General features: G+C 40.0%; 50 protein-coding genes and 4 pseudogenes (1 of these 54 running past the window's edge). 23 read left to right on the forward strand and 31 right to left on the reverse strand.

Annotated elements, in window-relative coordinates:
- Positions 1 to 290: 290 nt before the first annotated feature.
- Positions 291 to 845, reverse strand: coding sequence for a D-glycero-beta-D-manno-heptose 1,7-bisphosphate 7-phosphatase (gene gmhB / locus DPV97_RS08125; RefSeq protein WP_070712564.1), 555 nt, complete (start codon positions 843 to 845; stop codon positions 291 to 293).
- Between the two features lie 174 nt (positions 846 to 1,019).
- On the opposite strand from gmhB, the gene metN reads away from it, so the two are divergent.
- The 3 genes from metN to DPV97_RS08140 are packed head-to-tail and all read left to right on the forward strand — an operon-like array spanning position 1,020 to position 3,609.
- Positions 1,020 to 2,057, forward strand: a complete 1,038-nt coding sequence (gene metN / locus DPV97_RS08130) for a methionine ABC transporter ATP-binding protein MetN (RefSeq protein ID WP_070712565.1) — start codon at positions 1,020 to 1,022, stop codon at positions 2,055 to 2,057.
- Entirely contained in the window at positions 2,047 to 2,739 is a 693-nt protein-coding gene (locus DPV97_RS08135) for a methionine ABC transporter permease (RefSeq protein ID WP_005694683.1), read from the forward strand. Before metN ends, DPV97_RS08135 begins: the two co-directional genes overlap by 11 nt.
- A 39-nt stretch (positions 2,740 to 2,778) precedes the next feature.
- The gene (locus DPV97_RS08140) at positions 2,779 to 3,609 is read left to right on the forward strand and encodes a MetQ/NlpA family lipoprotein (RefSeq protein WP_005694684.1); all 831 of its coding nucleotides are present in this window, start codon (positions 2,779 to 2,781) and stop codon (positions 3,607 to 3,609) included.
- Positions 3,610 to 3,795: 186 nt separating this feature from the next.
- Here the strand turns inward: DPV97_RS08140 and rpoC are convergent, their stop codons facing one another.
- The 8 genes from rpoC to tal all read right to left on the reverse strand — a co-directional run bounded on the left by rpoC (position 3,796) and on the right by tal (position 16,933).
- Positions 3,796 to 8,046, reverse strand: a complete 4,251-nt coding sequence (gene rpoC / locus DPV97_RS08145) for a DNA-directed RNA polymerase subunit beta' (RefSeq protein ID WP_070712567.1) — start codon at positions 8,044 to 8,046, stop codon at positions 3,796 to 3,798.
- A 123-nt stretch (positions 8,047 to 8,169) separates the two neighbouring features.
- Entirely contained in the window at positions 8,170 to 12,198 is a 4,029-nt protein-coding gene (rpoB, locus tag DPV97_RS08150; protein WP_070712569.1) for a DNA-directed RNA polymerase subunit beta, read from the reverse strand.
- Between the two features lie 297 nt (positions 12,199 to 12,495).
- Positions 12,496 to 12,867 (reverse strand): 50S ribosomal protein L7/L12, encoded by a 372-nt coding sequence (gene rplL / locus DPV97_RS08155; protein WP_005697375.1) that lies wholly within the window; start codon positions 12,865 to 12,867, stop codon positions 12,496 to 12,498.
- Between the two features lie 54 nt (positions 12,868 to 12,921).
- The gene (rplJ, locus tag DPV97_RS08160; RefSeq protein WP_007242295.1) at positions 12,922 to 13,413 is read right to left on the reverse strand and encodes a 50S ribosomal protein L10; all 492 of its coding nucleotides are present in this window, start codon (positions 13,411 to 13,413) and stop codon (positions 12,922 to 12,924) included.
- A gap of 312 nt (positions 13,414 to 13,725) precedes the next feature.
- Positions 13,726 to 14,145 (reverse strand): RidA family protein, encoded by a 420-nt coding sequence (locus tag DPV97_RS08165; protein WP_070712570.1) that lies wholly within the window; start codon positions 14,143 to 14,145, stop codon positions 13,726 to 13,728.
- Between the two features lie 67 nt (positions 14,146 to 14,212).
- Positions 14,213 to 14,959 carry an MlaA family lipoprotein gene (locus DPV97_RS08170; RefSeq protein ID WP_070712572.1) on the reverse strand — a complete coding sequence of 249 codons (747 nt, stop codon included), beginning with the start codon at positions 14,957 to 14,959 and terminating at the stop codon, positions 14,213 to 14,215.
- A gap of 200 nt (positions 14,960 to 15,159) precedes the next feature.
- On the reverse strand, positions 15,160 to 15,783 hold the full coding sequence (locus tag DPV97_RS08175) for a YagU family protein (protein WP_070712573.1): 624 nt from the start codon (positions 15,781 to 15,783) through the stop codon (positions 15,160 to 15,162).
- Between the two features lie 196 nt (positions 15,784 to 15,979).
- Positions 15,980 to 16,933, reverse strand: a complete 954-nt coding sequence (gene tal / locus DPV97_RS08180; protein ID WP_070712575.1) for a transaldolase — start codon at positions 16,931 to 16,933, stop codon at positions 15,980 to 15,982.
- A gap of 292 nt (positions 16,934 to 17,225) precedes the next feature.
- Here tal and DPV97_RS08185 point away from each other — a divergent pair.
- The 3 genes and pseudogenes from DPV97_RS08185 to oppF form a co-directional block, all read left to right on the forward strand.
- Positions 17,226 to 17,588 (forward strand): annotated as a pseudogene (locus DPV97_RS08185) (ABC transporter substrate-binding protein); the annotation flags it as partial.
- A pseudogene (locus DPV97_RS08190) lies at positions 17,587 to 17,856 on the forward strand (oligopeptide/dipeptide ABC transporter ATP-binding protein); the annotation flags it as partial. The pseudogenes DPV97_RS08185 and DPV97_RS08190, both read left to right, overlap by 2 nt.
- Positions 17,853 to 18,851, forward strand: a complete 999-nt coding sequence (gene oppF / locus DPV97_RS08195; protein ID WP_070712577.1) for a murein tripeptide/oligopeptide ABC transporter ATP binding protein OppF — start codon at positions 17,853 to 17,855, stop codon at positions 18,849 to 18,851. The pseudogene DPV97_RS08190 and the gene oppF, both read left to right, overlap by 4 nt.
- Before the next feature lie 39 nt (positions 18,852 to 18,890).
- On the opposite strand, the gene DPV97_RS08200 is transcribed toward oppF, so the two are convergent.
- Positions 18,891 to 19,760: a VirK/YbjX family protein gene (locus tag DPV97_RS08200; protein ID WP_070712580.1), complete on the reverse strand. Its 870-nt coding sequence runs from the start codon at positions 19,758 to 19,760 to the stop codon at positions 18,891 to 18,893.
- 114 nt (positions 19,761 to 19,874) lie between these two features.
- Between DPV97_RS08200 and yihA the strand changes: the two genes are divergently transcribed.
- Together yihA and DPV97_RS08210 are read left to right on the forward strand one after the other, a co-directional pair.
- Positions 19,875 to 20,489, forward strand: a complete 615-nt coding sequence (gene yihA / locus DPV97_RS08205) for a ribosome biogenesis GTP-binding protein YihA/YsxC (RefSeq protein WP_032822378.1) — start codon at positions 19,875 to 19,877, stop codon at positions 20,487 to 20,489.
- 129 nt (positions 20,490 to 20,618) lie between these two features.
- A complete protein-coding gene (locus tag DPV97_RS08210; protein WP_070712582.1) occupies positions 20,619 to 22,148 on the forward strand; it encodes a YifB family Mg chelatase-like AAA ATPase in 1,530 nt (509 codons plus the stop codon).
- A 43-nt stretch (positions 22,149 to 22,191) separates the two neighbouring features.
- Here DPV97_RS08210 and nfuA read toward each other — a convergent pair whose 3' ends face one another.
- The 7 genes from nfuA to DPV97_RS08245 form a co-directional block, all read right to left on the reverse strand.
- A complete protein-coding gene (nfuA, locus tag DPV97_RS08215; protein ID WP_005694707.1) occupies positions 22,192 to 22,776 on the reverse strand; it encodes a Fe-S biogenesis protein NfuA in 585 nt (194 codons plus the stop codon).
- A gap of 115 nt (positions 22,777 to 22,891) precedes the next feature.
- Positions 22,892 to 23,581 (reverse strand): ComF family protein, encoded by a 690-nt coding sequence (locus DPV97_RS08220; RefSeq protein ID WP_065242967.1) that lies wholly within the window; start codon positions 23,579 to 23,581, stop codon positions 22,892 to 22,894.
- Between the two features lie 19 nt (positions 23,582 to 23,600).
- Complete coding sequence (locus DPV97_RS08225) at positions 23,601 to 24,983, reverse strand: type IV pilus secretin PilQ (RefSeq protein ID WP_081279055.1); 1,383 nt, start codon at positions 24,981 to 24,983, stop codon at positions 23,601 to 23,603.
- Between the two features lies 1 nt (position 24,984).
- Positions 24,985 to 25,368, reverse strand: a complete 384-nt coding sequence (locus tag DPV97_RS08230) for a pilus assembly protein PilP (protein WP_005697438.1) — start codon at positions 25,366 to 25,368, stop codon at positions 24,985 to 24,987.
- Positions 25,368 to 25,910, reverse strand: a complete 543-nt coding sequence (locus DPV97_RS08235; RefSeq protein ID WP_005694712.1) for a hypothetical protein — start codon at positions 25,908 to 25,910, stop codon at positions 25,368 to 25,370. The genes DPV97_RS08230 and DPV97_RS08235 overlap by 1 nt, the downstream gene beginning before the upstream one ends.
- Positions 25,907 to 26,422 carry a PilN family protein gene (locus DPV97_RS08240; RefSeq protein ID WP_005694713.1) on the reverse strand — a complete coding sequence of 172 codons (516 nt, stop codon included), beginning with the start codon at positions 26,420 to 26,422 and terminating at the stop codon, positions 25,907 to 25,909. The genes DPV97_RS08235 and DPV97_RS08240 overlap by 4 nt, the downstream gene beginning before the upstream one ends.
- Positions 26,406 to 27,254 carry a pilus assembly protein PilM gene (locus DPV97_RS08245; protein ID WP_065242935.1) on the reverse strand — a complete coding sequence of 283 codons (849 nt, stop codon included), beginning with the start codon at positions 27,252 to 27,254 and terminating at the stop codon, positions 26,406 to 26,408. Before DPV97_RS08245 ends, DPV97_RS08240 begins: the two co-directional genes overlap by 17 nt.
- Before the next feature lie 99 nt (positions 27,255 to 27,353).
- Between DPV97_RS08245 and DPV97_RS08250 the strand changes: the two are divergent.
- From DPV97_RS08250 to DPV97_RS08255, 3 genes and pseudogenes are all read left to right on the forward strand, one after another.
- A pseudogene (locus DPV97_RS08250) lies at positions 27,354 to 29,204 on the forward strand (penicillin-binding protein 1A); the annotation flags it as partial.
- A gap of 78 nt (positions 29,205 to 29,282) precedes the next feature.
- A pseudogene (locus DPV97_RS09745) lies at positions 29,283 to 29,972 on the forward strand (penicillin-binding protein 1A); the annotation flags it as partial.
- A gap of 66 nt (positions 29,973 to 30,038) precedes the next feature.
- Positions 30,039 to 30,884 (forward strand): 23S rRNA (adenine(2030)-N(6))-methyltransferase RlmJ, encoded by an 846-nt coding sequence (locus DPV97_RS08255; protein WP_049362462.1) that lies wholly within the window; start codon positions 30,039 to 30,041, stop codon positions 30,882 to 30,884.
- Between the two features lie 35 nt (positions 30,885 to 30,919).
- Here the strand turns inward: DPV97_RS08255 and psiE are convergent, their stop codons facing one another.
- The 4 genes from psiE to rpsU all read right to left on the reverse strand — a co-directional run bounded on the left by psiE (position 30,920) and on the right by rpsU (position 35,566).
- Complete coding sequence (gene psiE, locus DPV97_RS08260; protein WP_014064650.1) at positions 30,920 to 31,336, reverse strand: phosphate-starvation-inducible protein PsiE; 417 nt, start codon at positions 31,334 to 31,336, stop codon at positions 30,920 to 30,922.
- Positions 31,337 to 31,470: 134 nt separating this feature from the next.
- Positions 31,471 to 33,360 carry an RNA polymerase sigma factor RpoD gene (rpoD, locus tag DPV97_RS08265; RefSeq protein WP_049381908.1) on the reverse strand — a complete coding sequence of 630 codons (1,890 nt, stop codon included), beginning with the start codon at positions 33,358 to 33,360 and terminating at the stop codon, positions 31,471 to 31,473.
- Positions 33,361 to 33,429: 69 nt separating this feature from the next.
- Entirely contained in the window at positions 33,430 to 35,214 is a 1,785-nt protein-coding gene (gene dnaG / locus DPV97_RS08270) for a DNA primase (RefSeq protein WP_049381907.1), read from the reverse strand.
- A gap of 136 nt (positions 35,215 to 35,350) precedes the next feature.
- Complete coding sequence (rpsU, locus tag DPV97_RS08275) at positions 35,351 to 35,566, reverse strand: 30S ribosomal protein S21 (RefSeq protein ID WP_005694732.1); 216 nt, start codon at positions 35,564 to 35,566, stop codon at positions 35,351 to 35,353.
- A 218-nt stretch (positions 35,567 to 35,784) separates the two neighbouring features.
- Between rpsU and tsaD the strand changes: the two genes are divergently transcribed.
- Genes tsaD through DPV97_RS08295 form a run of 4 tightly spaced genes read left to right on the forward strand, consistent with a single transcriptional unit; the run spans position 35,785 to position 38,897 of the window.
- A complete protein-coding gene (tsaD, locus tag DPV97_RS08280; RefSeq protein WP_049381906.1) occupies positions 35,785 to 36,813 on the forward strand; it encodes a tRNA (adenosine(37)-N6)-threonylcarbamoyltransferase complex transferase subunit TsaD in 1,029 nt (342 codons plus the stop codon).
- A gap of 9 nt (positions 36,814 to 36,822) precedes the next feature.
- Positions 36,823 to 37,059, forward strand: a complete 237-nt coding sequence (locus DPV97_RS08285; RefSeq protein WP_049357145.1) for a hypothetical protein — start codon at positions 36,823 to 36,825, stop codon at positions 37,057 to 37,059.
- Entirely contained in the window at positions 37,059 to 37,640 is a 582-nt protein-coding gene (locus tag DPV97_RS08290) for a thymidine kinase (RefSeq protein ID WP_049381905.1), read from the forward strand. Before DPV97_RS08285 ends, DPV97_RS08290 begins: the two co-directional genes overlap by 1 nt.
- A gap of 36 nt (positions 37,641 to 37,676) precedes the next feature.
- Positions 37,677 to 38,897 (forward strand): aromatic amino acid transport family protein, encoded by a 1,221-nt coding sequence (locus DPV97_RS08295; protein ID WP_005697453.1) that lies wholly within the window; start codon positions 37,677 to 37,679, stop codon positions 38,895 to 38,897.
- Between the two features lie 82 nt (positions 38,898 to 38,979).
- Here DPV97_RS08295 and ligA read toward each other — a convergent pair whose 3' ends face one another.
- A complete protein-coding gene (gene ligA, locus DPV97_RS08300; protein ID WP_161796026.1) occupies positions 38,980 to 40,989 on the reverse strand; it encodes an NAD-dependent DNA ligase LigA in 2,010 nt (669 codons plus the stop codon).
- Positions 40,990 to 41,071: 82 nt separating this feature from the next.
- Entirely contained in the window at positions 41,072 to 42,106 is a 1,035-nt protein-coding gene (gene zipA / locus DPV97_RS08305) for a cell division protein ZipA (RefSeq protein ID WP_070712586.1), read from the reverse strand.
- A gap of 170 nt (positions 42,107 to 42,276) precedes the next feature.
- Between zipA and cysZ the strand changes: the two genes are divergently transcribed.
- The 5 genes from cysZ (at position 42,277) to DPV97_RS08330 (ending at position 46,610) form a co-directional block, all read left to right on the forward strand.
- The gene (gene cysZ / locus DPV97_RS08310; RefSeq protein WP_070712588.1) at positions 42,277 to 43,122 is read left to right on the forward strand and encodes a sulfate transporter CysZ; all 846 of its coding nucleotides are present in this window, start codon (positions 42,277 to 42,279) and stop codon (positions 43,120 to 43,122) included.
- A 100-nt stretch (positions 43,123 to 43,222) separates the two neighbouring features.
- Entirely contained in the window at positions 43,223 to 44,173 is a 951-nt protein-coding gene (cysK, locus tag DPV97_RS08315) for a cysteine synthase A (RefSeq protein WP_005694743.1), read from the forward strand.
- Between the two features lie 183 nt (positions 44,174 to 44,356).
- Positions 44,357 to 45,130: an amino acid ABC transporter substrate-binding protein gene (locus DPV97_RS08320; protein ID WP_049362446.1), complete on the forward strand. Its 774-nt coding sequence runs from the start codon at positions 44,357 to 44,359 to the stop codon at positions 45,128 to 45,130.
- A complete protein-coding gene (locus tag DPV97_RS08325; protein ID WP_070712590.1) occupies positions 45,114 to 45,830 on the forward strand; it encodes an amino acid ABC transporter permease in 717 nt (238 codons plus the stop codon). Before DPV97_RS08320 ends, DPV97_RS08325 begins: the two co-directional genes overlap by 17 nt.
- A gap of 9 nt (positions 45,831 to 45,839) precedes the next feature.
- Positions 45,840 to 46,610 (forward strand): amino acid ABC transporter ATP-binding protein, encoded by a 771-nt coding sequence (locus DPV97_RS08330; RefSeq protein ID WP_070712592.1) that lies wholly within the window; start codon positions 45,840 to 45,842, stop codon positions 46,608 to 46,610.
- A 69-nt stretch (positions 46,611 to 46,679) separates the two neighbouring features.
- On the opposite strand, the gene DPV97_RS08335 is transcribed toward DPV97_RS08330, so the two are convergent.
- On the reverse strand, positions 46,680 to 47,423 hold the full coding sequence (locus tag DPV97_RS08335) for an MIP/aquaporin family protein (protein WP_049362441.1): 744 nt from the start codon (positions 47,421 to 47,423) through the stop codon (positions 46,680 to 46,682).
- A 372-nt stretch (positions 47,424 to 47,795) separates the two neighbouring features.
- Here DPV97_RS08335 and glpK point away from each other — a divergent pair, with 372 nt between their 5' ends.
- Positions 47,796 to 49,307: a glycerol kinase GlpK gene (glpK, locus tag DPV97_RS08340; RefSeq protein WP_070712593.1), complete on the forward strand. Its 1,512-nt coding sequence runs from the start codon at positions 47,796 to 47,798 to the stop codon at positions 49,305 to 49,307.
- Positions 49,308 to 49,377: 70 nt separating this feature from the next.
- Here the strand turns inward: glpK and DPV97_RS08345 are convergent, their stop codons facing one another.
- Together DPV97_RS08345 and DPV97_RS08350 are read right to left on the reverse strand one after the other, a co-directional pair.
- The gene (locus tag DPV97_RS08345) at positions 49,378 to 49,761 is read right to left on the reverse strand and encodes a hypothetical protein (protein ID WP_070712595.1); all 384 of its coding nucleotides are present in this window, start codon (positions 49,759 to 49,761) and stop codon (positions 49,378 to 49,380) included.
- A gap of 102 nt (positions 49,762 to 49,863) precedes the next feature.
- Positions 49,864 to 52,176: a Tex family protein gene (locus DPV97_RS08350; protein WP_070712597.1), complete on the reverse strand. Its 2,313-nt coding sequence runs from the start codon at positions 52,174 to 52,176 to the stop codon at positions 49,864 to 49,866.
- Between the two features lie 106 nt (positions 52,177 to 52,282).
- Here DPV97_RS08350 and greB point away from each other — a divergent pair, with 106 nt between their 5' ends.
- Positions 52,283 to 52,759: a transcription elongation factor GreB gene (gene greB, locus DPV97_RS08355; RefSeq protein WP_070712598.1), complete on the forward strand. Its 477-nt coding sequence runs from the start codon at positions 52,283 to 52,285 to the stop codon at positions 52,757 to 52,759.
- A 71-nt stretch (positions 52,760 to 52,830) separates the two neighbouring features.
- On the opposite strand, the gene deoD is transcribed toward greB, so the two are convergent.
- The 5 genes from deoD to trpS all read right to left on the reverse strand — a co-directional run bounded on the left by deoD (position 52,831) and on the right by trpS (position 57,203).
- A complete protein-coding gene (deoD, locus tag DPV97_RS08360) occupies positions 52,831 to 53,547 on the reverse strand; it encodes a purine-nucleoside phosphorylase (RefSeq protein ID WP_070712600.1) in 717 nt (238 codons plus the stop codon).
- 128 nt (positions 53,548 to 53,675) lie between these two features.
- Entirely contained in the window at positions 53,676 to 54,926 is a 1,251-nt protein-coding gene (locus tag DPV97_RS08365; protein ID WP_070712602.1) for a NupC/NupG family nucleoside CNT transporter, read from the reverse strand.
- Between the two features lie 105 nt (positions 54,927 to 55,031).
- Entirely contained in the window at positions 55,032 to 55,820 is a 789-nt protein-coding gene (locus DPV97_RS08370) for a 4Fe-4S cluster-binding domain-containing protein (protein WP_070712604.1), read from the reverse strand.
- A 32-nt stretch (positions 55,821 to 55,852) separates the two neighbouring features.
- Positions 55,853 to 56,143, reverse strand: coding sequence for a YfcZ/YiiS family protein (locus DPV97_RS08375; RefSeq protein ID WP_070712605.1), 291 nt, complete (start codon positions 56,141 to 56,143; stop codon positions 55,853 to 55,855).
- A 55-nt stretch (positions 56,144 to 56,198) separates the two neighbouring features.
- On the reverse strand, positions 56,199 to 57,203 hold the full coding sequence (trpS, locus tag DPV97_RS08380) for a tryptophan--tRNA ligase (protein WP_070712607.1): 1,005 nt from the start codon (positions 57,201 to 57,203) through the stop codon (positions 56,199 to 56,201).
- Positions 57,204 to 57,343: 140 nt separating this feature from the next.
- Between trpS and hflD the strand changes: the two genes are divergently transcribed.
- Positions 57,344 to 57,671 carry the 5' portion of a high frequency lysogenization protein HflD gene (hflD, locus tag DPV97_RS08385; RefSeq protein WP_070712639.1) on the forward strand. 296 nt of this gene lie beyond the right edge of the window, so only the first 328 of its 624 coding nucleotides appear in the window; it begins with the start codon at positions 57,344 to 57,346; its stop codon lies off the right edge, out of view.

Below are 57,671 nucleotides of genomic sequence, written 5' to 3' on the forward strand. Positions count from 1 at the left end.
ACTTAAAAAGTATTATGAATTTCTAGTTAGCACCTATTAAGACTTCAAAATTAAAAAATATTTTTAAAACAAGTCAATCAACAAGTGCCCACACAGATTGTCTGATATATTGTTAAAGAGCAAAAAAGAACGACGCACCGGTTTTATAAAGCTTCACAATAGCGCGTCGTTGTGTGGAGTGCATTATAGGGATTTCAGATGCCTTTGCAAGAGCTTTTTGTAAAAAAATGTAAATTTTTTATTAATTGAAGATCTTTTCACCTATTCGCGCAAAAAATAGATCATTTTTGTTACTTAATTAATCGTTTTGCTATTCTTGGTAACTCAGCAATAGAATCCAAAACATAATCGGCTAGGTTCTCTCCCTCTTCTGTAATAGCTTTGCCTGTTCGCACTAAAATATTTGTTTTCACTTTTGCGCCAATACCTGCTTTAAGATCTTCAATCTTATCGCCAACCATAATAGATTGTGCCGGATCAATTTTCAGCGCTTTAATCGCCTCTAATAACATACCTGATTTTGGTTTTCTACATGCACAGTCTTCTTTATACTCGCCCTTCCCTTCTGGATGATGAGGGCAATAGTAGATACCATCTAAATCCACACCACGATCAGCTAATGACCAATCCATCCATTCTGTAAGTTGTAAAAACTGATCTTCTGAAAAATATCCACGTGCGATACCCGATTGATTGGTCACTAAAACTAAAAGGTATCCCATTTCCTTCAATTCTTTTAATGCATCAATACAGCCTTCAATAAATTGGAAATCATCAATTTTATGGACATAACCATAGTCGATATTTAAAGTGCCATCACGATCTAAAAAAACAGCTTTCTTCATATATTTTCTCATTTATCTTTTTCTTAGGACAAAATTATCCCTTTTATCTTTAATATAAGCAATAATAAGTCATAACCGATCCGTCTAAAAAAGATCTCCTAAGATATTGACACAGCATTCTAGACGTCTAGAATACAAATGAAATTCAAATATTAACTGAGAACAAGGGCTTATATGATTAAGCTAAATAACATTACGAAGATTTTTACACTTCCAGATAAAAAACTGACCGCACTTGATAATGTTTCATTACATGTGCCGAAGGGGCAGATTTGTGGTGTCATTGGTGCTTCTGGCGCTGGTAAAAGTACACTTATCCGTTGTGTAAACCTATTAGAAAGACCGACTCATGGTGCTGTTGTCATCGATGATGTAGATCTAACTCAGCTTTCTGACGCTGAATTAGTGAAAACACGCCGCCAAATCGGCATGATTTTCCAACATTTTAATTTGTTGACCTCTCGAACCGTTTTTGAAAACGTAGCGTTGCCACTTGAATTAGAAAATAAATCGAAAACAGAAATTCAAGAAAAAACAGCCGCACTTTTAGCACTTGTAGGATTAAGTGATAAACGTAATGTGTATCCTGCTAATCTCTCTGGTGGCCAAAAACAGCGTGTAGCGATTGCGCGTGCACTTGCTAGCGATCCCAAAGTCTTACTTTGTGATGAAGCAACTAGTGCATTGGATCCTGCTACAACTCAATCTATTCTAAAATTATTAAAAGAAATTAACCGCACTTTAGGTATCACCATTCTTCTTATTACCCATGAAATGGAAGTAGTTAAACGCATCTGCGATCAAGTTGCCGTGATTGATAAAGGCCGTCTGATTGAACAAGGTACGGTGAGCGAAATTTTCTCTAATCCGAAAACAGAATTGGCCCAAGAATTTATCAGTTCGACTTTCCACATTACCTTGCCGGAAGAATATTTAGAAAATCTATCTGATACACCAAAACATGCCAAATCGTATCCGATCATCAAATTTGAATTTACTGGTCGCTCCGTCGATGCGCCATTACTTTCTCAAGCATCGAAAAAATTTGGCGTAGAGCTCAGTATCTTAACCTCACAAATTGATTATGCCGGTGGGGTAAAATTTGGCTTTACCATTGCGGAGGTTGAAGGTGATGAAGATGCGATTACACAAGCCAAAGTTTATTTAATGGAAAATAACGTTCGAGTAGAGGTACTAGGCTATGTTCAATGATTTATGGGCAACATTTAGCCAACAATTCCCCGATAATTTTGCGAGTTTATTAACCGTATCGACCGTTGAAACGGTTTATATGTCAGTATTATCGACATTAATTGCGGCTTTATTAGGCTTACCACTGGGTTTTTTAACCTTTTTAACCAATAAAGGGGCGATTTTAGAAAACAAAAAGCTCAATGCATTTTTAAACGTCATTATTAATATCGGGCGTTCAATTCCTTATATTATTTTATTACTCGCTTTAATTCCGCTAACGAGCTGGCTACTCCCTGGCGGTAGTATTGGTTCTAATGCTGCGATTGTGTCATTAAGTGCAGCGGCAACGCCATTTTTTGCACGTCTTACGAGTAATGCACTTTTTGAGATTCCAACCGGTTTGACTGAAACCGCAAAAGCCATGGGCGCAACCAATTGGCAAATTATTCGTAAATTCTATTTGCCTGAATCTTTACCAACGCTTATCAATGCGATTACACTCACTTTCGTGACATTAATTGGCTATACCGCAATGGCAGGAACGCAAGGCGGTGGCGGTTTAGGAAGCCTCGCCATTAACTATGGCGTCTATCGTAATATGCCATCAGTAACTTGGGCAGCAACGATTGTTATCGTGATTATCGTGATGCTCAGTCAAAAATTAGGCGACACACTCGCAAAACGAGTGGATCACCGTTAATTATTTTCTACACTATTTTATTCACAACAAGGAAAAAACATGAAATTAAAAAACTTATTTGCTATCACCGCTATTGCGTCAGCATTAGTATTAACAGGTTGTAAAGAAGAGAAAAAAGCAGATGCTGCATCAACTGCACCCGCTCCAACATCAATCAAAGTTGGTGTAATGGCGGGTCCTGAGCACCAAGTAGCCGAAACCGCTGCAAAAGTGGCAAAAGACAAATACAACTTAAATGTTGAATTTGTTTTATTCAATGACTACGCTTTACCAAACACTGCTGTATCTAAAGGTGATTTAGATGCTAACGCAATGCAACACAAACCTTACTTAGATGAAGATGTAAAAGCGAAGAACTTGAACAACTTAGTGATCGTTGGTAACACCTTTGTTTACCCTCTTGCTGGCTATTCTAAAACCATCAAAAATGTAAATGAATTAAAAGATGGCGCGAAAGTTGTTGTGCCAAATGACCCATCAAACCGTGGTCGTGCATTAATCCTTCTTGAAAAACAAGGTTTAATCAAACTTAAAAATTCTAACGATCTTCTTTCAACTGTCGCAGATATCGTTGAAAATCCGAAAAACTTAAAAATTTCTGAAGTAGATACCTCTGTTGCAGCTCGTGCATTAGATGATGTGGATCTTGCGGTTGTAAATAACACTTATGCGGGTCAAGTTGGCTTAAATGCACAAGATAACGGTGTATTCGTGGAAGATAAAGATTCTCCATACGTAAACATCATCGTTGCGCGTACTGATAACAAAGACAGCAAAGCGATCCAAGATTTCGTGAAAGCATACCAAACTGAAGAAGTTTACCAAGAAGCGAAAAAACACTTTAAAGATGGTGTTGTAAAAGGTTGGTAATCTTAGCTTAAGCAAAATATTTCAAAGCCACCGATAAGGTGGCTTTTTTATTGATGAAAAGAAAGTGCGGTCATTTTTACGATACTTTTCCAAACGAAAAACGCATCAAAAACTGACCGCACTTTTTGTATTAAGATAATAAAAAACCCGAGCCTAAACTCGGGTTTTCTTTTTATCGATTAGCGATTATTCTGCATCATCTGCCATATTAAGCATTTCTGCTAAGTTAGTTGTTGCATCATCTGCTGTCATCACGAATTCATCAGCAATTGCTGCTTCATCGTCTTCAGACAATTTAATCACAACATCGTCTACAATACGTTTTTTGTGACGACCTTGGTGATATGCAAAACCAGTACCAGCTGGGATTAAACGACCTACGATTACGTTCTCTTTCAAGCCTCGTAATTCATCACGTTTACCCGCCACTGCCGCTTCAGTAAGCACGCGAGTGGTTTCTTGGAACGATGCTGCAGAAATGAAGGATTCTGTCGCCAATGACGCTTTGGTAATACCCAGTAATTCACGTTCGAATTCAACTGGTGGTTTACCTTCCGCTTCACGTTTACGGTTAACAATTTTCACGCGAGCCACTTCAACTTGTTCCCCTTCGAGGAATTCGCTGTCATAAGCTTTCGTAATGACTGCTTTACGTAACATTTGACGTACGATAACTTCGATGTGCTTATCGTTAATTTTTACCCCTTGTAAGCGGTAAACTTCTTGTACTTCGTTCACGATATATTCAGTTACAGCACGAACACCGCGTAAACGTAAGATATCGTGTGGAGTCTCTGCACCATCAGAAATCACATCACCACGTTCTACCATCTCACCTTCAAATACGTTGAGTTGACGCCATTTTGGAATCATTTCTTCGTAGATTTCACCTTCAGTTGGGGTGATTAGCAAGCGACGTTTACCTTTGGTTTCTTTACCGAAGGACACGATACCTGAAATTTCTGCCAAGATTGCAGGCTCTTTCGGTTTACGTGCTTCGAATAAGTCAGCAACGCGTGGAAGACCACCAGTAATATCTTTAGTACCCACAGATTCTTGTGGAATACGTGCAAGTGGTTCACCCACTTTCACTTCCGCACCGTCATCTAAACTTACGATTGCTTTACCTGGTAAGAAGTATTGCGCAATAACATCAGTTTCAGGTAAGAAGATATCGTTACCTTTTGCATCAACTAATTTGATGGTTGGACGTAAATCTTTACCTGCTGTTGCACGTTCACCCACATCTTGTACGACAATAGAAGAAAGACCAGTTAATTCATCCGTTTGACGGGTTACAGTTAAACCATCCACGATATCAACGAATTTCACAAAACCAGATACTTCTGAGACAACTGGCATTGTATGAGGATCCCAGTTTGCCACTGTTTCACCCGCTGATACTTCTTGACCATCTGCTTTATTCAACACAGTACCGTAAGGCACTTTATAGTGTTCTTTCGTACGACCAAATTCATCTGTAACGGTTAATTCGGTATTACGAGAAGTTAAAACTAATTTACCTTCGTCATTAACAACGAATTTCGCGTTAGCAAGGTGTAAAGTACCGTTGTTTTTGATTTGTACGCTAGATTCTTTCGCTGCTGCAGAAGCTGCGCCACCGATGTGGAACGTACGCATGGTTAACTGTGTACCTGGCTCACCGATAGATTGAGCTGCGATAACACCCACAGCTTCACCTTGGTTGATGAGGTGACCACGCGCTAAGTCACGACCGTAACATTTCGCACATACACCGAAGTCAGTATCACAAGTTACAACAGAACGTACTTTTACGCTATCTACTGAGTTTGCATCTAACACATCACAAAGTTTTTCATCTAATAAAGTGTTACGTGCAATTAAGACTTCTTCTGTACCTGGTTTATACACATCTTCAGCCACAACACGACCTAACACTAATTCGCGAAGTGGAACTTTCTCATCACCACCTTCGATTAATGGGGTCATGACTAAGCCTTCGTGTGTACCACAGTCATCTTCAACGATCACTAAGTCTTGTGCTACGTCAACTAAACGACGGGTTAAGTAACCAGAGTTTGCTGTTTTTAATGCGGTATCCGCCAAACCTTTACGCGCACCGTGGGTTGAAATAAAGTACTGAAGTACGTTCAACCCTTCACGGAAGTTCGCTGTAATTGGAGTTTCGATGATCGAACCATCTGGACGCGCCATCAAACCACGCATACCTGCTAACTGACGAATCTGAGCTGCAGAACCACGCGCACCAGAGTCAGCCATCATAAAGATACTGTTGAAAGAAGCTTGTTTCTCAGGGTTACCTTCACGGTTGATTACTTCTTCCTGAGATAAGTTTTCCATCATCGCTTTCGCTACGCGCTCATTCGCCGCCGCCCAAATATCGATGACTTTGTTATAACGTTCTCCTGCTGTTACAAGACCAGATTGGAACTGCTCTTGAATTTCTGCCACTTCTTCTTCCGCTGCAGAAATAATTTCGTATTTTTTCTCTGGGATAACCATATCGTCGATACCCACAGAAGAACCTGAACGTGCAGCATAAGCAAAACCGGTATACATAATATGGTCAGCAAACATTACCGCTTCTTTCAAACCTAAACGACGATAAGCTTCGTTGATAAGTTTAGAAATTGCTTTTTTACCTAATGTTTGGTTAAACAATGAATAAGGCATACCTTTTGGCGCGATCATCCATAAGATTGCACGACCGATAGTGGTATCGGTTAATGTGGTTTTCTCTTCGAATTCGCCAGCTTCATTTTTCACATATTCAGTAATACGTACTTTAACGCGAGAATGTAATTCTGCTTCACCTGTGCGATATGCTTTTTCAGCTTCACGCGGATCTTGCAATAACATGCCTTCACCTTTACCGTTTACTTTTTCACGGGTCATATAGTAAAGACCCAACACCACGTCTTGTGATGGAACGATAATAGGATCACCGTTTGCTGGTGAAAGTACGTTGTTGGTTGACATCATTAGCGCACGCGCTTCTAACTGCGCTTCAAGTGTTAATGGTACGTGAACCGCCATTTGGTCACCATCGAAGTCCGCGTTGAACGCCGCACAAACGAGTGGGTGTAACTGGATTGCTTTACCTTCGATTAGAAGTGGCTCAAACGCTTGGATACCTAAACGGTGAAGTGTCGGTGCACGGTTCAATAGAATTGGGTGCTCACGAATAACTTCTGCCAAGATATCCCAAACAATCGCGTCTTCACGCTCAACCATTTTCTTAGCCGCTTTAATTGTAGTTGCATAACCACGGCTTTCTAATTTTGCATAGATAAACGGACGGAATAATTCCAATGCCATTTTCTTCGGTAAACCACATTGGTGTAAGTGCAAGTATGGACCTACAGTGATTACAGAACGGCCTGAATAGTCAACACGTTTACCTAATAAGTTTTGACGGAAACGACCTTGTTTACCTTTGATCATATCCGCAAGTGATTTTAATGGACGACGGTTAGAACCCGTAATCGCACGACCACGACGACCATTATCTAATAACGCATCAACAGACTCTTGTAACATACGTTTTTCGTTGCGCACGATAATATCTGGTGCAATTAAATCCAATAAACGTTTTAAACGGTTGTTACGGTTGATTACGCGACGATATAAATCATTCAAGTCAGACGTTGCAAAACGACCACCATCCAATGGTACTAACGGACGTAAATCCGGTGGGAGTACTGGTAATACCGTCATAACCATCCACTCTGGTTTATTACCAGACTGTTGGAAAGCTTCTAATAATTTTAAGCGTTTAGTGATTTTCTTACGTTTTGTTTCAGAGTTAGTTTCTTGTAACTCTTCACGTAATTTTTCACATTCCACTTCAAGATCAATACCTTTAAGTAAATCTTGAATTGCTTCAGCACCCATTTTCGCTTCGAATTCATCTTGCCAACGGTCTTCTGCATCAAGGAATTGTTCTTCAGTTAATAACTGTCCACGTTCCAAATCGGTCATACCCGGTTCGGTTACGATGTACATTTCAAAATAAAGCACACGCTCAATATCACGTAACGGCATATCAAGTAATAAACCGATACGGGACGGAAGTGATTTTAAGAACCAAATGTGCGCAACTGGACAAGCCAATTCAATGTGGCCCATACGCTCACGACGTACTTTAGTTTGTGTTACTTCAACACCACATTTTTCACAAATCACACCACGGTGTTTTAAGCGTTTATATTTACCGCATAAACATTCGTAATCTTTTACTGGCCCGAAAATACGTGCACAGAAAAGACCATCACGCTCAGGTTTGAACGTACGATAGTTGATTGTTTCAGGTTTTTTAACTTCACCAAATGACCAAGAACGGATCATGTCTGGAGAAGCTAACCCAATTTTAATCACATCAAAATCTTCACTCGTTTTTGATTGTGCTTTTAAAAACTTAACTAAGTCTTTCACAAATAGTCTCCTGTCGGAGTTAAGGGTTTCAAAGTGCGGTCAAAAATATTTTGTTTTTTAACCGCACTTCGGCGATTTCTTCCTTTTGCTTCCCCTACTTACAGGGGAAGACCGGTTTGTCGATTACTCTTCGTCTAGCTCGATATTCAAACCAAGTGAACGGATTTCTTTCATAATTACGTTGAAAGATTCCGGTGTACCCGGATCCATTTGTTGGTTACCACCAACGATGTTTTTATACATCTTCGTACGGCCATTCACGTCATCGGATTTCACAGTTAACATTTCTTGTAAGGTGTAAGCTGCACCATATGCTTCAAGTGCCCATACCTCCATCTCACCGAAACGTTGACCACCGAATTGTGCTTTACCACCAAGTGGTTGTTGAGTAACAAGACTATAAGAACCAGTTGAACGAGCATGCATTTTGTCATCAACTAAGTGGTTCAATTTGAGCATGTACATATAACCTACGGTTACTGGACGTTCGAATTTCTCACCAGTACGGCCATCATATAACGTGATCTGACCTGAAGTTGGTAAGCCACCAAGTTTCAACATTTCTTTGATTTCTTGCTCATCCGCACCATCAAATACTGGTGTTGCTACCGGTAAACCTTTACGTAGATTTTCTGCTAAACGCATAATTTCGTCATCGCTAAAGGTGCTTAAATCAACTTTTTGTGCGCCATGACCTAAATCGTATGCTTTTTGCATATAACCACGAAGTTTCTCAACATCTTGTTTTTGTTTGATCATCGCATTGATTTGATCACCGATACCTTTCGCCGCTAAGCCTAAGTGGGTTTCTAAGATCTGACCGATGTTCATACGAGACGGTACCCCCAGTGGGTTTAATACGATTTCAACCGGTTGACCGTTTTCATCGTATGGCATATCTTCCACAGGGTTGATTTTTGAGATAACCCCTTTGTTACCGTGACGACCCGCCATTTTATCACCTGGCTGGATGTGACGTTTCACCGCAAGGTAAACTTTAACCACTTTTAACACGCCTGGTGCTAGGTCATCGCCTTTAATGATTTTCTTACGTTGTACTTCAAGTTTGTGTTCAAACTCTTTACGTAATTCTTCATATTGCTCAGCAAGCTGTTCTAATTGGTTTTGTTTTTCTTCATCAGAAACGGTTTGTTCTAACCATTTGGTGCGATCCATTTTATCTAATTGAGCCGCATCAATACCGCCAGCGATAAGTACATTACGTACACGAGCAAACAAGCCTGCTTCTAAGATTTCTAATTCATCAGAAAGGTCTTTCTTAGCTTGTTTTAACTGCATTTCTTCAATTTCTAATGCACGTTTGTCTTTTTCTACGCCATCACGGGTGAAGACTTGAACGTCAATTACAGTACCACTTACGCTGTTTGGTACACGTAATGAAGAGTCTTTCACATCAGATGCTTTTTCACCGAAGATTGCACGTAACAATTTTTCTTCTGGTGTTAATTGCGTTTCGCCTTTAGGGGTTACTTTACCGACTAAGATGTCACCACCTTTCACTTCAGCACCCACATAAACGATACCTGATTCATCCAATTTGCTTAATGCAGATTCACCAACGTTTGGAATATCTGCAGTGATTTCTTCAGAACCTAATTTAGTATCACGCGCCACACAAGATAATTCTTGAATATGGATTGTCGTGAAGCGGTCTTGTTGTACAACACGCTCAGAAACTAACATTGAGTCTTCGAAGTTATAACCGTTCCAAGGCATGAACGCCACACGGATATTTTGACCTAATGCTAATTCACCTAAATCTGTTGAAGGACCATCAGCTAATACTTCACCACGGTTAATTGGATCGCCTAAATTCACACAAGGAATTTGGTTGATACAGGTATTTTGGTTAGAACGGGTGTATTTAATTAAGTTATAAATATCAATACCCGCTTCGCCTGCTACAGTTTCGTCTTCATTTACTTTGATAACGATACGAGACGCATCAACGTATTGAACGGTACCACCACGTTTCGCGACAACCGCCACACCAGAGTCGAGAGCGATTGGTTTTTCCATACCTGTACCCACTAACGGCTTATCAGCACGTAAAGTAGGAACTGCCTGACGTTGCATGTTCGCACCCATTAAGGCACGGTTCGCATCGTCATGCTCTAAGAATGGAATTAACGCTGCTGCCACAGATACAACTTGTTGGGTTGAAACGTCCATATAGTGAATTTCTTCTGGTTTATAAAGACCTGATTCACCACGTTCACCACGTGCTGTAACGAATGCATCTGTAAAGCGATTGTTCTCATCAAGGTTTGAGTTCGCCTGTGCAATGATGTAGTTTGCTTCATCAATTGCAGATAAATATTCGATTTCTTCGGTGACTTGACCATCAACCACTTTACGATATGGCGTTTCTAAGAAACCATAATCGTTAGTACGAGCAAACGCAGAAAGTGAGTTGATCAAACCGATGTTTGGACCTTCAGGGGTTTCGATTGGACATAAACGACCATAGTGAGTGTTATGTACGTCACGCACCTCAAAGCCAGCACGCTCACGTGTTAAACCGCCTGGACCTAATGCAGAAATACGACGTTTGTGTGTTACTTCTGATAATGGGTTGTTTTGGTCCATGAATTGCGAAAGTTGTGAAGAACCAAAGAATTCTTTCACTGCCGCAGAAATTGGTTTTGGATTAATTAAGTCTTGTGGTGTGATCGCATCTAAATCACCTAAAGATAAACGCTCTTTAACTGCTCTTTCTACACGAACTAGACCAATACGGAATTGGTTTTCTGCCATTTCACCCACAGAACGAATACGACGGTTACCTAAGTGGTCGATATCATCCACTTCACCACGACCATTACGGATATCGATGAGTTTTTTCATCACTCGAATGATATCGTCGTTACTTAAAATACCCGTACCCTCGCCTTCAGGAATACCTAATGAGCGATTAAACTTCATACGACCTACTGCAGATAAATCATAACGTTCTGCAGAGAAGAATAAGTTATGGAACAATGCTTCTGATGATTCTGGTGTAGGTGGTTCACCAGGGCGCATCATACGATAGATTTCATATAACGCACTTACACGATCGTAAGTTGGATCAACACGTAATGTTTCAGAAATATATGGACCGTAATCTAAGTCATTAGTGAATAATGTTTCGATCACTTTATAGCCTGCTTGCGATAATTTCGCTAACACTTCTAAAGAAATCTCGCCATTTGCTGGGCAAATGATTTCACCTGATTCAAGATCTACATAATCTTTCGCTGCAACTTTACCTGCGATATATTCAGTTGGCACTTCAACTTGTGTCACATTATCTTTTTCTAATGCTTTGATGTGACGAGCAGTGATACGACGCCCGCGTTCTACATAGACTTTGCCATTTGCTTCAATATCAAATGTCGCCGTTTCACCACGTAGACGTTCTGGCACCAATGTCATTAATAATTTATTGCCAGCGATTTCGAAAGTTACTTTGTCGAAGAATAAGTTTAAGATTTCTTCAACTGTGTAACCTAACGCACGTAAAATAATGGTTGCCGGTAATTTACGACGACGGTCAATACGCGCATATAAGTTATCTTTTGGATCAAATTCGAAATCTAACCAAGAACCACGGTAAGGGATGATACGTGCGTTATAAAGCACTTTACCTGAAGAGTGTGTTTTACCTTTGTCTGAATCAAAGAATACACCCGGGCTACGGTGTAATTGTGAAACGATAACACGCTCAGTACCATTGATAACAAAAGTACCGTTGTCAGTCATTAATGGGATTTCACCCATATATACTTCGCTTTCTTTAATGTCTTTGACTGCGCGTGATGAAGATTCTTTATCGTAGCTAACTAAGCGTAATTTTACGCGTAAACCTGCCGCATAAGTTGAACCACGAATTTGGCATTCACGTACATCAAATTCAGGCTCTTCTAAACGGTAATCAACATATTGTAATTCTGTATAACCGTTATTGCTTACGATTGGGAAAACAGAACGGAATGCAGCTTCTAAGCCTTGTTGACCTTCAGGATCTTTTTGAATGAATTTATCAAAAGAATCTAATTGGATAGTTAATAAATAAGGTACATTTAAAACTTGCGGACGTTTGCCGAAGTCTTTACGAATTCGTTTTTTCTCAGTATAGGAGTAACCCATTATTGGTTTTCCTCTGTAAATTTTAGTGAGACCGAGTTGATATAAAAAAAGTGCGGTCAAATTGATTGACGTTTTTTATTTATATCGAAGATTGACGCCGTTTCGGATACCGCACTCTGAACCTTACTTCTGTAGTGGGCTACTTAAATTAAAACGTCTGATTAATTTAAGTGGAAACAGATACCATTAAACGGAAAATGCCTATCTGTTTTTTGTGCTGTTTTTGATAGCACAAAATGGCTGATGGTAAACCACCAGCCATTAAGCCTGAGAAACAGGACATAAGAGAATCAAAAATTATTTGATTTCTACTTTTGCACCAGCTTCTTCTAATTCTTTCTTAAGTGCTTCAGCTTCTTCTTTAGAAACGCCTTCTTTTAAGTTAGCTGGAGCAGATTCAACTAAGTCTTTAGCTTCTTTTAAGCCTAAACCAGTTGCACCACGTACTGCTTTGATAACTGCTACTTTGTTGGCACCAGCTTCAGCAAGAACTACGTCGAATTCAGTTTTTTCTTCTGCCGCTGCTGCTGCGCCGCCAGCCGCTGGAGCTGCTGCTACTGCTGCTGCAGAAACGCCGAATTTTTCTTCCATCGCTGCGATTAATTCAACGATTTCAGTTACAGATTTAGAAGCGATCGCTTCAATGATTTGTTCGTTAGTTAATGACATAACAATCAATTCCTAAAATTAATAAAGTTAAATGAAGTAAGAAACGCTTAATGATTAAGCTGCTTCTTGTAATTTGTCGCGTAATGCCGCAAAAGTGCGAACAAGTTTGCCTGCCGCAGCTTCTTTCATTGTGCCCATTAAACGTGCAATTGCTTCTTCGTAAGTTGGTAATGTTGCTAAGAATTCAACATCTTGGATCTTACCTTCAAAGGCTGCACCTTTAATTTCAAACTTATCGTTTGCTTTAGCAAAATCTTTAAACAAACGTGCTGCTGCACCTGGGTGTTCGTTAGAGAATGCGATAAGTGTTGGACCTACAAACGTATCTTTTAAGCATTCGTAATCTGTGCCTTCAACTGCGCGACGTAATAAAGTATTACGAACTACACGCATTGTAACGCCAGCTTCACGAGCTGCTTTACGTAATTCAGTCATTTTATCAACAGTTACACCGCGAGAGTCCGCGATTACTGCTGAAAGTGCACCTTTGGCTGCTTCATTTACTTCAGCAACAATTGCTTGTTTGTCTTGAAGATTTAATGCCATTGGCTTTTAGCTCCTGAATACACTCCGATTTCTCGGAATTAATTTACCTCATCGAAAGAGTTATCTTTCAGACTAGGACGACTTCGGTGCCCAGAAGCAAGAAATATTCTTATTCTGTTCACCATCTACGTAGGATTATTAAGACGATTATTGCTAACCATTCCCTACGGTCTTGGACGGGGCTTGAATAGGTCAAGCACCAACCAGAAATTTTACGCTAAGCGTAATTTAGGTGCGAGATTATAGTGATTAATCTCGCTCTTGTAAAGCATATTGTAGAAAAAATCTGCAGATTTTAACCGCACTTTCCTATCATTTTCTTACAGCAATAGCTTCGATTTCTAAGCCCACATCTTTTGGTAAGCGAGCAACTTCTACGCAAGAACGAGCTGGGAAATTCGGGTGATTATTTTCTTTAAAGAATTTCTCATACTCTGCATTTACTGCGGCAAAATCATTCAGATCTTTCACAAACACAGTGGTTTTCACAATATCGCCCACGGTCAAACCCGCTTGTTCAATAATCGCTTTCACATTTTCTAACGATTGACGCGCCTGAGCCACAATATCTTTTGGTACGTCACCCGTTGCTGGATTGACAGGGATTTGCCCCGATGTTAAAACTAAATTACCTAAATCTACCGCTTGAACATAAGGACCAATTGCTGCTGGGGCTTTTTTAGTATGAATAGGATTGACGGTAGTTTTAATACTAATTCCATAATTAGACATGATTGTTCTCCCTTTCTTTTTCGTTACCTTAAAAAACGCGGTAAAAACGACCGCACTTTTTACCAAATTAATCTATTTCTTTTAATACATCATCAGACAGTTCTTTCTGTGAACTTTCTTTCACTTTACCATCATTTACTTTAAATTCTAAATTCTGATAATAAGCTTCGCGGAAAGTAACATAAGGATCTTGTGCTTGATTTAGCAACTCTGTTTGATCCAATGTCTTAGAGCGTTTATCTATCGCTTGCACTCCATATTTTACAAGTGACCACGGACCGCCTACCCAATTCCAGAAAGGATAGGTATAAGCTGCATCAACTACTGCACCGGTTAATTGACGAGGTGTTGTTGCATTATAAATTGGCAATACAATATAAGTGCCTGCATCTACACCATAGGTGCCCAATGTTTCACCAAAGCTACGTTGATCATAAACCTGTAATTCTTTACTTGCACTTGCAAAGTCAAATAAGCCACCAATACCAAAGGTTGAGTTAATCCAAAAGCGGTTGAAGTGAACAAAGGCTTTTTTCGGCTCACCTTCTAATAAACGGTTAACAAAGCTCACCGGCTCATCCAAGTTATTTGCCACATTGGATAGACCTTTTGTGACCGGTGTCGGCACGTAATCACGCCAGCCTTTTGCTGCTGGTTCCAACACATAGCGATCCATGACTTTATAGTTAAAATCAAACATCGTACGGTTAAAACTTTCTAATTTATCATTGCGTTCACCATCTGCTTTTGTTGCACAACCTGTTAATACAGCTGTTGCCATTAAGCCGACCGCAAGTAAAGGTGTTTTTTTCATTCCACTTTCCTATCACAAAAAATTGTCTTTATTGTAACCAACTTGAGAGATAACTACAAAAAGTTTATTGAAACCCTTAGATGACTTTTTCTGTTCGCTATTTTTAATAACAGTGCTTTTTAGTTTTCCCAAAATGACTTTTGTTCCCAGCATAAACAAAAATGCCACCTTTCGGTGGCATTCTTTGCAATATAGATTAATTATTCAGTTGCATTTTTTAATGGAATTTCTGCATCTGGCTCGCGAGTAATACGGTTACGTAAATCACGACGAATAATCTCAATTGTCCAAAACCAGAAAATGTGTCCCACTAATTCAGAAATATGTTCATACAATGGCCATTCTGCAACAGGTGGTGTTAAACCTAATGCTGGGAAAGTGATGTAGTGAACACAGACATCTGCAATTAAACCTGCACCAATACCTTGCCAGAATTTGATTTTAGGGAAACGTTCTGCCACTAAGCAGTAAGCAATAGCAAATACTAATGAGAAAGTAATGTGAGTCACACCAATCCAGTCAAAACCATGATCTGCAAAAGTGAATGCGGCTTGAGTTGGATCAATACCTAAATAATCACGTAAGAATACGTGTGGTGGGTTTAAGAATGCACGTGAACAGACTTGAAGAATTTGATCTTGGCTTAAGCCTGTAATGTCTACTTTACATGCTGCCGCGAAGAAATCAATTGGACTACGCGGAGGAAATGGATGCTCTGCACCCCATTTTACGAATGCAGAAATCAAACCTGCAATAATACCAACAAAAATCGCTACGCCATAACGACGACGATTAGCAGGAGTTTGTTCAAAAATACCTGACATATATTTGCTCCGAAAAAAGAAAAAAATGACCGCTCTTTGTATCAAAAGTCGCAGTTCCCATTTTGCTTTAGCAAAACTTGTCTTGAATTTTCAATGACTTTGGTGAGTTAGTCAAGAACTAATTATTAAGAGTTAGAACACTTTATGATAAGAATAAAAAATGCGGTTATTTCTAACCGCACTTTTATCTATTAAATTAAAGTTTTGCTGAAAGCATTGCTTCTAATTTCTCTTGGTCAACTGCAAATTTGCGAATTCCCTCTGCTAATTTTTCAACAGCCATTGCATCACTGTTATGTTGCCAATAGAACTCAGCTTCTGTTAATGGTTGTGGTTTCGCTTTTACTTCGCCTTTGTATTCTAGTTTGCGTACAAGTGCGGTTGAATTTTCTTGCAATTCTTTCAGTAATGCTGGTGCAATGGTTAAACGATCGCAACCTGCAAGTTCAGTAATTTCACCTACATTACGGAAGCTCGCGCCCATCACAACGGTGTTGTAGCCATATTCTTTGTAGTAATTGTAGATTTTTGTGACAGAAATAACGCCTGGGTCTTCTGCTGGCGCATATTCTTTTTTGTCGGAGTTTGCTTTGTACCAGTCTAAAATACGACCTACAAATGGAGAAATTAAGTAAACGCCTGCTTCTGCACAAGCACGAGCTTGCGCTTCAGAGAATAATAAGGTTAAGTTACAGTTAATGCCTTCTTTTTCAAGGATTTCTGCAGCTCGGATACCTTGCCATGTCGAAGCAATTTTAATCAAAATACGGTCGTTTGAAATGCCTGCTGCATTATAAAGTGCGATTAATTTACGCGCTTTTTCAACCGTTGCTTGTGTGTTGTAAGAAAGACGCGCATCCACTTCAGTAGAAATACGTCCCGGAACGATTTTTAAAATTTCTAAACCAATATTTACCGCTAATTTATCTTCTGCGTCAATAAGTTGTTGTGCTTTATCATTGCTTTGAGCTTTTGCATACGCTACCGCTTCATCAATTAATGGCGCATATTGTGGAAGTGCAGATGCGCTTAGAATTAATGATGGGTTAGTAGTCGCATCTTGTGGTTGATATTTTTTAATCGCGTCGATATCGCCAGTGTCTGCGACCACAACGGTCATTTGACGAAGTGAATCTAATTGAGTTGTCATTATATTCTCCTTGAATGGATTTGTTTGAATTCAACTGCCTTACGATAGCATAATTAGCTTTAAAAGGGTAATTCGTCCATGAAAATATTTACGATAGGGAAAACCAATATATTCTAGATTCACCCTCTCATACCATCACTTTTAGCAATTTTTTCGCAATTTATTAGATACAAATCACAAAACGTTATTTTTCTTTAAATAATCACCTTACAAATCTTTACAAAAATGAAATTTTGAGCTAATAAGAGAAAGACTCTTTATAAAAATATCGCCTAATGACAAGGAGGCTCAAATGCAACACAAACTACTTTTCTCTGCAATTGCTCTTGCTCTTTCCTATTCTGCGCAAGCAGTTATAGTACCTGAGGGAACGCAATTAGATGAAAAACAACATATCGTCATCAATAACGGGGCTGAACCACAAAGTTTTGACCCACAAAAAACTGAAGGTGTACCTGAATCTAGCGTTGCTTATCAATTACTTGAAGGCCTCGTCACCTCAGACTCTGAAGGTAAACTTCAACCGGGTGTAGCTGAAAGCTGGGAAAACACACCAGACTTTAAAACTTGGACATTCCATTTACGTAAAGATGCCAAATGGTCAAATGGTGATCCCGTTACCGCGCACGATTTCGTGTTTGCTTGGCGTCGTTTATGGCACAGCAGAGCAAATTTTCTATCATCCGACTCATCCTTATTCCATTGGCTTAATGGATGCGATTCCTCGCTTAGACGGCAATGAAGAACACTTGGTAACCATTCCTGGAAATCCACCGAATTTATTGCATTTGCCAAAAGGTTATCCGTTCTCATCTCGTTGCCAATTTGCTACCGAACAATGCCAAACTGCGCCAAAACTGACTACATTTAATCACGGTCAATTACGTAATTGTTGGTTACCCGCGGAGAAATTTAACCTATGACAGTCTCAAACAACAAAGAATTACTCCTTGAAGTCAATCACTTAGGCGTCAGTTTTAAAATTAAAAATGATAAATCCCTTGTCTTCGCTAAACCGCAAACCTTAAAAGCGGTCAAGGATGTGTCTTTTAAACTTTACGCAGGTGAAACTCTCGGTGTAGTGGGTGAATCTGGTTGCGGTAAATCCACACTTGCGCGCGCTATTATCGGTTTAGTCGAAGCAAGTGAAGGGGAAATCTTGTGGCTTGGCAAAAATTTACGAAAACAATCAGAGAAACAATGGAAAGAAACGCGCAAAGATATCCAAATGATTTTTCAAGATCCGCTCGCCTCTCTCAATCCGCGAATGAATATTGGTGAAATCATTGCTGAGCCATTAAAGATCTACCAACCGCACTTAAGTACCGCTGAAGTGAAAGAAAAAGTGCAAGGTATGATGTTGAAAGTCGGGCTTTTACCAAACTTGATTAACCACTATCCGCATGAGTTTTCTGGTGGCCAATGTCAGCGTATCGGTATTGCTCGCGCGTTAATCATTGAGCCGAAAATGATCATTTGTGATGAACCTGTTTCTGCATTGGATGTGTCCATTCAGGCACAAGTAGTGAATTTACTGAAATCTCTACAAAAAGAAATGGGGCTTTCCTTAATTTTCATCGCCCATGACTTAGCGGTGGTAAAACACATTTCTGACCGCGTGTTGGTGATGTATTTAGGCAATGCAATGGAATTAGGCAGCGATGAGGAAGTATATAACAATACCAAACATCCTTATACCAAAGCCTTAATGTCTGCAGTTCCGATTCCCGATCCGAAATTGGAACGCAATAAATCCATCGAATTGCTTGAAGGTGAGCTGCCTTCGCCAATTAATCCACCGTCTGGTTGCGTGTTCCGTACCCGCTGCCTGAAAGCCGATGAAAATTGTGCGAAACAAAAACCACCTTTCACCAGCCAAAATAACAGCCATTTTGTGGCTTGTTTGAAAGTCTTATAAAACAAAAAGTGCGGTTAAAATTCACCGCACTTTCTACTTTTACAATTCCAATTTTTCTTCAATTACTTTACCCAAATTATCTAACATCGCATAACGCTTGCGATACATGGAGCGCTTTTTACTCGGCACATCATCAAGATTTCTATCTATTTCTAAAGGCAATTCCCAATAATCTTTCAACTGTCCACCTGATTCAGCAAAAATCACATCATAATCTACAACATAATGAGAGCTTTGAATAAAACGAGATTTATTTTGATATTTTTGAGGAATACCTAACAATTGATTAAAGCCTAATGCTTTCGTCAATGCCTTCATCGTTTCCACCATCAAATAAGCGGGGCGCAAACCATAACAAGTTTTTGTGAGTTGCTTTACCATCTCTTTAGATCCTTCAAAATTGGGCCCCTGCACCACAGAAATAAGTAATGCCTCGCCAAGTTTGGCAAAAGTAAGCAAATACACTAATTCATTACGTGGTTTATGCCATAACTCCAGTACCCAATAACCTTCCATCGGTTGATGTGTAGTCATCGATAATGTCATCTCAAAATCAGGAATCACTTCACCAAAACTTAATGGCGTTTTATAAATGGGTGCTGAAAGTGCGGTCAATTTTTTAGGTAAAAAAAGTAGATTCTCACAGATAGCTTGAAAACGCTGTTTGCTGTTAAAACGTTTATCTAAAAAGCGATAAACTAACGGATAACTATAATCTGCATGTTCATTTAATAACGTCACAAGAAAAGGATGCTGGTTAATAAATTGCTCAAATTGAACAATTAATCCACGGTGTAAAAAAGCGCGAAGACGATAACGTAAACGCTTAAGCGCATAAGAACGCCCAGGGCGATCGGGATAAACAGCCTCAGCTTTTGTCCAACGATATTGATTTTCTTGAGATTCCATAGGTATTGGTATAATTAAAAGATATTTTTAATGATTTAAAGTGCACATTCTCTCATAATTTCAGCAATTTTTCTATTTGTGATATGCTAGGGTCAATTGATGAAAGGAACCATTATGTCTGAAATTAAACTGAATTATCATAAAACACATTTTCTTACGAGTGCTCCAAATATTCGTTCTATCCCAGAAGATACAGGGATTGAAATTGCTTTTGCTGGACGCTCAAATGCCGGAAAATCAACCGCACTTAATGCGTTAACCAATCAAAAAAGCTTAGCTCGAACCTCTAAAACACCTGGTCGTACACAGTTAATCAACCTTTTTGAGGTGGAGCCGAATTGTAAACTAGTGGATTTACCTGGCTATGGCTATGCTGCCGTTCCTGAAAAAATGAAAATCGAGTGGCAAAAATCCCTCGGGGAATATTTGCAAAAACGAGAATGTTTAGGCGGACTTGTTGTTTTAATGGATATTCGCCATCCTTTAAAAGATCTCGATCAACAAATGATAGAATGGGCAGTTTCTGCTGATTTACCGGTTATGCTACTTTTAACTAAAGCGGATAAACTCAGCCAAAGTGCACGTAGCAAACAAGTCAAAATGGTACGTGAAGCGATTTTACCCTTCCAAGGTGATATTCAAGTAGAGGCTTTTTCTGCACAAAATAAAATTGGTATTGATAAATTGGCTGCCAAGTTAGATAGTTGGTTTGCCCCACTTTTCGCGTAGTTTTTTATCAAGAAAAAGTAATTTCTGCGATCAAGATCGCAAAAAAAGCACAGAATGTATGATTTCATTCTGTGCTTTTTTTATAGTGCGAAAATCTGATTATTTTTGACCGCATTTTAAGGAATCTGAATGTCTCTTGCCATTGTTTATAGCCGTGCCTCAATGGGCGTACAAGCCCCTCTTGTTACCATTGAGGTACACTTAAGTAACGGAAAACCTGGATTTACCTTAGTTGGCCTACCCGAAAAAACTGTAAAAGAAGCGCAAGATCGTGTCAGAAGTGCATTAATGAATGCGCAGTTCAAATATCCTGCCAAACGCATCACCGTAAATCTTGCACCGGCTGATTTACCCAAAGAAGGGGGACGATTTGATTTACCCATTGCGATAGGTATCTTGGCTGCATCAGATCAATTAGATGGTAGCCGTTTAAAACAATTTGAATTCGTTGGTGAACTCGCATTAACGGGTGAATTACGTGGCGTACACGGTGTCATTCCTGCCATTTTAGCAGCTCAAAAAGCGAAACGCGCACCCATTATCGCTTATCAAAATGCCAATGAGGCGTCGCTTGTCTCAGAGCAAGAGACTTATTTCGCTAAAAACCTTTTAGAGGTCGTGCAATTCTTAAATACTCAAGATAAATTACCTTTGGCCTCATTACTTGTACAAGAAAGTTCGGTCAGATTTTCAGCTAAAAATCACTTAGATTTGACGGATATTATTGGTCAGCAACATGCGAAACGAGCACTAACAATAGCTGCCGCAGGTCAGCACAACCTACTCTTTTTAGGTCCTCCCGGTACAGGTAAAACTATGTTAGCAAGTCGTCTCACCGCATTACTCCCTGAAATGACTGATTCAGAAGCCATTGAAACCGCTTCGGTTACGAGTTTAGTACAAAATGAATTAAATTTTCATAACTGGAAACAACGACCGTTTCGAGCACCACATCATAGTGCCTCTTTGCCAGCCTTAGTAGGTGGAGGAACCATTCCAAAACCAGGCGAAATATCGCTCGCACATAATGGCGTACTTTTTCTTGATGAATTGCCTGAGTTTGAGCGTAAAGTACTTGATGCACTCCGCCAGCCATTAGAAAGTGGAGAAATTATTATTTCGCGAGCCAATGCTAAAATCCAATTTCCTGCTCGCTTTCAATTAGTTGCGGCGATGAATCCAAGTCCAACGGGGCATTATACGGGAACACATAACCGCACCTCGCCACAACAAGTGATACGTTATTTAAATCGCCTTTCTGGCCCATTTTTAGATCGTTTTGATTTATCCATTGAAGTGCCCCTTCTGCCACAAGGTAGCTTACAGAATACTGGAGATAGAGGCGAAACAAGCCAACAAGTAAGAGAAAAAGTGTTAAAAGTGAGAGAAATTCAACTTGCTCGAGCAGGCAAGATCAATGCATATCTTTCAAGCAAAGAAATTGAACGAGACTGTAAATTACAAGATAAAGATTCACTATTTCTTGAGAATGCACTGAATAAGCTAGGGCTTTCAGTAAGAGCCTACCATCGAATTTTGAAAGTCTCACGCACAATTGCCGATTTGAATGGCGAAAAAGAGATACAACAACCTCATTTAGCAGAAGCGCTAGGATATCGGGCAATGGATCGGTTGTTACAGAAATTATCTGCCGCTTAAAAAATAAAAGGGCGAATGATTAGCCCTTTTTTATCTTCTATTCTTAATAATAAGAATGTTCACCACGTTGGTGTTCTGTTACGTCTCTTGCACCTTTTAATTCATTCGGGAAGAGCGAAACTAACTGTTTTTCTACCCCGTCTTTTAGGGTGACATCAACCATTGAACAACCATTACAGCCACCACCGAATTGTAGAACAGCATAACCATCATCAGTAATTTCAATTAACGTGATTTTACCGCCATGGCTAGCTAATTGTGGGTTGATTTGTGTTTGAATCACATACTCTACGCGCTCGATTAAAGGCGCATCATCTGCAACTTTACGCATTTTTGCGTTAGGCGCTTTTAAAGTCAGTTGAGCCCCAAGCTCTTCTGTTACATAATCAATTTCCGCATCTTCTAAAAACGGTAAGCTTATTTCATCTACAAATGCTGAAAAAGTATCGTATTTCATTTCGGTATCAGTCGCTTCAACTGAATTTGGCGGGCAATAGGACACGCCACATTCTGCTCCTGGCGTACCCGGATTCACGACAAAAATACGAATATTTGTACCTTCTTCTTGCGTATCTAAAAGTTTCCGAAAATGTGCTTGTGCAGCATCTGAAATAAAAATTTGTTCCATAAATAAAGTCCTAATATTTGATATAATATGTTAAGAATAATACTCCGATATGGCAATTTTTTCTACATTTATTCCTATTTTTATAGATATAGATGAATCCTATCTTTAACAGAATTTAAGCTCTCGCTAAACCCCATACCTGAATTTCTTTTACACCTAATTTTCGAAGCTGTTTGGCTATCTCTGCCAACGTTGAGCCGGTTGTAATCACATCATCCACCAAAGCAACGCGTTCATAAGGAAAAGGCTTTTTGGTATTCACTGCAAAAGCATTTTTAAGATTGTGTCGTCGATCTTTCGCCGTTAAACCTCGCTGAGTATGAGTATGTTTAATCCGTTTCACCACATGATTACAGTTAGGCACATCACACCAACGACTTAACCAATTAGCCAATAAATCAGCCTGATTATAGCCCCGTTGCCACTGTCGAAAATGATATAGCGGTACGGGGATAATCGCCTGTGGCAGAGAGAGTCCATGTGTTCGTCTCGCCTCTCGCACCGCAAGATAAAGCAAACGCGATAAACTCCGATCTAACCAAAACTGTTTTTGGAATTTAAAACGATGAATAAGTGAAGAAAGCGGTTCAAGGTAATGTCCAATTATCACAATACGATCCCAAGCGGGTTCATTTCTCAAACAATGACCACAGCCCATTGCATAATGCTGCAAGGGTGAACCACATCGCCCACAATAAGGGAAAGTTTTAATTTGCTTCTGACATCGACTGCACAATCCATTTCGACCAATATGAATAGCTCGCTTGCAATGCACACAACTAAATTGAAAAAAATGAGAAAACATGAGAAAAATTGACCACACTTTATTTTTTCGCTTTTTCAACTTGCTTAAAATGCTTTTCTTTTTTGGCCATTTCCATTCTTTCACCTTGTTTCAAAATATGAGGAGTCACAAAAATTACGAGTTCTCGTTTTTGATGTCGTTCACTTTCCTTACTAAATAAGCGCTTAATACCTGGAATATCGCCCAATAATGGTACTTTATCGACACCTTTCGTGATCGTATCGTGAAATACACCGCCCAATACAATCGTTTCCCCATCTTTGGCAAACACTTGCGTATTAATTTCTTGTTTATCAATAGATACGACTTCATTCTGCCCATAAGCCACGCGATTTCCTGGCGAGTTTTGACTGACTAATAAATCCAATAAGATATTATTATCCTTCGAAATATGCGGTGTGACTTCCAACCCCAACACAGCTTCACGAAACTCCACTGACTGCGTGTCATTTTTACCATTCGTCACCACATAAGGAATTTCTGTCCCTTGTTTGATGCTTGCGCTTTTTTTGTTGGTCGTGAGTAATCGAGGACTCGCTATAATTTCTACGTTATTTTCACGTTCAAGTGCGGTCAATTCTAGGTCTAATAATCGACCATTAATTTTGGCTACTTGAAGTGCTAATGAGCCAGCTGGCGTGACCGTTGTCGCAAAATTTACATTTAAATTATTACTGATATTGCTAAACCCATTCGCATCTAAACTGCCACTCACTCGATGGGCTGCCTCAGTAGGATTAAAAATGCCCCAACGCACACCTAATTCTTTTAGGCTTTCATCGGTAATCGTCACAATACGTGCTTCAATGACAATTTGCTCAATAGGTTTATCCAGCTCTGCAATTAATTTTTTGATATTTTTAAGTGAACGTGCATCATCCTGAATCAGTAATACATTGCTTCGATCATCAAATGTAATTGTGCCGCTAGGTGAAAGCAAAGAACCGCTCCCTGTGGTTAAAGATTTCATCACATCAGAAGCCTTAGCAAAATGCAGTTTAACCGTTGTACTCACAAGTGGTGTTTCACTAGGCAAACTTTCTCCGCTAATCGCCATAGGTTCTGTTATTTTCTCTGAATATTGTTCATGTTGAGAAGGCTTACCTAAATAATAAATATCATTTTCTTGATAAAAAGAGAGCCCTTTGATTTTTGCGACAGAACGCAATAAACGATCAAAATCTACGTTATCTAATTGTAATGAAAGTGTTCCTTCTAACTCATCATCAATCATTAAATTGGCATTTTGCTCAAGGGCAAGTTGTTGGAGTGTCTCTACTATGGGAGCTTGTTTTAAGCGAAGTGAAAATACGCGATTTTCTGCCACTGAATAAGTTGTCCATAGGATCAGAAAACACATTAAAAACTGACCAAACTTTGTTTTTATTTTCTGCTTTACCATTTTAAAATCCCATTATGATTGAGGTCGTTTGTTCACATTGCCCTGTTTTATAACCTTGGAAAGCCACACTGTTTTTACTTACTTTTTCGATTAAATAGCCTTCCTTTCCAATCCGCTGCCCCACTTGAGCAGAAAGAATATGCCCATCATCATTAAAGAATACTTCTGCCTGTTTACCGTATTGCACGACACCCACAATATGTAGTTGAGCCAATGGGCGTTCCTCCGCCAGTCTCGGCTCCGAATATACGCAAGTCGACACCGGCGGTAGGGTGAGCCCCTCTTTTGGATATTCGGTTTGTTCTCTTTGTTTACGATCAAAAGGATCTTGCGAAAATACGGATACAGAAAAAGTCGCTATCAAGATTAAAAAGAGCTTTTTCATTACTTGTCCTTATTCAATTGGAAAATTAACTCACATGTAATAGAAGCATTTTCCTCTTCATCTAATTTCTCAATGTTTAATTGAGTTAACGAAAGTTTAGGAATGTCCCTTAAAAGTGCGGTCAAAAATTGCTGTAAATCGGCAAAATAGCCTTGTAATGACAAATGTAACAAAGTATGTTGAGAAAAATCCCAACGTAAATCCAACGCTCGAAGTCGCCCATTTAACAATGCCTGAACATGCTGATTGATCGGCAACACAGAATTAGCCAATTCTGGAGAAAGTTGTCGGCTGTCTGACTTTTGCCTTAAAGTTTGTAAAATCTTTTCCTGTTTCTCCCACTCTTGTTGTTGCAAACTCAATTCTGCGTCAAGTCGATGTCGTTCATTGCTATTTTCAACGTAACGAAAAACAGGTAAAAAAATGACCGCACTTAGTGCACTCAACCAAAAGATAGCATGCACCATTTGAGATAATCGAAGCCATTTCCCCAACCAACCTTGTGCAGTTTTTTGAACAATCTCATCGATAAGATTCTTCATTGCTCAGACTCCAATAACTGAATATCAAATTGAAAGAATAACTGTTGTTGCACTGGTTGAAACTTGGTCAAATTAACCTCTGTAAAATGATGTTTAAGAAATTGATGTATCGCTTCAAATTCTTGTTGATTTTCCGTCATGCCAGAAAGGGCAACTTGCTTAGCATTGAGCGTAAATACATCTAACTCACCTTGTTGTAATGGTAACTCACTTAATAAGTTAAGCATCCGATACACATATTCTGTATCCATTTCTGTCAGCTCATTCATTTCTTTCAGGTTACTTTGTAGTTGCTGAACTTGAATATGTTTCTTATGGACTTGATTGGTGATTTGTGCGAGTTTTTCTTTTGTCTGATTTAGCACATACACTTGTTGTTCATTAAGATGACTCAAGCCAAAGACAATCAACACTGAGCAAGCTAGCCAAATTAAACCTTGCCACATAAAGCGCTTAAAAGCCTTTTGATGTTGTTCTAAGCGCCAAGGCAATAAATTAAGGCTTAACATCATCACTCTCCCGATTAATTGGAGGCAAAAGTGCGGGTGTTTTTGAGGATAAATCCACTAGCTTTAAATCGGTTTGCCACAGTGCATTACCTAAAGCGATGAAAGGTAAATCTGTTTCGATGCGTTGCCAATCCTGAGGCAGTGATTCTATCGTGCGTGAATTCAATATATCTGGCGTTTGATACACATAAACCTGTTCTATCGTTTCGGGAAAGCGTTGGATAAATTGTTGATAAAGCTCAGATAAATCACTTTGAGATTGCAAAACTTGTCGTTGTTGTAAGCGTTCACAAACAGCGAGACAACCTTGTTGATCTTGATATAAAAATAAAGTGTTAATCGGCTCTTGCCCTAAAATGACATAAAATGCGCGTAAAATACTGTGATTCAGTAAATCAAGTGCGGTCAATTTTAGCGGCAAATATTTTGCTAATTCCGCTTTAGCGCTTTCTTGTCGAATCGCCGTGATATCCAAACGAAAACCTTGTTTTAATGGCGTGGTCAGATAATCAAACCATAATTCATCCAACGGAATCGGTAATTCTTTTTGCAAAATGAAACGACATTGTTGTTCACATTCCTGGACATTGAGAGTTTGCGGTAAAATAAGCGTTTTAGACCAAGTTAAATGGGGTGAAATGGCTCCGATAAAACAACATTGGCTAGTTTTTTGTGGTAAATGAGGTAATAAATGGGAAAAAATGTCTTTTTGCTGTCCATTTAAGCAAATAGATTGAACTTTGTGGAATGCATCTAGCCAAACGAAATAGAGGTTATCTTGTTGTTTACTCACACCAATTTGTTGTTTTCGCTGCTTTCTATGGGCAATTTCCATATTCTTTCCTATTCTTTAGGGGATTAATCTTTTATACTTAGCAGCCAAAATCATAATTTTAATTTTTTGAATATTCATTAAACCAGAGAGAATTTTACGATGCGGATCGCAAAATTAATATTAAGTACCCTATTTACGATATGTATACTGGGGTTAGTCGCCGGTGGTGTACTGTATTTTCACTTAAAATCCTCCTTACCATCGGTAGAAAGCCTAAAAACCGTCGAGTTACAACAACCGATGCAAATTTATACGGCTGATGGCAAATTGATCGGTGAAGTCGGTGAACAACGCCGTATTCCAGTGAAATTAGAAAATGTGCCTCAGCGTCTGCAAGATGCTTTCTTAGCGACGGAAGATAGCCGTTTTTATGACCATCACGGTTTAGACCCTGTCGGTATTGCTCGTGCGATTTTTGTTGCTGTCAACAATGGTGGTGCATCTCAAGGGGCAAGTACCATTACACAACAGCTTGCACGTAACTTCTTCTTAACCCCAGAGAAAACCATCATTCGTAAAGCTCGCGAAGCAGTATTAGCCATTGAAATTGAAAATGCCTTAAGCAAACAAGAAATTTTAGAACTTTATTTGAATAAAATTTTCTTAGGGTATCGCTCTTATGGCGTTGCAGCAGCTGCTCAAACCTACTTTGGTAAAAACTTAGATGAATTAACACTTTCTGAAATGGCGATCATTGCAGGCTTACCAAAAGCACCTTCAACAATGAACCCATTGTATTCACCAAAACGTGCGGAAGAACGCCGTAATGTGGTATTAGGTCGTATGTTGGATGAAAACAAAATCACCAAAGCAGAATATGATGCAGCCATCAAAGAGCCAATCGTAGCGAGTTATCACGGTGCAAAATTTGAATTCCGTGCAGACTATGTGACTGAAATGGTTCGTCAAGAAATGGTAAAACGTTTTGGTGAGGAAGATGCTTACACCAAAGGTTATAAAGTCTTCACAACTGTACTGTCAAAAGATCAAGCAGAAGCACAAAAAGCCGTACGTAATAACCTGATCGATTATGATATGCGTCATGGCTGGCGTGGTGGCGCGCCTCTATGGAAAAAAGGTGAAGCCGTATGGGACAACGAGCGTATTGTCGCTTTCTTGAAAAAATTGCCTGATTCAGAACCTTTTATTCCAGCGGCGGTAACCGCATTGGGTAAAAATGATGCAGAATTACTTTTAGCTAATAATGAAACGATGACGCTGTCTTCAAACGCAATGCGTTGGGCAGGTAAATCCCCTGTTAAAGTGGGCGAACAGATTTGGATTCGTAAACGTGATAATGGTGAGTGGGTGTTAGGCCAAATTCCGGCAGCTAACTCTGCATTAGTTTCATTAAACTCTGATAATGGTGCTATTGAGGCCATGGTGGGTGGTTTTAGCTACGAACAAAGTAAATTTAACCGAGCAACCCAATCTTTAGTGCAAGTCGGTTCTTCGATTAAACCATTTATCTATGCAGCGGCATTAGAGAAAGGTTTAACGCTTTCAAGCGTATTGCAAGACAGTCCTATCTCCATTCAAAAACCAGGACAACCTTTGTGGCAACCGAAAAACTCACCTGATCGTTATGACGGTCCAATGCGTTTACGTGTGGGTTTAGGTCAATCTAAAAACATGATTGCCATCCGAGCTCTACAAACCGCAGGTGTTGGCTTTACGGCTGACTTCTTACAACGTTTTGGATTCAAACGTGACCAATATTTTGCCAGCGAAGCGCTTGCATTAGGTGCGGCATCCTTCACTCCATTGGAAATGGCGCGTGCTTACGCGGTATTTGATAATGGTGGTTTCTTAATTGATCCTTACCTTATCGAAAAAATTCAAGATAATACCGGTAAAGATTTATTTATTGCGAACCCAAAAATTGCTTGTATTACCTGTAACGACATTCCTGTGATTTATGGTGAAACCAAAGATAAAATTGATGGTTTTAAAGATGTCGCAGAAGTGGCTAACCCTGACAATCTAAAATCTGCTAAAGGTAATAGCAACACCGATACAGATGAAGGTGAGGGTGAGCAGCAACCTGAGAATATACCAGACTTGCCAGAGCTTCAAACATCAGCATTAAATGACGGTTCTGTTGATTTAATGGCTGATGCGAAAGACGGCGTGGCGAAACAAGAATATGCGCCTCGTGTGATTAGCGGCGAATTAGCCTTCTTAATTCGTAGTGCATTAAATACGGCGATTTATGGTGAACAAGGTCTCGGTTGGAAAGGTACCAGCTGGCGTATCGCGCAAAGTATTAAGCGTAGTGATATAGGCGGTAAAACCGGTACAACCAATAGCGCGAAAGTTGCTTGGTATGCAGGCTTTGGTGCTAACTTAGTGACCACGACCTATATCGGTTTTGATGATAACAAGCGTGTATTAGGTAGAGGTGAAGCAGGTGCGAAAACCGCTATGCCAGCCTGGGTCGCTTATATGAAAGCGGCACTTTCTGATGTACCAGAACGTCAACTTGAGCTTCCACCAAATATCATAGAGAAAACCATTGACAGTAACTCTGGTTTACTTTCTGAAGGTGGTGGCCGTAAAGAATACTTTATCGTTGGTACCGAGCCTAAACGTACTTACATTGCGGAAATGAAAGAGCGTGGTTATTATGTTCCACCTGAGTTACAACAACGCTTGAATGGCGGAACAGGTAAAATCAAAGACGCAATTCCAGCAACGCAACCAGAAGAATTATTCTAACCCTGATTTAAATACTAAAAGTGCGGTTAATTTTGACCGCACTTTTTTACGTCAAAAGGACAAACCATGTTAAGTTATCGTCACAGCTTCCATGCTGGCAACCACGCCGATGTGCTTAAGCACATTGTACTAATGCTGATTCTAGAAAATCTTTCACTAAAAGAAAAAGGTTTCTACTATCTCGACACCCATTCTGGTGTGGGTCGTTATCGTTTAAGTTCTACCGAATCAGAAAAAACCAGCGAATACAAAGAGGGAATTGGGAGACTTTGGGAAAGAACAGATTTACCCGAAGAAGTTGCTCGCTACGTGGCTCTCATTAAAAAACTCAATTATGGCGGTAAAGAATTACGCTATTATGCGGGCTCACCAATGATTGCTGCACAATTATTGCGTTCGCAAGATCGTGCATTACTGACAGAATTACATCCGAGCGATTTTCCATTATTACGCAATAATTTCAAAGAATTTAAAAATATCACCACAAAATCAGAAAATGGTTTCCAACAACTTAAAGCGACACTTCCACCAAAAGAACGTCGTGGCTTAGTGCTTATTGATCCGCCTTATGAATTAAAAGAAGATTATGATCTCGTAGTAAAAGCGATCGAAGAGGGTTATAAACGCTTTGCGACAGGTACTTATGCGATTTGGTATCCAGTAGTTCTACGCCAACAAACAAAACGCATTTTTAAAGGATTAGAAGCAACTGGAATTCGTAAAATTTTGAAAATTGAATTGGCTGTTCGCCCTGATAGCGATCAACGTGGTATGACCGCAAGTGGAATGGTGGTGATTAATCCACCTTGGCAATTAGAACAGCAAATGAAATCTATTTTGCCTTATTTGACCCAAACGCTCGTCCCTGAAGGTACGGGAAGTTGGACAGTGGAATGGATTGTGCCTGAATAATCCATTCCAAAACCTCGGTCAAAATGACCGCACTTTTAAATTTTAATTTTATTGGAATACAACACTAAACAAAGTGCAATAACCATAATTAAAATCGCGCCTGCGAATAAGATGGTATCAACTGAGCTCTCATGATTCACAATAATCAGGCGCAACATGGCCGTAATCCCCGCGTAAATAAAATAGCGCAAAGGAAAGTGATAGCCACTTTTAAAATATTGCACGATAAGGCCAATAAAACCGAAGTATAAGAAAAACATCACGGCTTGTTCAGCGACTTCATAAGGCACGACGCTTGATGTATTGAATACCATAATTGCTAAAGTGTACGTGATTTTAGCTAAAGCAATAATCAACACTAAAGCCAAAGCAATAAGTGAAAAACTTAATACTACTTTTAATACACCGGTAATCACTCGCGGCAGTTTTTCGAGTTCTTGAGATTCTTCCATAAAGTTCCTTTTTTGTTTTTAAATGACGAAAGTCGCGTATTTTAAAGGAATGTGATTTCGTGGTAAATAACTAAATTTAATCAAACAAAAAAGGCAGAGTTCTCTGCCTTTTCTTTTTTTATATTACCGAATAATTACTCATCCAAGAAACTTCTTAATGTTTCCGAACGGCTTGGATGACGTAATTTACGCAATGCCTTAGCTTCAATCTGACGAATACGCTCACGGGTTACATCAAATTGTTTACCCACTTCTTCAAGTGTATGGTCGGTATTCATATCAATACCAAAACGCATACGTAATACTTTTGCTTCACGAGGAGTTAAACCTTCTAACACTTCATGAGTTGCTACTTTTAAGCTTTGTGCGGTTGCTGAATCCAATGGCAATTCAAGGGTTGAATCCTCAATGAAGTCACCTAAATGTGAATCATCGTCATCACCGATTGGGGTTTCCATAGAAATAGGTTCTTTCGCAATTTTAAGCACTTTACGAATTTTATCTTCTGGCATACCCATGCGCTCAGCAAGCTCTTCCGGTGTGGCTTCACGTCCCATTTCTTGTAACATTTGACGAGAAATACGATTTAATTTGTTAATCGTTTCAATCATATGAACAGGAATACGGATTGTGCGCGCTTGGTCCGCAATCGAACGAGTAATGGCCTGACGAATCCACCAGGTTGCATAAGTAGAGAATTTATAACCACGACGGTATTCAAATTTATCTACCGCTTTCATCAAACCAATATTCCCTTCTTGAATTAAATCCAAGAATTGTAAACCTCGGTTGGTATATTTTTTCGCAATAGAGATCACCAAACGTAAGTTCGCTTCAACCATTTCTTTTTTCGCACGGCGTGCTTTTTGCTCACCACGAGATACCGCATCACAAATCTCACGCATTTGTTGGATGGTAAGATTGGTATTTTGCTCAATATTCGCTAAGTTATCTAAAGATAAACGGATGCGCTCTTCATATTTTGGTAAACGTTTTGCCCAAGCTTTCGTTGATTTTAATGCTTTTGCTACCCATGCATCACTGCTGCCATTAGCAATAATCAGTGCCTCAAATTCATCTTTTGGCATACCCGCAATATCAACTAATACTTTTTGTAGTTGACGCTCTTCTGAACGTACACGTTTCATCATATTCTTCATTGATAAAACAAGTACATCAAATTGTTTAGGCACTAAACGGAATTGTTTGAAGATATCTGCTAATTGAGTAATTTGCTCTTTTGCACGTTTACCACTACGTCCATGTTTTACAATAGTTGCTAATGTTTTAGTATGTTGTTCTCTTAATGCTGTAAATCTTTCTCGCGCTACTTCAGGATCGATGCTGTTATCTGAATCGCTGTCATCTGAACTTGAGCTGCTATCGCTTTCATCTTCTTCATCGCTCTCATCATCAATGTCTGCCGAAGATTCAGCACTTTCATCTTCATCCGCAAAATTTTCATCAATGTTTGCGGTATCCTCTTCAGAAACATTTGGATCCACAAAGCCTGTGATTAAATCAGCTAAACGATAATTACCTGCTTCAACTTGATCATAATTATTTAATAGCTCTGTTAACGCTTCTGGGTATGCTGCAATGGCGGTTTGAACTTCATCAATCCCTTCTTCAATACGTTTTGCAATGCTGATTTCATCTTCACGGGTAAGAAGATCAACGGTACCCATTTCACGCATATACATACGCACAGGATCGGTTGTACGACCGATTTCAGATTCCACATTGGATAAAATCTGCGTTGCTTCTTCCACTGCATCTTCATCCGGAATCGTGTCATTCAACATCATTTCGTCACTTTCCGGTGCTTCATCAAGAACTGGAATACCCGCATCATGCTGTAAAGTCTGCAACAACTTATCGTAATATTCCGGATCGATCACATCTTCCGGAAGTAAGTCATTAATCTCCGCATAGGTTAAATAACCTTGCGTACGACCCAATTCCATAAGCTGTTCAATTTGTTCTGAATATTGCTCTGCGGTAGATTGTTGATTTTGTTCCATTTTTATTCCCGTTTTGCGTTATTTTTGGAAGATAAAAGCCCTTGTTTTGAACAGGAGATTTTACCATTGTTATGACGGATTAACTAACTGTTTTTTCTGCTCTTCTTTTCCCTTGAGCAAATTCACTAAAATTGCTCGTTCTTGATCAGTTAAGCCTTCCGCTCTTTCTTTAGCGATAAGCATTTCAATGTCACGTTCAATTGCTTGAATATTCAATCGACGATAGTTTTGAGAGAATGCATTAATGATTTCGAAGTCATCTAATAGATGATCCCAAGAAGCTAATATTTCAAGGGGCTTACTGAATTCTGTATCGCGAAAATATTCTAAGATTTGCCCTGTTGTAATGCCTTCTCGTTCACGGCAAAGTGCGGTCAATTTTTCGAGTAATTCGTAACCTGCCTCATGCTTTAAGGCTTGTAAACCCACATCCGAAATGCGATTCACTAATTGTGAATTCTGTAATAACAGCGAAATCACCACACGCATTGGCGTTTTCTTAATTGTTTTTTGTGGCGTTTTAGGTTTGGGTTCAGCTTTGTCTATTTGATTTGGAATTAAGCTTTCAAGCTGTGATTGATCAAAGATCCCAAGCTTTTGCGTCAACATATTGCGTAATGACAAGCGCAACATATCACCAGGAATTTGACGAATTAAAGGCGCCGCGAGTGCTACTAATTTACCTCGCCCTTCTTGCGTTGAAAAATCCACCTGTGGACTTAAATGCGCGAATAAGAATTCCGTGAGAGACTGAGCTTGCTCAATATATTCTTCAAACTTTTCTTGACCATATTGACGAATATAAGTATCCGGATCTTCTCCATCCGGCAGGAAAATAAACTTAATTTGTCGTCCATCTTCCAGATAAGGTAAAGCGTTTTCAAGTGCGCGCCACGCGGCATCACGCCCTGCTCTATCGCCATCGTAGCAGCAAATGACTTGCTCTGTTGAACGGAACAATAATTGAATTTGCTCCGAGGTCGTTGATGTACCTAGGGAAGCCACAGCATAATTTACACCAAATTGCGCTAATGCCACCACGTCCATGTAACCTTCAACTACTAATAATTTTTCTGGCTCATCATTGATTTGTAAGGCTTCATACAAACCATAAAGTTCATTACCTTTATGGTATGTAATAGTTTCAGGTGAGTTTAAATATTTGGGCTTTTCATCTGTTAAAACACGTCCCCCAAAAGCGACCGTACGACCACGTTTATCTCGAATCGGAAACATAATGCGATTACGGAATTTATCGTACACATTGCCACGATCATTGCGAGAAAGCATACCTAAATCAAACAGCTTTTTCTGTTCTTCTCGATTTTTACCGAATTGACGCAACACCGTATCCATCGCATTGGGCACATAACCGATTTGAAAACGAGCAATAATTTCTGGCGATAAACCACGTTGCTGAAGATAGCTTTGAGCAGGAATATTTAGCGGGAGTTGAGCTTGATAAAACGACGCAATCTCTTTCATTAAATCGTATAAATTACGTTTTGTTTGATAGCTCACATCCGGTTTATTGCCGAATTGATTTGGGCGTTTTTCATAAGGCACTTCAAGCCCTGCCGAAGCAGCAAGTTCTTCAACGGCTTCAACAAATTCTAATTTATCGTAATCCATTAAAAATGAAATGGCATTGCCTTTCGCACCGCAGCCAAAGCAATAATAAAATTGTTTTTTTTCACTTACCGTAAAAGATGGTGTTTTTTCGTGATGAAACGGACAACAAGCTTGATAATCTCGTCCCGCTTTTTTGAGTTTCACGCGTGCATTAATCACATCGACGATATTCGATTTTGTGAGCAGATCATCAATAAATTGGCGTGGAATAGAGCCTTTCATTGCCTTGCCTCCCTGAATACGATGCGAAAGTGCGGTTGATTTTGCATGATTTTTTTCGATGAGTTTAAAGCAACAAAACCGTGATACCCAAAAGGTTTCACGGTTTGTCTTAACTCGAGTTAGAAAATACTACAAATTAGTATAAACGGGTATTGCGCGCGTTTTCGCGAGCATTACGTTTAGCGTGACGTTTAGCAAGCGTTGCTTTTTCACGTTTACGGATTGTAGTTGGTTTTTCATAGAATTCACGAGCGCGAACTTCTGCTAAAATACCAGCTTTTTCGCAAGAGCGTTTGAAACGACGTAAAGCTACGTCAAATGATTCGTTTTCACGTACTTTAATTACAGGCATAAGCCAATCACCTCAATGAGTTTAATTTAATTGCAATTTTAAATTTTTATTACTGCCGAATGAACGGCAAATTCAATAAAGGACGTAATTCTAATCGATCTTCCCTGCAAAAGCAAAGGAAAGATCGCCTATTTGCTGAAAATTTGGCGTTTGAACTAGTTTAAGTGGGCTAAACAAGGTAAAATCTTTGCCAATTTTTTTAATAAAATGAGAAGAAAATGCGTATTTTAGGGATCGAAACCTCCTGTGATGAAACAGGTGTCGCAATTTATGATGAAGACAAAGGCTTAATTGCCAATCAGCTCTACACGCAAATAGCCTTGCATGCGGATTACGGCGGTGTGGTGCCAGAACTGGCTTCCCGCGATCACATTCGCAAAACCGCACCATTAATTAAAGCAGCATTAGAAGAAGCCAATTTAACCGCTGATCAAATTGATGGTATCGCCTATACAAGTGGCCCAGGTTTAGTGGGCGCATTATTAGTGGGTGCAACGATCGCACGTTCACTGGCTTATGCCTGGAATGTGCCCGCTATTGGCGTACACCACATGGAAGGCCACCTACTTGCGCCAATGCTTGATGAAAATCGACCTAACTTTCCATTCATTGCCCTCTTAGTTTCAGGTGGACATACGCAATTAGTGCGCGTTGATGGTGTAGGTAAATATGGAGTTATTGGTGAATCCATTGATGATGCGGCAGGTGAAGCCTTTGATAAAACTGCGAAATTATTAGGGTTAGATTACCCTGGCGGTGCAGCACTTTCACGTTTAGCCGAAAAAGGATCGCCGGATCGTTTTGTATTTCCACGTCCAATGACAGATCGACCAGGCCTTGATTTTAGCTTTTCAGGTTTAAAAACCTCAGCGGCTAACACCATTAATCAAGCGATCAAACAAGAAGGTGAATTAACCGAACAAACCAAAGCTGATATTGCGTTTGCCTTCCAAGATTCTGTCGTGGATACCCTCGCAATTAAATGTAAACGCGCCTTAAAAGAAACCGGTTATAAGCGTTTGGTCATTGCTGGCGGCGTAAGCGCGAACAAAAAATTACGTGAAACCCTTGGCACTATGATGAAAAATCTTGGTGGTGAAGTGTTTTATCCTCAACCTCAATTTTGTACCGATAATGGTGCCATGATTGCCTATACGGGCTTTTTACGCTTAAAACAAGGTCAGCATAGCGATCTCGCCATTGATGTTAAACCTCGTTGGGCAATGACTGAACTCCCTGCAATTTAAGGAAAAAATATGGAAAATATGATTAAAGTGAGAGCTATGCGTGCAGCCGGTATCGCTTGTTTTTTAGTGCTCGCGATTATTGGCGCATGGATTTTTACCACACCAAGTGGTGATATCGTTAGCGCGCTTTCAGCTGCTGGAAAAATGGTTGGTGGTGGCGCAACTTACGGTACCTTTATGCTAGCAGCCTGTCCACCTGTTGCAGGATTTATTGCCTATTATTTCTGGAAATGGGTGATTAAATAATGGCAAAACTCTATTTTTACTACTCTACGATGAATGCGGGCAAATCAACCACGTTGTTGCAGTCTTCCTATAACTACCGTGAACGCAATATGAACACCATGGTTTATACGGCAGCCATTGATGACCGCTTTGGAGCAGGCAAAATCACTTCACGTATTGGTATTCATGAAGATGCGAATTTATTTACATCAACGAGTGACCTTTTTGCCGAAGTGAGCCAACATTTACAAGAAGAAAAAATTCATTGTGTTTTAGTTGACGAAGCCCAGTTTTTAACGAAACAACAAGTGTATCAATTAAGTGATGTCGTAGATAAACTGAAAATTCCTGTGCTTTGTTATGGCTTGCGTACCGACTTCCAAGCTGAACTTTTTGAAGGCAGTAAGTATTTACTTGCTTGGGCAGATCAACTAGAAGAATTAAAAACAATCTGTTATTGTGGACGCAAAGCCAATTTCGTTTTACGTTTAAATGAACAAGGTGAAGTCATTAAGGAAGGGGAACAAATCCAAATTGGTGGAAACGACTCTTACCTTTCGGTTTGCCGCTATCATTACAAAGAAAAATGCGGTCAGCTTTAACCTCGTTTTTCAATTTTATACTCGGAGGACAATTTTATGCTAAAAAACAAAACATTCGGCAGTGCCTTAATCATTGCTGGCACGACCATCGGAGCGGGGATGCTCGCGATGCCATTAACCTCTGCCGGAATTGGTTTTGGTTACACTGTTTTATTATTAGTCGGCTTATGGGCGCTGTTAGTTTATAGCGGTTTACTTTTTGTTGAAGTCTATCAAACAGCTGATCGCCTGAATGATGGCGTAGCGACTCTCGCTGAAAAATACTTTGGTATCACTGGACGTGTCTTAGCGACTTTTAGCTTGCTCATTTTACTTTACGCCCTTTCTGCGGCCTACATCACCGGAGGCGGTTCATTATTATCTGGTTTACCAACGGCTTTTGGCTTTGAAAGTCTCTCCTCCGAACTTTCAATCATTTTATTTACCGTCGTACTCGGTGCCTTTGTGGTTGTAGGTACAAGAGGCGTTGATGGTGCCACCCGTATTCTGTTCATCGGTAAATTAATTGCCTTTGCTTTTGTGTTGTTCATGATGTTACCAAAAGTATCTGTCGATAACCTGATGGCCTTACCTTTAAATTATGCTTTCGTGATCTCTGCGGCACCAATTTTCTTTACCTCTTTTGGCTTCCACATCATCATGGGTAGCGTAAATAGCTATTTAGATGGTAGTGTCACTCAATTCCGTAAAGCGATTTTAATTGGTACAGCCATTCCACTGATCGCTTATTTTATATGGCAATTAGCGACTCACGGTGTATTAAGCCAAAATGAGTTCGTACAATTGCTCCAAGCAGATCCAACCCTTAACGGCTTAGTCAATGCAACACGTAAAATCACGAACTCCCACATTATGGGTGAAATCGTACGTGTGTTCTCTGCACTTGCATTAATTACTTCTTTCCTAGGTGTGATGCTAGGGGTATTTGAAGGTTTAGGCGATTTATTTAAACGTTACAAATTGCCACACAACCGTTTAACACTGACTGTTGCAGCATTTACTCCACCACTTGCATTCGCCTTGTATTATCCTGAAGGTTTTATTGCCGCATTAAGCTATGCGGGTTTACTCTGTGCATTCTATTGCTTAATTTTACCTATTGGACTAGCATGGAAAACACGTCAAGCGAATCCAAATCTGCCTTATCGTGTAATCGGTGGAAACGTAACCTTAGTGATAGCCTTAGTAATTGGCGTAATCATTATGATCGTACCATTCTTAATTCAAGCAGGTTATTTACCTGCAGTAGCGGGTTAAAGTGCGGTCAATTTTGAGCGTGTTTTTGAGATAAAAAATGGGGCGTAATTTTTACGCCCCATTTTGTTTTCTAACCGTTTAATTATGGCTGAATTTCCGCAAGGAACTCTTCTTCCGTTAAAACAGCCACGCCTAATTCTTGCGCTTTTGTCAGTTTAGAACCCGCCGCATCTCCTGCAATCACGAAATCTGTTTTCGCTGAAACCGAGCCACTCACTTTCGCCCCCATGTCTTGTAATAAGGCTTTAGCTTCATTACGTCCCATTTGAGTTAAGGTTCCGGTTAACACAACCGTTTTGCCTTTAAAGCGGTTTTCTGTGACCTCTTTGGTTTCCACGGTTTCCCAATGTACGCCTTGAGCGATTAATTCATTCACTACCGCGACATTATGTGCTTCATGCCAAAACGCCAAAATACGATTTGCCACTACTTCGCCCACATCAGCTACTTGCTGTAAAGCCTCTAAATCTGCATTTTGCAATGCTTCGAGGGTTTTGAAATGATTGGCTAAATTCAATGCCGTTGCTTCACCCACTTCACGAATCCCTAAAGCAAAAATAAAACGTGCTAACGTCGTATTTTTCGCTTTTTCAAGGCTGGCTAAGGCATTTTCAGCAGATTTTGCGCCCATTCTTTCCAAACGAGTCAGAGTGGTTAAATCTAACTTGAATAAATCGGCTGGCGTATGAATTAATTCACGATCCACCAACTGCTCAATTAATTTACCCCCTACGCCATCAATATCCATTGCCTTACGAGAAACGAAATGTTTAAGCGCTTCTTTACGCTGTGCTGCACAGAATAAGCCTCCAGTACAACGTGCAACGGCTTCGCCTTCAATACGAACAATGGCCGAATCACACACAGGACAAGTTTTAGGGAAAATGATCGGTCTCGCATCTGCTGGGCGACGGTCGTGTAATACGCCGATAATTTGTGGGATCACATCCCCCGCACGGCGAATCACGACCGTATCGCCAATCGCAATATCCAAGCGTTCAATTTCATCGCCGTTATGTAATGTGGCATTACTTACCGTGACACCAGCCACAAATACCGGTTCTAATTTAGCAACAGGTGTAATCGCACCCGTTCTGCCCACTTGGAATTCCACATCATTTAGGCGAGTTAATTCTTCTTGTGCAGGGAATTTATAAGCAATCGCCCAACGTGGCGCTTTGGAAATAAAACCTAATTTCTCTTGTAACGCAATATCATTGATTTTCAGCACAGTACCATCAATATCGTAGCCAAGAGCACTACGTTTATTTTGAATATCACGATAAAAATCCAACACTTCATCTGTGCCGTTACATAAACGGATTTCTGGGTTTACCGGAATCCCAATAGACTTCAACCATTGCAAACGATCATAATGCGTATTCGGCAAATCAACCCCTTCAGCAATACCAATACCATAAGCATTCAATACCAATGGACGCTTACTCGTAATTTTTGGATCAAGCTGGCGCAACGAACCTGCGGCTGCATTACGTGGATTAGCAAAGGTTTTCTCGCCTTTTTCTAAAGCCTGTTGATTTAAACGCTCAAAGCCTTCATGTGGCATAAACACTTCGCCACGCACTTCTAAACGTGCTGGCGGATTATCCATTAAAAGCTGCAAGGGAATATTTCGAATCGTGCGGATATTCGCGGTAATATCTTCCCCTGTCGCCCCATCACCACGGGTTGCAGCTTGAGTCAGTACGCCATTTACATACAAAATACTTACCGCTAAACCATCTAATTTAGGTTCACAACAGAAAGTGAGCGGTTCAGGCAAACGAATAAGACGATCTTCAATACGTTTTACGAATGCATAAAATTCCTCGTCTGAAAAGGCATTATCCAAAGACAGCATTGGAATTTCATGACGAATTTGTGCAAAACCAGAAAGCGGTTTGGCGCCCACACGTTGAGTAGGGGAATCTGCTATAATGAGTTCAGGATGTTCAGCCTCTAAGGCTTTAAGTTGATGAAATAAACGGTCATATTCCGCATCAGGAATGCTTGGGTTATCCAACACGTGATATTCATATTCATAACGACGAAGATCCTGACGTAATGTATCAATTTGTTGCTGAAGGCTCATAATGTTCTCTAACGGTTTACTCATTGAATTAAAATGGGCGAACCATCGGCTCGCCCAAAGTGCGGTTAGTTTTTCGTGCGTTTTATGCGATGCGAGATAAGTAATCTTTCTCAGCCATATCATCAAAAATTTCTTGCTGATCAGTCAATACCACACCACCTAAATCTTCCGCGATGGTTTTTGCTGCGCGAATCATCATACGTAAGTTAGCCAAATTATTACCTGGTGATGGCAACTGCATAAAGAGCACCACGCCCATAGTTGAAAACTCAGCCATATTGTAATAATCAAATGTACCTGGTTGTTCAATGTTTGCCACACTAAATAACACAGGGCTTGCCACACTTAAATCAAAGTGGCGGTGATACATTTGACGCTCGCCAAAAATGAATCCCAAGTTTTCTAACGATTGAGATAATTGTGGACCATAAAATTCACGATTTTGATTCGAAATCACATAAAGTTGAACAAAACCCGTGGTTTGTTTTGGTTTTTCCACTTCTACCGGTTCGTGATAGTTAAAATGCACGTTCTCATGAGCAGGTTCTTGAGTTGGATTTAATGACATCTCGGCTAACTGCTCACGCAATTCAGGCGAAGAAGAATTCACACCGTCAAAATCATTGCTTTGTGCTTCTAATTCTTCGATTGTCATTTCTGCCACACGTAGTTTCGGTTGTACATTCGTTTCAGGATAAACCACAGGTTCAGGCTGTGGCGCAGGAGCAGGTTGCGCCGTATTCATCTCATAAACTGGCTGATTTGGTAGAGAGATTTTAATATCATCCACGCTTTTTTCTATTTGACGCGCATCAACTTGAGCATGTTGCTCATCAAAATTAAATTGTTGTTGGCTTGCAGCCTGAGGTGTCACTTTAGGTTGAACATTTTGTTGTACAGGCTGTGCCGCTTGAGCACGATGTGTTAAACGAATATCCGCATTAGGATCATCGGCTTGCGAAAAAGGATTGACCTCACCACTTTTAGAAGTGCGGTTAAATGTATTTGCACTTTTAAAATATTTTGATTTCTCACGACGATTTGACCATAATCCGTGTACTACTAAGGCAATTAAAGCAATCACCCCTAAAATGATCAAAATGGTATTTAAGTCCATGCTTGTTGCTCCTTAACGCAATGATTTCTGCTGATCCTATCACATTTCGACAGGTGAAAAAATAGAAAAGCAAACAAGATATTAAAAGGGATGAGATGGAATTTTTCTCAAAAAATATTGTCTTTCTGTGACATTTTGTATTTTTTACTTTTCAATTTAAAGGAACAATGATGATCGATCAAAATGAAATAAAATCTGCTTTCAATCATTTCGTGATGAGTTGGCATTTCATTACGCAAAAAGGCCTACGCCGTTTTGTGATTATGCCAATTTTACTTAACATCGTTCTGCTTACAGGCTTATTCTGGCTATTTGTCTCACAAATCTCCACGATGATTGATTGGGTGATGAGCTTTATTCCAGATTGGCTAAGCTTTTTAAGTGTGATTTTGCTTGTGCTGTCTATTGGCTCAATTCTCTTATTTTTCTATTTTGCCTTTACGACCCTTTCAGGCTTTATAGCCGCGCCGTTTAATGGATTATTGGCAGAAAAAGTCGAAAAAATGCTGACTGGTGAAGCAGTTAATGATGATGGTTTTGCCGAAATTATGAAAGATGTGCCACGTATGCTAAATCGTGAATGGCAAAAATTGTGGTACAGCTTACCAAAATTTGTGGGCTTATTCTTATTGAGTTTTATCCCAGTTATTGGACAAACCATTATTCCAGTACTAACATTCCTATTTACCTGTTGGATGATGGCGATTCAGTACTGTGACTACCCGTTTGATAACCATAAAATTTCTTTTGGCATTATGAAAAATGCGTTAGGCGAAAGACGTTCTCAAAGCCTGACATTTGGAGCATTAATTACCCTTTGTACGGCATTGCCAATTGTGAATTTACTGATTATTCCTGTGGCAGTCTGCGGTGCAACCGTGATGTGGGTAGAAAATTATCGCTCACAATTAAAATTTGATATGAATTTTGACCGCACTTCAGGTTCAACACAAATTGTGACTCGTTCTACGAGTACGGAAATTAAGCCTTCGGGAAACAGCATCGTGAATAAATAGCATTTAGTTATAAAATATAGCTATTAACTATTTTTTTTATATAAAAACCGGTGTTATAACTACTGCATCAACTCATTCCAAAATATAAAAGGACAGTAAAATGACAATTTATGCAGATAACTCATACTCAATCGGTAATACTCCATTAGTTCGTTTAAAACATTTCGGACACAATGGTAACGTTGTTGTAAAAATTGAAGGCCGTAACCCAAGCTTCAGCGTGAAATGCCGTATTGGTGCCAATATGATTTGGCAAGCAGAAAAAGACGGCATTTTAACAGCGGGTAAAGAAATTGTAGATGCAACCAGCGGTAACACTGGTATTGCTTTGGCTTATGTAGCTGCTGCGCGCGGTTACAAAATCACCTTAACCATGCCTGAAACCATGAGTCTTGAACGTAAACGTTTATTACGTGGTTTAGGGGTAAATCTTGTGCTCACTGAAGGCTCAAAGGGGATGAAAGGTGCGATTGCCAAAGCTGAAGAAATCGTGGCATCTAACCCAAATCATTATGTGATGCTAAAACAATTTGAAAATCCGGCTAACCCAGACATTCACCGTCAAACTACCGGTGAAGAAATCTGGAAAGATACTGAAGGTAAAGTTGATGTCGTAGTTGCCGGCGTGGGTACTGGTGGTACAATTACCGGTATTTCTCGTGCGATCAAATTAGATCACGGTAAAAAAATTACCTCTGTGGCGGTTGAACCAACAGAATCACCTGTTATTAGCCAAACCCTTGCAGGTCAAGAAGTGAAACCGGGTCCACACAAAATTCAAGGTATCGGTGCGGGCTTCATTCCAAAAAACTTAGATTTATCATTAATTGATCGCGTGGAAACTGTAGATAGCGATACGGCAATTGCTACCGCTCGTCGCTTAATGGCTGAAGAAGGTATTCTTGCGGGTATTTCTTCAGGTGCTGCAGTGGCAGCGGCTGACCGCTTGGCAAAACTACCAGAATTCCAAGATAAATTAATTGTTGCGATCTTACCTTCTGCATCAGAACGTTATTTAAGTACGGCGTTATTTGAAGGTATTGAAGCTTAATCTATTGATTGAATTCATTTAATCTGAGGTCTGTTTTTACAGACCTTTTTTTGTTTATTAATTAAACAAATTTTATTTGATATAACTAAAGGAAATAATTCATAAATAAATAATACTTTTCTTTTCTTTTTCGCTTCTTATAATTCATTTCACTTTCGTTATTTATCTACAAAAGGAATACTTATGAAAAAATCATTTTTTAGCACCGCACTTTTAGCGGCAGGATTAGCCCTTTCTACTTTTGCCAACGCAGGTGAAATTGCTGATCGCGTTGAACAAACTAAAACTTTATTAGTCGGTACTGAGGGAACTTATGCCCCATTCACTTTCCATGACAAAGATGGCAAATTAACCGGTTTTGATGTGGAAATTATCGAAAAAGTCGCACAAAAATTAGGTTGGAAAGTCGAATTCAAAGAAACCGCTTGGGACGGTATGTATGCAGGTTTGAATGCAAAACGTTTTGATGTTATTGCGAACCAAACCAATCCAAGCCCAGAACGTTTAAAAAAATATGATTACAGTGCACCTTATAACTACTCTGCTGGTGTAATCGTGACTAAAGCTGATAACGATAGCATTAAATCATTCCCTGATTTAAAAGGTAAAAAATCTGCACAATCTGCAACCAGTAACTGGAGCAAAGACGCACGTGATAATGGTGCAATTATCGTAACCGTTGATAGCTTGGCACAAAACCTTGAGGCGGTAAAACAAGGTCGTGTTGATGCAACAGTAAACGATAAGCTTGCAGTATTAGATTACTTCAAAAAACAACCTAACTCAGGCTTAAAAATTGCTGTAGAAAGTGATAAAAAAATCCCGACCGGTTTTGCTTTCTTGAAAGGTGAAGAACCTCTTATTGCAAAAGTAAACCAAGCACTTGAAGAACTACGCAAAGACGGAACGTTAAAACAAATTTCAATCAAATGGTTTGGCGATGACATTACTCAATAATTGGTTAGCCAGCCTTCCATTTATGACCACAGAACGAGCTGATTATGTAATCAGCTCGTTTTGGCCTATGATGGAAGGGGCAATTTTATATACGATCCCCCTTGCGGTTATTTCCTTCTTTTGCGGTTTATTCATTGCGGTTATCGTGGCTGTGATTTGCACATTGCCACATCCCAATTTAATGACCAAAATACTGCAGGGCATTTGTCGCACTTATATTTCAATTATTCGTGGTACGCCAATGTTGGTGCAGATCTTCATTATCTTCTACGGTTTACCTGAAGTTGGTATCAAGCTAGAACCTTTTCCAACCGCAATTATTGCGTTCTCCATTAACATTGGTGCTTATGCGGCAGAAACGGTAAGGGCCTCCATTCTTGCGATTCCTAAAGGTCAATGGGAAGCCTCTTATGCGATAGGCATGAATTACACACAAGCTTTCTTGCGTACTATTATGCCGCAAGCTTTACGTATTTCAGTCCCTTCGCTATCAAACACTTTCATTAGCACAGTGAAAGATACATCCCTTGCTTCACTCGTTTGGATTGCAGAATTATTCCGTGTAGCACAAAACATCACAGCCGAAAACTACGAATTTATTTTAATTTATAGTGAAGCGGCTCTCATTTATTGGGTATTCTGTTTTGTGCTGTCGATAGGGCAAACCCGCTTAGAAAAACGCCTTTCTCGCCATTTATAAGGACTGGTTATGTTAAAAGTCACGAATATTCAGAAAAGTTTTAATGGCCACCATGTATTAAAAGGCATTGATTTTGAAATTAATAAAGGTGAAGTGGTTGCCATTCTGGGCCCATCAGGTTCAGGTAAAACGACCTTTTTACGCTGTTTAAATTTGCTCGAACGCCCAGAAAAAGGAGTATTAGCATTTACCGATGGAAGCTTAACCATTGATTTCAGCAAGAAGATCAGCAAATCCGATGAACTAAAATTACGTCGTCGTTCCTCAATGGTGTTCCAACAATACAATCTATTTCCCCACCGCACAGCACTTGAAAATGTGATGGAAGGGATGGTGGTTGTGCAAAAACAACCCAAAGAGAGTGCACGTGAAAAAGCCTTGGCATTATTGGAAAAAGTTGGTTTAAAAGCGAAAGCGGATTTATATCCCTCTCAACTTTCTGGTGGTCAACAGCAACGTATAGGAATTGCTCGAGCTTTAGCGGTTAAACCCGATATTATCTTGTTAGATGAGCCTACTTCTGCTCTTGACCCGGAACTCGTTGGTGAAGTGTTACAGGCACTCAAAATGCTCGCACAAGAAGGCTGGACAATGATTATCGTCACACATGAATTGAATTTTGCCAAAGACGTGGCAGATCGCGTGATTCTCATGGAAAATGGTCAGGTAGTTGAACAAAATACCGCGACTAAATTCTTCAGTCATCCACAGCAAGAGCGCACCAAACAATTCTTATTGCAAGCTAAAATGCCAATGGAATTCGAAGATTATTGTATTTAGTCCCCCTAAATATAAAAAGAGCGGTCAAAAAACATCATGAATTTTGACCGCTCTTTCTATTTGAATAAATTACATAATGGCGTTATAGAATACCGCTGCTAAAGCCGCCCCGATAAATGGACCTACAACCGGAACCCAACTGTATCCCCAGTCTGATTTGGCTTTTAATGTGCCACCAAGGAAAAGACCTAAGGTTAAACGTGGACCAAGATCTCGAGCTGGGTTAATCGCATAGCCGGTTGTTCCACCTAAGCTTAAACCAATTGCCCAAACTAAAATCGCTACTGGTAATGCCCCGATAGAACCTAAACCAATTGGCGTGCTTTCTGCTGTGCCTGGTAACGTAATATTTGCACCTGCAAGGTAGAAAATTACGAAGACGAGTACGAAGGTACCAACAATTTCGTTCACTAAGTTGATTGGATAGTTACGAATTGCTGGTTCAGTACAGAAACAAGCGCGTTTTAAGCCCTCTTCTTCGGTCGCTGCAAAATGATCTTTATACATAATGTAAACCAACAACGCACCTACCATGCCCCCCACAACTTGTGCCGCGATGTAGCCAGGAACCAGCTCCCAAGCAAATGCACCCTTCATTGCCACACCAAGTGTTACCGCTGGATTTAAGTGTGCCCCGCTGTAAGGACCAGTCACAACAACCGCCACATACACCGCAAATGCCCATGCGGTAGTAATCACAATCCAACCAGAACTTTGCCCTTTCGTTTTATTTAAACATACGTTGGCTACCACACCGTTACCTAACAGGATTAAGAGTGCTGTGCCAAAAAATTCTGCAAAATAGGCATTCATAAGAGAATCTCCAAATAATGATTAACTTAATGATTTCATTGAAGAAATCTTGCTTTGCAATTTGGTTCGTTGTTTGATCAAATATTGAGATACTCAAAGTGAGTGGCTTCATTATCTAGCTTTAGCCAATTAATTCAATAGATGAAACCGATCTATTTTCTAAAAATGAGAGAGCGATCACATTATTTTGTGCGTTAACGCAATCATCCACATATTTTCAGAAAAAAATCTGTGATACCTATCACAAAACCCAACATTGCTTGTTCCAATTAAATTCGAATTCAATTAAGTTAGGTTCGCAATTTGTTCGTTTAAGCTCAAAATTTCTTCATTCATTTAATGAGAGTGCCAAACACTCTAAGGAATAGAACCATGACAGACAAAAAATACATCATCGCTTTGGACCAAGGTACCACAAGCTCTCGTGCAGTATTATTAGATCATAATGCGAATGTTGTCGAAATCGCCCAACGTGAATTTACACAAATTTATCCACACGCAGGCTGGGTGGAACATAATCCAATGGAAATTTGGGCAACACAAAGTTCAACATTAAACGAAGTGGTTGCAAAAGCAGGCATTACCTCAGACGAAATTGCGGCAATTGGTATTACTAACCAACGTGAAACCACCATTGTGTGGGAAAAAGCAACCGGCACACCGGTTTATAACGCGATTGTGTGGCAATGTCGTCGTACTGCAGATATTACAGACAAACTTAAAGCGGATGGTCACGAAGAATATATCCGCAACACCACAGGTTTAGTGGTGGACCCATATTTCTCAGGTACCAAAGTAAAATGGATTTTGGACAATGTCGAAGGCGCGCGCGAAAAAGCGGAACGCGGTGAGCTTCTATTTGGTACCGTCGATACCTGGCTTGTGTGGAAATTAACCCAAGGCCGTGTGCACGTAACGGATTACACCAACGCATCCCGTACCATGTTATTTAACATCCATACGAAAAAATGGGATGACAAAATGTTGAAATTATTAAATATTCCACGCTCTATGCTACCTGAAGTACGTAATTCGTCCGAAGTATATGGCCAAACCAACATCGGGGGTAAAGGAGGCGTACGTATTCCTGTTGCAGGTATTGCGGGTGACCAACAAGCAGCACTTTACGGCCATCTATGCACACGCGCAGGCCAAGCGAAAAATACCTATGGTACAGGCTGTTTTATGTTGCTACACACCGGTGATAAAGCCATTACCTCTAAAAATGGCCTATTAACCACCATCGCCTGTAACGCTAAAGGCGAACCTGAATACGCACTTGAAGGTTCTGTATTTATTGCAGGTGCTTCAATCCAATGGCTACGTGATGAACTCAAAATCGTTCATGACAGCCATGACTCCGAATACTTCGCACAAAAAGTCCCTGATAGCAACGGGGTATATGTTGTTCCAGCCTTCACTGGTTTAGGTGCACCATATTGGGATCCGTATGCACGCGGTGCAATTTTCGGCCTTTCTCGTGGTTCTAACCGTAACCATATTGTACGCGCAACCCTTGAATCTATCGCTTACCAAACCCGTGACGTATTAGAAGCAATGCAATCTGACTCAGGTCAACGCTTACAATATTTACGTGTTGATGGCGGCGCAACCAACAACAACTTCTTAATGCAATTCCAAGCGGATATTTTAGATGTGAACGTAGAACGTCCAGTCGTGAAAGAAGTAACTGCACTTGGTGCAGCTTACCTTGCTGGTCTTGCGGTTGGTTTCTGGAAAGATTTAGACGAACTTCACGACAAAGCACGTGTAGAACGTACCTTCACACCAGATAATGATGAAGAAAAACGTGAACGTCGTTATAAAGGCTGGAAAAAAGCAGTTAAACGCTCATTAGAATGGGCAAAAGAAGACACGGAATAATCCTTCCTGATCAATAATAAAGTGCGGTCAAAATCGCTTGTGTTTTTGACCGCACTTTATATTTTATCTATTAACTATACTGCTGCCGATACTTCTCTAAATTATCTTGAAAATGCTGAATGTAATAGTCGATATCTTTTTCTCGGTAGCCAAGAATTCGGCCGATTTCACGTTCCACTTTTGGATCGAAACCATTCACAGTGCTTGCAGGAAGTAGCACCTCCATTTGTTCAGCGAGTGCAAGAGATTGGGGTAAATAGACAATAAAATCAGTTAAGCAAACATCATTAACATGACGTTGCACTGTTTTTGAATGAAGCATTCCTTGCTCAAGATAAGGGAGAAAGGCGTCAGGAATACCAAGCTCCTGATTGAATAATGCCACTTGCTTTTCGCCCCTTAACATTAATTCCAGCTCCTTGCCTTCATGCGGCCCAAGAATACCTTTTTCCATAAGAATATTCCTTTCGTTGAAATAAAAAAGGGGATTGAATGATTGACCAGATCCCCTTTATTGTACGCCTATTTGGCCACAATGTTCATCTAAATGACGAAATTATTTTTTCCAATTTTTCAACGCATCGGCAAAGGCATTACCCATCGCACTATTTCCTCTTAGATTGCGATCTTGGCGAGGTGCATTACTTCTTGGTTTTGCACTTAAAGTGCGGTCAGATTTGCCGTCATTTTTGACCGCACTTTCATCTAATCGCATCGTCAACGCAATACGTTTACGCGGCACATCCACTTCCAATACTTTCACTTTCACGATATCGCCAGTTTTCACCACTTGATGTGGATCTTCTACGAATTTATCGCTTAATGATGAAATATGTACTAAACCATCTTGGTGAACACCAATATCCACAAATGCGCCGAAGTTAGTCACATTGGTGACGGTACCTTCTAAAATCATACCCGGTTTTAAATCGGTGATTTCTTCCACGCCTTCTGCGAATACCGCAGTTTTAAATTCACCACGCGGATCGCGCCCCGGTTTTTCCAATTCTTTGAAAATATCTTGGACGGTCGGTAAACCAAATTGCTCATCAATGAATTGTTTTACATCAAGCTGACGTACCACACCCGCATTGCCCATTAAATCTTGGATAGATTGCGCGGTGGCTTGCAAGATTTTTTCGACCACAGGATACGCTTCTGGGTGGACACCTGAAGCATCAAGTGGATTTTTCCCGCCTGCAATACGCATAAAGCCCGCACATTGCTCAAAGGCTTTTGGCCCTAAACGCGGCACTTTTTTCAATTCACTACGGCTTTCAAAACGACCATTTTCATCACGGTATTCCACAATGTTTTGCGCTAAGGTTTTCGTCATCCCTGCCACGCGAGCAAGTAATGGCGCGGATGCCGTATTCAAATCCACACCTACCGCGTTTACACAGTCTTCCACCACTGCATCAAGTTTACGCGCAAGTTGGGTTTGGTTTACATCATGTTGATATTGCCCGACACCAATGGCTTTCGGTTCAATTTTCACTAACTCCGCCAATGGATCTTGTAAACGACGGGCGATAGATACCGCACCACGTAAAGATACATCTAAATTAGGGAATTCATTTGCCGCAAATTCAGAGGCGGAATAAACCGATGCGCCCGCTTCACTCACCACAACGGTTTGTGGTTTATTTTCTTTAATTTCTTTAATCACTTCTTTCGCAAAGCGTTCGGTTTCACGAGAAGCGGTACCATTACCAATAGCAATTAACTCTACGTTATGTTTGCGGATTAAGCTGAAAATCGCCACTTGCGCTTCAGCTTCACGCCCCGTGTGTGGATAAATGGTGGTGGTATCTAATAATTTACCTGTGTTATCTACCACCGCGACTTTAACCCCCGTACGTAAGCCTGGGTCCAAGCCCATTGTGCTCTTCGCGCCAGCGGGTGCCGCCATTAAAAGTGCGGTCAGATTTCGAGCGAAAACATCAATAGCTTCCTCTTCCGCTTTTTCACGTAAACTTGCCATTAATTCCGTTTCTAAATGCAACGAAACTTTGATTTTCCATGTCCACGCAATCACTTGCTCACGCCATTTATCCGCAGGCTGACCCGTGAAACGTACATCTAAATAATCACGAATAATCTCTTCACAATAGCTTTGGCGACTTCCCTCTTCTGCATCAGGATCAGCATTTAAGCTTAATTGTAAAATGCCCTCATTACGTCCACGGAACATGGCTAATGCACGGTGAGAAGGCACATTTTTCAATAATTCTTGATGGTCGAAATAATCTTGGAATTTTGCGCCTTCCGTTTCATTGCCTTCGATCACTTTGGATACGATAACGGCATTTTTCGCTAAATAATCACGGACTTTCGCTAATAAACCCGCATCTTCAGCAAAACGCTCCATTAAAATATAGCGTGCACCATCAAGTGCTACTTTGGTGTCTGTTACGCCTTTATCAACATTCACAAATTCCGCTGCTGCCGTTTCAGGATCATTTTCCGGTTCGTTCCAAAGTAAATCAGCTAATGGCTCAAGACCGGCTTCAATCGCAATTTGCCCTTTCGTACGGCGTTTAGGTTTGTACGGCAAATACAAATCTTCTAATTCAGTTTTGCTTTGTGTCGCATAGATTTTGTCACGTAATTTATCGGTCAATTTCCCTTGATCTTCAATAGATTTCAAAATGGTTTGACGACGTTCTTCTAATTCACGTAAATAAATTAAACGGGTTTCAAAATGACGAAGTTGGGTGTCATCTAAGCCACCTGTGGCTTCCTTACGATAACGGGCGATAAATGGAATGGTGTTGCCATCATCTAATAATTGAATGGCGGCGAGGATTTGTTGGGGTTGAACGGTTAATTCTGCCGCAATAATTTGGCTAATTTGTTGATTTAACATTGTCATACTTCTTTGTTATTAAAGGATTCAATAAAAACGGGAATAGAATACTGGTTTTAGACAACAGGCTCAAATATAATTCAAAAAAATTTCTTTTATTTTTATTATGGCAAAATCAAATTACATTACCCGTCAAGGCTGGCTTGCGCTTGACCAAGAACTTAAGTTTTTGTGGAAAGAAGAACGCCCCAAAGTTACCCAAGCGGTTTCAGATGCCGCCGCGCTTGGTGACCGCAGTGAAAACGCAGAATATATTTACGGCAAACGTCGCTTACGTGAAATTGATCGCCGTGTGCGTTTTCTTTCCAAACGCTTAGAAGTGTTACAAATCGTGGATTACCATCCGAAACAAGAAGGCAAAGTATTTTTCGGTGCCTGGGTTGAGCTAGAAGATGAAGAAGGCGAAGTGAAGCAATATCGCCTTGTCGGCTGCGATGAATTCGCTCCCGCTAAAAACTGGATCTCCATTGATTCTCCTGTCGCACGTGCCCTAATCGGGAAAGGTGTTGATGATGAAATTCATGTTGAGACTCCCTCTGGCAAAGTCGTGCTCTATGTGAACCGAATTTGGTATGAGAAATAGCGAAAGCGAAGTAGAAAAAACAAAAGAGCGGTCAAAATTGATCGCTCTTTTTATTCTATCAATCAGACAGATTATCCGTTATCACCAATTAATACAGACGCTAACGCAATCTCAATCATATCATTGAAGGTTAATTGACGTTCTTCTGCAGTGGTTTGCTCGTGTGTACGAATATGGTCTGAAACGGTACAAATACAAAGTGCTTTTGCACCATATTCTGCTGCTACACCATAGATACCAGCTGCTTCCATTTCTACGCCTAAGATGCCGTATTTTTCCATCACATCAAACATGTCGAAATCTGGCGTGTAGAATAAGTCTGCAGAGAAGAGATTCCCTACGCGAACTTGTTTACCTTTTTCTTTTGCTGCTTGAACCGCAGCTTGTGCCATATCAAAATCAGCAATTGCAGCAAAATCGTTATCTTTGAAACGAATACGGTTTACTTTTGAATCGGTACATGCACCAAGGCCGATGATGACATCGCGTACTTTAACATCCATACGTACAGCGCCACAAGAACCAACACGGATGATTTTCTTCACACCATATTCAGTAATTAATTCTTTCGCATAAATTGAGCAAGATGGGATACCCATACCGTGACCCATAACAGAGATACGACGACCTTTATAAGTACCGGTATAACCCAACATATTGCGAACGTTAGTCACTTCTTTCGCATCTTCTAAGAATGTTTCAGCAATATATTTTGCACGAAGCGGATCGCCTGGCATTAATACAACATCTGCAAATGCGCCTTCAGGAGCGTTAATATGTGGAGTCATTGTTTTTTCCTCTTGTTGATAAATAAAAAATCATTTAAGCAAACGTTTTCGCCTGCTTTAAAGTACAACACCACGAACAATTCGTGGTGTTGAGAGATAAAGTGCGGTCAAATTTCACCACATTTTAATTACATTGCTACGCCGCTTAACTCGATGAATAAACCTGCGATAGTTGCACTCATTAAGTTAGCTAATGTACCTGCAACAACTGCTTTTAAACCTAAGCGAGCCACATCACCACGACGATTTGGTGCCATACCACCGATACCACCGATTAAGATTGCGATAGAGCTGAAGTTAGCGAAACCACATAATGCGAAAGTAATGATGGCTTTGGTTTTTTCACTTAATACTACCGCTGTATCTGGTTGTAAATATTTCGCGAACTCTAAGTAACCTACGAATTCGTTCACGGCTAATTTCATACCAATCATTTGACCCGCAATTGCAGATTCATCCCAAGATACACCGATTAAGTAGGCTAATGGTTTGAAGATCCAACCAAAGATTGATTGTAACGTTAAATCACCGTAACCGAACCAACCGCCTACGCCACCTAAGATACCATTAATTAAAGCGATTAACCCCACGAAAGCGATTAACATCGCACCTACGTTTAACGCTAATTGCATACCGGCACTCGCACCGCCTGCCATTGCTTCAAGCACGTTAGTCGGTTTTTCGCTATCATCCGTTTCAGGTTGTTTATCGTTAAATTGTTCAGTTTGTGGGAATAAAATTTTCGCAAATAATAAACCTGCTGGTGCAGCCATGAAAGATGCTGCGATTAAGTAAGTCAACGGCACGCCCATTCCTGCATAACCCGCCATCACTGAACCCGCGATAGAAGCTGTACCACCTGCCATAATAGCGAACAATTCAGATTGGGTCATGTTTTTAATGTAAGGACGAACCACTAAAGGTGCTTCAGTTTGGCCAACGAAAATATTCGCTGCTGCAGACATTGATTCTGCTTTAGATGTACCCAATGCGGCTTGCAATGCACCACCAATCACTTTGATGACAACTTGCATAATGCCTAAGTAGTAAAGCACAGAAATTAAACCAGAGAAAAAGACGATGATTGGTAACACTTTCACCGCAAAGATAAAGCCGGCATTTTTTGAAGGATCCGCTAAGCCACCAAAGACGAAGTTAATCCCTTCATTACCATAGGCAATAACATTTGATACACCATTTGCTGTCGCTTGTAATGCATCTCGACCAAACGGCACATACAAAATAAGGGCCGCAAATCCGATTTGGATCGCCAAAGCCCCTAATACAGTACGTAAATTAATCGCCTTACGATTATTTGAAAATAATACGGCAATGATCAGTAATACGACAATGCCTAAAACGCTACCTAAAATACCCATTTTTTTCCCCTAGGTTGGTTAGATAAGTAAGTGAATAAAATTGCCCTATTCTACTTGTTTTTCAGTAAAAAGTCGGAATATTTTTGATACTTTCGATATGTTTGCTTATAAAATGGTCATGATTTTGGTCAGACCACAAAATTTCGCGTAGTTTTCAAGCGCTTGCGTTTGCTCAACGGTTGGGACATAAGGTGTTAGCCCTTCGGCGTCTCGCGCACCTTTTGTGTGCATTCGGATAATTTTGAACAAAACATCCGGATAATTTTTCAATAAGGAAGCGACTTTTTCCACCAACTTTTCTGCATCAAAAAAATTCGCCACATAAACTAACCGCACTTCTTCCACTTTATTTAATGGCAATAATTGCGCCAAGTTCTTCAAATTGCGATCTAAATTTTCTTGCTTGATATGTTGATGAGTAGGAATGATGTTTTGAGGGACAATGCCTTGGCGATTTTGTCTATCAAAGCACAAACTTTGTAAGCCAAGCCCTTCTCCTTTCAGGTCAAAGAGAAATTTGTCTGTCACATCAATTAAAGGTCGAATTGCTTCAAACTCAAAGAAACCACTGCTATCTAAATAGCAAGTTAGCCCTTCCTCACGTAGTTTTTGAAACAATGGTACGAGCTTTTTATGGTGAATGGTGGGTTCCCCGCCTGAAACCGTCACACCACGAATGAAAGGTACTGCATCCATCACTTGCTCATACAAATACTGTAGACTGACTTGATGAGTCCCCTCTGCATAACGGGGAATGGTTTCTGGATTATGGCAATAAAGGCAGTTTAACTTACAGCCTTGTAAGAAAATACTGGTGCGATTCCCCTGCCCTTCTACATTAGAAAAAGGAATAATACGATGCAGGGGAACATAAATATCAGAAAGTGCGGTCACAAAAAACGCTGTTTTCTAGAGTAAGTCATTACTTACGAAAGTTTCATTTGGAAAATCACTAATTCCGCTTGGCAGCAAAATGTGAAAACCGCTTTAAGCAAGTATCCATCTTCAACCTGTTGAATTTCAGACTGAATTTGACAAGGTTCACTTTCGATATCACGTGCTTTTAACATGAAATATTCCAATGCGCCTTCTGCATCTTGACGAGTCGCGTAAAACTGCTCGATAGGTAAACTACAATCGCTGTTATCAAACAATGATTTCATATCGAAAGTATTACAACCTACGCATTCGATTGGTTTTTCAGTTTGAATGGCCATCTTTTTCTCCTTATCTAAAAAAGCCGTGACAGAACACGGCTTATTAAGTTTAAAATTATTTTGCTGCAACAAAACCGACGGCTTCGTATACTTTATCAAGGGTTTCTTTCGCTCTTGTACGGGCTTTTTCCGCACCTTGTCGTAAAATCTCGTCTAAAAGTGCTTCATCATTACGATATTGATAGAAACGTTCTTGTAAACCAGCAAGCAAGTTTGACACTTCGTCAGCCACCGCTGTTTTTAAGTGCCCGTACATTTTGCCTTCAAATTCTTTCTCAAGTTCTGCTACAGATTTATCAGTTACTGCAGAAAGAATATCCAATAAGTTAGATACACCCGCTTTATTTTGCACATCATAACGTACAACAGGTGGTTCATCAGAGTCTGTTACCGCACGTTTGATTTTTTTCGCCACCGATTTTGGATCTTCAAGCAAGGTCACCACGTTATTACGGTTATCATCTGATTTTGACATTTTTTTGTCAGGATCTTGCAGAGACATAATACGCGCACCCGCTTTGCCTAAGAAGATTTCAGGGATCGTAAAAATATCACCGTAAATGGCATTAAAACGAGCCGCAATATCACGAGTGATTTCTAAATGTTGTTTTTGGTCATCCCCTACCGGCACACTTTTCGCTTGATAAAGTAAGATATCTGCTGCCATTAAAACTGGATAGTCAAATAAACCCACGTTAATATTTTCGGCATAACGTGCTGATTTATCTTTAAATTGCGTCATACGGCTCATTTCACCAAAATAGGTGTAGCAGTTTAACACCCAGCTTAGTTGAGTATGTTCTGGTACATGAGATTGCACGAAGATCGTACTTTTATTCGGGTCAATGCCACAAGCCAAGTAAAGGGCGAGTACATCAAGGGTGGCTTTGCGAAGTGCTGCAGGATCTTGCCGTACAGTGATGGCGTGTAAATCCACCACGCAGAAAATACACTCATAATCTTCTTGCATTTTCACCCAGTTGCGAAGTGCACCTAAATAATTTCCGATAGTTAATTCGCCGGAAGGCTGCACGCCGCTGAATACAATTGGTTTTGTCATTGGTTATCCTTTCATTCTGTAAACTGAATTGGCGCTATGATAACAAAAGATAGGGCGTTTTTTAATGATTGAGTTCAAAACAATGTGTAAAAATGCTATATTACGCCCAAAATTTCTTCAGCTTACAATCTATAGTCCCAATGAAAAATTATAATGATATGGCTCTGGCACTTGCCGGTGTTTGTCAATCTGTCTTATTAATCAGTCAATTAGCACAAAAAGGCGAAGTTGATGATCAAGATGCATTCCAAACTACCATTCATTCTCTTCTCATCACTCAACCTGAAGATACATTAGCCGTATTTGGCGGTGGTGTTCAACATCTTAAAGTGGGATTAAACACACTTATCGAGCAACTCACCCAATTAAATGACAAAAATTTATTAAATTATTGGGGCAGCTTGTTAGCGTTAGAGAGCAAATTAAACAAGCAACCTGAAATCAAACAAGAACTTGGTCGCCGTATTG

This window comes from Haemophilus parainfluenzae, assembly GCF_003253005.1.
Taxonomy (GTDB): Bacteria; Pseudomonadota; Gammaproteobacteria; order Enterobacterales; family Pasteurellaceae; genus Haemophilus_D; species Haemophilus_D parainfluenzae_M.

Excerpts from the sequence above, each read along its gene's own strand:
- DPV97_RS08365 (WP_070712602.1), bottom strand. The coding sequence starts at position 54,926 with ATGGGTATTTTAGGTAGCGTTTTAGGCATTGTCGTATTACTGATCATT.
- tsaD (WP_049381906.1), top strand. The coding sequence starts at position 35,785 with ATGCGTATTTTAGGGATCGAAACCTCCTGTGATGAAACAGGTGTCGCA.
- DPV97_RS08210 (WP_070712582.1), top strand. The coding sequence starts at position 20,619 with ATGTCTCTTGCCATTGTTTATAGCCGTGCCTCAATGGGCGTACAAGCC.
- trpS (WP_070712607.1), bottom strand. The coding sequence starts at position 57,203 with ATGACAAAACCAATTGTATTCAGCGGCGTGCAGCCTTCCGGCGAATTA.
- DPV97_RS08140 (WP_005694684.1), top strand. The coding sequence starts at position 2,779 with ATGAAATTAAAAAACTTATTTGCTATCACCGCTATTGCGTCAGCATTA.
- DPV97_RS08230 (WP_005697438.1), bottom strand. The coding sequence starts at position 25,368 with ATGAAAAAGCTCTTTTTAATCTTGATAGCGACTTTTTCTGTATCCGTA.
- gmhB (WP_070712564.1), bottom strand. The coding sequence starts at position 845 with ATGAAGAAAGCTGTTTTTTTAGATCGTGATGGCACTTTAAATATCGAC.
- DPV97_RS08220 (WP_065242967.1), bottom strand. The coding sequence starts at position 23,581 with ATGTTTTCTCATTTTTTTCAATTTAGTTGTGTGCATTGCAAGCGAGCT.
- DPV97_RS08295 (WP_005697453.1), top strand. The coding sequence starts at position 37,677 with ATGCTAAAAAACAAAACATTCGGCAGTGCCTTAATCATTGCTGGCACG.
- oppF (WP_070712577.1), top strand. The coding sequence starts at position 17,853 with ATGACAGTCTCAAACAACAAAGAATTACTCCTTGAAGTCAATCACTTA.
- rpsU (WP_005694732.1), bottom strand. The coding sequence starts at position 35,566 with ATGCCTGTAATTAAAGTACGTGAAAACGAATCATTTGACGTAGCTTTA.
- DPV97_RS08225 (WP_081279055.1), bottom strand. The coding sequence starts at position 24,983 with ATGGTAAAGCAGAAAATAAAAACAAAGTTTGGTCAGTTTTTAATGTGT.
- ligA (WP_161796026.1), bottom strand. The coding sequence starts at position 40,989 with ATGAGCCTTCAGCAACAAATTGATACATTACGTCAGGATCTTCGTCGT.
- cysK (WP_005694743.1), top strand. The coding sequence starts at position 43,223 with ATGACAATTTATGCAGATAACTCATACTCAATCGGTAATACTCCATTA.
- DPV97_RS08320 (WP_049362446.1), top strand. The coding sequence starts at position 44,357 with ATGAAAAAATCATTTTTTAGCACCGCACTTTTAGCGGCAGGATTAGCC.
- DPV97_RS08170 (WP_070712572.1), bottom strand. The coding sequence starts at position 14,959 with ATGAAAAAAACACCTTTACTTGCGGTCGGCTTAATGGCAACAGCTGTA.
- cysZ (WP_070712588.1), top strand. The coding sequence starts at position 42,277 with ATGATCGATCAAAATGAAATAAAATCTGCTTTCAATCATTTCGTGATG.
- rpoB (WP_070712569.1), bottom strand. The coding sequence starts at position 12,198 with ATGGGTTACTCCTATACTGAGAAAAAACGAATTCGTAAAGACTTCGGC.
- dnaG (WP_049381907.1), bottom strand. The coding sequence starts at position 35,214 with ATGAAAGGCTCTATTCCACGCCAATTTATTGATGATCTGCTCACAAAA.
- DPV97_RS08165 (WP_070712570.1), bottom strand. The coding sequence starts at position 14,145 with ATGTCTAATTATGGAATTAGTATTAAAACTACCGTCAATCCTATTCAT.
- rpoD (WP_049381908.1), bottom strand. The coding sequence starts at position 33,360 with ATGGAACAAAATCAACAATCTACCGCAGAGCAATATTCAGAACAAATT.
- DPV97_RS08175 (WP_070712573.1), bottom strand. The coding sequence starts at position 15,783 with ATGTCAGGTATTTTTGAACAAACTCCTGCTAATCGTCGTCGTTATGGC.
- greB (WP_070712598.1), top strand. The coding sequence starts at position 52,283 with ATGGCAAAATCAAATTACATTACCCGTCAAGGCTGGCTTGCGCTTGAC.
- DPV97_RS08235 (WP_005694712.1), bottom strand. The coding sequence starts at position 25,910 with ATGAAGAATCTTATCGATGAGATTGTTCAAAAAACTGCACAAGGTTGG.
- DPV97_RS08245 (WP_065242935.1), bottom strand. The coding sequence starts at position 27,254 with ATGGAAATTGCCCATAGAAAGCAGCGAAAACAACAAATTGGTGTGAGT.
- DPV97_RS08285 (WP_049357145.1), top strand. The coding sequence starts at position 36,823 with ATGGAAAATATGATTAAAGTGAGAGCTATGCGTGCAGCCGGTATCGCT.
- glpK (WP_070712593.1), top strand. The coding sequence starts at position 47,796 with ATGACAGACAAAAAATACATCATCGCTTTGGACCAAGGTACCACAAGC.
- deoD (WP_070712600.1), bottom strand. The coding sequence starts at position 53,547 with ATGACTCCACATATTAACGCTCCTGAAGGCGCATTTGCAGATGTTGTA.
- DPV97_RS08330 (WP_070712592.1), top strand. The coding sequence starts at position 45,840 with ATGTTAAAAGTCACGAATATTCAGAAAAGTTTTAATGGCCACCATGTA.
- rplL (WP_005697375.1), bottom strand. The coding sequence starts at position 12,867 with ATGTCATTAACTAACGAACAAATCATTGAAGCGATCGCTTCTAAATCT.
- DPV97_RS08325 (WP_070712590.1), top strand. The coding sequence starts at position 45,114 with ATGACATTACTCAATAATTGGTTAGCCAGCCTTCCATTTATGACCACA.
- yihA (WP_032822378.1), top strand. The coding sequence starts at position 19,875 with ATGTCTGAAATTAAACTGAATTATCATAAAACACATTTTCTTACGAGT.
- tal (WP_070712575.1), bottom strand. The coding sequence starts at position 16,933 with ATGACAACTCAATTAGATTCACTTCGTCAAATGACCGTTGTGGTCGCA.
- DPV97_RS08200 (WP_070712580.1), bottom strand. The coding sequence starts at position 19,760 with ATGGAATCTCAAGAAAATCAATATCGTTGGACAAAAGCTGAGGCTGTT.
- DPV97_RS08290 (WP_049381905.1), top strand. The coding sequence starts at position 37,059 with ATGGCAAAACTCTATTTTTACTACTCTACGATGAATGCGGGCAAATCA.
- nfuA (WP_005694707.1), bottom strand. The coding sequence starts at position 22,776 with ATGGAACAAATTTTTATTTCAGATGCTGCACAAGCACATTTTCGGAAA.
- DPV97_RS08350 (WP_070712597.1), bottom strand. The coding sequence starts at position 52,176 with ATGTTAAATCAACAAATTAGCCAAATTATTGCGGCAGAATTAACCGTT.
- rplJ (WP_007242295.1), bottom strand. The coding sequence starts at position 13,413 with ATGGCATTAAATCTTCAAGACAAACAAGCAATTGTTGCTGAAGTAAAT.
- psiE (WP_014064650.1), bottom strand. The coding sequence starts at position 31,336 with ATGGAAGAATCTCAAGAACTCGAAAAACTGCCGCGAGTGATTACCGGT.
- DPV97_RS08345 (WP_070712595.1), bottom strand. The coding sequence starts at position 49,761 with ATGGAAAAAGGTATTCTTGGGCCGCATGAAGGCAAGGAGCTGGAATTA.
- DPV97_RS08135 (WP_005694683.1), top strand. The coding sequence starts at position 2,047 with ATGTTCAATGATTTATGGGCAACATTTAGCCAACAATTCCCCGATAAT.
- zipA (WP_070712586.1), bottom strand. The coding sequence starts at position 42,106 with ATGGACTTAAATACCATTTTGATCATTTTAGGGGTGATTGCTTTAATT.
- DPV97_RS08335 (WP_049362441.1), bottom strand. The coding sequence starts at position 47,423 with ATGAATGCCTATTTTGCAGAATTTTTTGGCACAGCACTCTTAATCCTG.
- DPV97_RS08375 (WP_070712605.1), bottom strand. The coding sequence starts at position 56,143 with ATGGCCATTCAAACTGAAAAACCAATCGAATGCGTAGGTTGTAATACT.
- DPV97_RS08240 (WP_005694713.1), bottom strand. The coding sequence starts at position 26,422 with ATGATGTTAAGCCTTAATTTATTGCCTTGGCGCTTAGAACAACATCAA.
- metN (WP_070712565.1), top strand. The coding sequence starts at position 1,020 with ATGATTAAGCTAAATAACATTACGAAGATTTTTACACTTCCAGATAAA.
- DPV97_RS08255 (WP_049362462.1), top strand. The coding sequence starts at position 30,039 with ATGTTAAGTTATCGTCACAGCTTCCATGCTGGCAACCACGCCGATGTG.